Source organism: Desulfonema magnum, from assembly GCF_017377395.1.
Lineage (GTDB): Bacteria > Desulfobacterota > Desulfobacteria > Desulfobacterales > 4be13 > Desulfonema_C > Desulfonema_C magnum.
In genome coordinates, this window is the sequence record NZ_CP061800.1 from 2,537,549 (window position 1) to 2,595,219 (window position 57,671).

The window sequence follows — 57,671 nt, forward strand, 5'->3', positions numbered from 1 at the left end:
AAAGGAGATGGCGATGTGAAGTTTGAATGGAATGATCAAAAAGAGAGCATTAATATCCAAAAGCATCACCGGAATTGGGGGCCGGAATTGGGGTCGGACCATGCCATATTTCTGAAATCATACTGGCAAGAGTCAGACAAACCCCATTTTTTGCCCTTAAACAACCTTTTCTGACACCGAAAAGGGTTGCTTAAGAAAATTCTGCGGGACGGCATTTTTTGTCTGTCCTTCATTTCTCACCGACCCCTCATGATCAAAACCCGCCAACCTGACATCATCACTCCTTTCATGTCCCCCTTTGTATTCCCCGAAAGCTCTGATTCGGCGATGGCGAAAATTTCCCTTGCGGCAGATGCTCCGATTATGTTACTGAGAAAATCAGGGGGAACACAGGATTGCCCGTAACTGCAAACTGCCCTGAGCGTCTCCGCACGGACTGTGCGGGAAACGGCTTCGTCATCCTGATGTGTCGGCCGGTCCGAGTTCGCCTGTCCGTGGGCGAAGGGTCTTCCCCTGTGAGACAGATATGAATGATGTTAAAAAAAACGGATTCATGAAATCCTGAAAATTCAGGCTGAGGACAAGGTAAAATGGAAGAACTGTTTGAACTGAGAACTCATATTGAGGCAGGCCGTTATGCGGAGGCACTGGCTCTCCTGGGGGAAATGGAGGAGATGGGCAGAGAGGACAAAATCAACAAAATTGAGAGCTTTCTGGATGTTCTGCTTATTCATCTTATAAAAAAGCATGCGGAAAAAAGGACGACCCGCTCATGGGAGGCCTCCATACATAATTCATTGCGTCAGATTAAAAAGACAAACAAAAGGAGGAAGGCCGGGGGCTATTATCTGAGTGAAAGTGAACTGAGAGAATCCGTGGATGAGAGTTATTATCCGTCTTTGAAATACGCCTCGCTGGAAGCTTTCGGAGGCGCTTTTGACGAAGCCGGGCTTGCCCGGAAGGTGGATGAGTCGCAAATAAAAAAGGAAGCCTTGGAATTAATTCTGAAGACGCAGCAGGACTCGAAGAAGCGGAAATTGCAGTGAATATCCGTGAACCGGGGATGAGGGGGAAAACTGGTTTTTTCCGAAAAATCCGGTTTCTTTTTTTCTGGTTCCCAGGCTCCGCCTGGGAACCCATACACCGAGGCTCTGCCATATCGAATCCTGTCATCTGCAAGAATGTGGATAAGCAGATGTAGATGTAGGGTGGGTGAAGCGGAGCGAAACCCACCATTTGCTGGAGAAAAAGCGTCATTCCTGACAATGACGGTGGGTTGTGCTACGCTTCATCCACCCTACAACCACTACAACCACTCAAATCCTCTCATCTGCAAAGATGTGGATAAGAAACGGATTTTCCCAAGCCCCTGCCTGCAAGAAACCATCCGTGATTCCGGAGTGCAAGGTTCTCTTGCACTCACAAATTCCAAATTCCCCTTGCAAATTTACCTCGGAACAGCATCCTGCTCCCACGATAACCGCCTGAAGGCAGAACTCCGAACTTTTTCGGATGAATCAGGTTCCCTTCTGATCTGCCAAATTTTTTGTTAAATGCCATTTCCACTTTGCTGATTTTTGTAAAAATACAAAATCTTATGTCAAAAATTAATTATTTTATCTGCTGAAACTGAATTTTCCAAGTAAAAGACCTATTCTATTAGAACTTATGTTAAAATTTGTTGATCTTTATAGTGAACTTATTTATATGAAAATGATTGGTGATTTGTGATTGGTAGTTTGTGATTTGTGATTGGTGATTGGTGAAATCATGGGAGATCATAACATGAAAAAATTGTTTCATTTTTTTTTAGCCGGTTTTTTGGTTTTGCTTATATTTTTGCAGGCTGAAGCAAAAGAAGGCCGCGGAGACATATATTATGATCTCGGAGTTTATGCTTATGAACAAGGTAAATATCAGGATGCCAAATATTATTTTTTAAAAGCCATTGATTTCAATCCTGCAAATTCTTCATATAGTCATTTTTTAGGCAAAATCTACCTTAAACTGGGAGATTATGAAAGAGCCGCGGGATTTCTGGGCAGAGCGGCCCGTTATTGCCTCAAAAAAGGGGAATCATATAAGCATCTGTCTGATCTGAGTTATGATGTTGCTTACCTGCATTACAAAAATTCTGATTTTTCCAAAGCAACTGAACTTTTTAAACAAGTCATCAAAGAAGACCCGTCAGATGTGCTTGCCTGTTATTACGCGGGGATATGTCTGTTCAGACAGGAACGCTGGAAAGCCGCGGCAGATTATTTTAACAAAGCCGCGGAAATGAGTCATAGCCTCAGAATAAATAGTTCCTGTTTTGCAGGGATATGTTATTTCAAACTGGGGCAGGACACAAAGGCGGCTGAGAAGCTGGCGTATGTGAGAAACAATGCGCCGGCTCCCCTCAGAAACATTGCTGAAAAATGGCTTCTGTCCCTTAAAGCTCCTGGAAATGCGCGTAAAATTTATGATCTGGCTTATCAGAAATATAAAGCGTCCGACAATTCCGGGGCTGCTGATCTTTTTAAGCAGGTCATTAAGAAAGACCCGTCAGACGCATCTGCCTATTATTACGGAGGAATATGCCTGTTTAATCAGGAACGTTGGAATAACGCTGCGGATTATTTTAACAAGGCGGCAAAAATAAATCCTGACATCAGGTCAAACTGTGACTGCTATGCCGGAATAGCTTATCTGAAAATGGGAAACACCGCAGAAGCTTTCAGAAAGCTGGAAAATGTGAAAGACAATTCCTCATCACACAAGCTCAGAAAAATGGCTGAGACATGGCTTCAGGACTTAAAAAAGCAGGAAACGACCCAGGCAAAGCAGGCTGTGCCGCGTGCTGAGGAAGCGCAGGAAAAGTCCCTCAGACCTTACAGCCTTTATTTAAAAGCAGGGTATCAGCATGACGATAATATCCGACTTGAGCCGCTGGATTTGGATATTTACACAAATGAAAATGATGTTGTGGTCAAAGGTTTTTTTTCAGGCACATATGACTTTGTAAAAAAAAAGGACGGGTTAAAAATAGGAGCCGGATACAGTCATTATCAGACATGGCACAATGAACTGAAAGCATATGATCTCACAGGCAGCATACTGAGTCTTTATGCCAAATACAACTACAGCCCGTTTATCTTCGGGGTCAGCTATCTTCCGTCCTACTATTGGCTTGATTCCGGAAGTTATCTGATGTCTCACCAGTTGAAACCCGAGGTGATATGGAAGCTCAGTGACAGACTTTTCAGCAGATTCTCATACAGCTACTGCAATGATAATCATTTTCAGGATGATGACAAAGAAGGGCATACCAATGATTTTTTTCTTGATATCCGTTACAATCTTTTCAAAAAAAACAGCAGGGAAGGAGATAGAAAAGGCTATTTCTTCGGCGGGATCGGTTATGAGGACAAATCCGCGTCGCATTCTCATCAGGATTATGGAAAATATAAGGCAGAAATGGGAATATCCTTTGATCTTCCGTGGCATCTGAATATTGGTCTGAGCGGAAAATATTCTCTCAAACAATATGATAATACAGCCTCAGTGTATGACGATGAACGGGACGACGCCAGATATTTCGGCTCGGTATCGCTGACACGGAAATTTTTTTATAACTGGCTCGGGTGCGACTGGCTTGGCATTGTCGGGGAATTCAACTACACAAAAAATGATTCCAATATCAGTTTTTATGAATATGAAAGAAGAGTGACAAGCCTGTCCATGACAGCAGGCTATTGAATTTTATCATTAAAGGATATGGGGAATTGGGAATGAAATCCGTTTGTACATTGTGGGTGATGCTGATGTTTGCGGCCGCGGGGGAAAATGTCATGGCATATGCCGCGTCCGGGGGGCCGGCAGGATATGTCGAATGGGTCAGGGGCGAGGTGCTTATTGAAAATCCGAACCTGGCTCCCCGGTATGCCAAAAAAGGCGAACCGCTTTATAAAGGCGATAAAATCCGAACCTCCGGGCGTGGAAAAGTGCAATTCACACTCAAAGGGGATATCATCAGAACCCGAAACGGTGACAAAGCATGGAGAGGGGAAAGCAGGCTGATACTGGCTCCGGAGACAGAACTGATGATCATCAGGCATGTTTATCATTCCAAAGAAAAAACCCGTTCCTCGTTTATTGACATGGGTCTGGGAACTGTCCGGTTTCTGGTAAAAAAACTGATGGACTGGGATTCAAAATTCAAGGTAAGGACAAATATGGTTATGGCGGGAGTGGAGGGGTCTGATTTTATCTTACGGTCAACCAATGAATTCACTGAAGTGACGACCTTTGGTGACACCACCCTGAAAGTCGTGCGTCTGTCTGCGCCGGACCAGCCTTTTTTGATAAAACATTCCCAGGGGATGAAAATTTCTGAACACGGCTGCCTGTCCGTGAAGAATACTGCTGATACGAAAACCGGCGATCTGTCGTTTTATCCGGTCAATGTTCTGTCTGACCACGGAGCCACAATTGTTTCAGCAGATGATATGGTTTCGGTCCCGTTGCCACCGGCGGCCTCATCACTTACCGTGAAAAAAGCCAGGGTCTCCCCCGTGCTTCCCCCGGCTCCGATAGGGACTGCAACAGAGCCTGAGATGGAAGATGAAATTCTGTCATCACACCATACTTTTATAATGGATAAGATAACCAGAGATGAAGATGATGTAAGAACAGAGCAGGAAGATAAGATGCCAAGACCGCCGATTCCTCCTCAAAAAGCGACAATTTGTAAATAACAATCAGTATGAAAAGTTTCCGGACTGTGCGCGGTGCGGCAAAGAAACCCGTTTTTTTTCCAGGACGGGGTGCTTTTTCCCGCCGGAAAAACCCGGTTTTTTTCGCGTGTCCGCCATGTCTGCCCTGTGACAGCCCGAAAACTTTTCGATCTGCTGACATTAATTCCCTTAGGGATTTCCCCAAAATAAAATACCCGGAAATGCAGAAACGTAGGGTGGGTGGAGCGAAGCGGAACCCACCCTACGTTTTTTGTATCAGGTACATTATTTATTTCGAGTTCCTTTATTCCCAAATTCCGGTTTGGGGACGGACCTTATGATCTGATCAGTTGTTTGCTAAGTATTTTATAACCTGCTGTTTTTACACAGTCTGCCTGATAAATCAATTGCTATTTTTTATATTTTAAACAGGTTGACCAGATAATGGGGATATAATTCCCCCTTTTTATACCTCCTTTATCCCCCCTTCATCCCCCCTAAAAACCCCTCTTGACGGGTCAGTTCAGAACACTGTAATTTATGATTGGATAGGAATCACAGTGACACCCGATAATCAAGTTTTTTCTGTTATTCTGTTCGACGACCCGAGAGAGCTTGTCGAAGTCTGAGTTCACGCCGAAGCCTGCGAAAGCAGGAATCCGCTGCCTCGGAACTGTAGCGTCGGCCCCAAACAGATTCCTGCTTTAACAGGCATGACAGGCTCCTGGTCCGAATCGGATTATAGAAAGCTTGATTATCGAGTGACAGTACTCCTTCTGCCTATTACAAGCCGTATTATTCCGCTTCAAAACTCGGAGCAATACTGTCCGACACTTTCATGTGCTTCATGCCAAAGCGTCATCACCATTAAGTTAAAGGTAAAATTTTTTCCTTTTATGAAAAAAAGAAGCATGAATATTCGCGGCCTGACTTGATGACCCGGATGCCGGAGCGTGAATGCAAAATTAACGAGATCAGCGTGGGAAATAAGATCAAAATTTTATCATCTGTAACCTGTCTCTGATTTGCCATGTGCCGACGGACGGACAAAGGTTTTTTGAAACTTTGAAAAAACAAACGCTTAACTTAAAAAAGGAGGATATTATGGACACCTGCGAACTGCCCCGTTGGGGCCCGGAACCCCGAAGCAGATTCCGGGATGTGTGCGGGACAGCGAAAAAACCCGGGTTTTTCCCGGACAAAGTGTCTCCTATACCGGAAAATTCGGGTTTCTCTCCTGTCCGTCGTGTCCGTCCTGTGACAGCCCGAAAACTTTTTGATCTGCTGACATTAAGAAAAAAACTGATTATAACGAATTTAGGGGAGGGCCGACTAAGCCCTGTAAGGGCGGCATATTTGTAGAAAATCATGTTGCGAATATGCCGCCCTTACGGGGCCTGGCTGACCCGGCATGATGAATGCTAAAAATATGCCGCCCCCCACGGGGCTTGGCCGACCTCCCCTAAATCCGTTATAATCAGCAAATGGTTAATTCTTAACATCTGACATCCTGAAAGGACAGACAAAATGAAATTTATTCAAAGGAAAACCTGTGTCATACTGTTCGTGGTCGCTATAATGGCTGTTCCGGCTTATCCGGGTTCGGACAATATTTCAAAAGGCGCATTATCACAGGAAACATCCCTCAGAATCATCGGAGGCATTGAAGCAGACCCGGGAGCCTGGCCCTGGATGGCAGCACTGGTCAGAAGTGAGGAAATTTCGTATTATGACGGCTTTTTGTGCGGGGGATCACTGATTCATCCCCGGTGGGTGGTTACAGCCGCGCATTGCGTAAAGGAGGAGTTGGCCTGGACCGAATCTGACATGGCTCCCGAGGATGTTGATATTGTGCTGGGAGCCCATGATCTGACAAATAATGAGGGACAGCGGATCCGCGTAAAAAGAATTATTTCCCATCCTTCCTATGTCAGTTCGACAAGTGATTCAGACATTGCACTGTTGGAATTGGAAGCAGATGTCTCTTATCAGCCAATCCCAATGGTTGCAAGGGATGCTGTCCTTGACGAAAAAGAAGCTGTCATCACGGGCTGGGGGCTGACAGATAATTATTTCTGGTGTCTGGCTTCAGAGACCCTGCAACAGGTTTCCGTTCCCATTGTTTCCAATCACACATGCCGGGAAGCTTACAGTGAGGAGACAATTACCGACAATATGGTATGCGCGGGTTACAGCGATGGGGGCAAGGACACATGCCACGGGGACAGCGGGGGGCCTCTTATGGTGCAGGACGGAGATACCTGGCACCTGGCCGGAATCACCAGCTGGGGCCAGGGATGCGCGGAACCGGGATATTACGGAGTTTACACACGGATATCACAGTTCACTGATTTTATTTACGAATATATGTCCGACCTGAGTATCGCCCTTCCTGAAAGGGCCACGGAAGGAGACGGTCTCCTCAGTGTCAGGGGAAGTGTGAATATAGAGGAGACTTCGGACACTGATCTTGTGATACATCTGAGTTCGGACAAACCTTTGGAAATCACCATCCCGACCACAGTCACGATTCCCGCAGGCCGGACCTCGGCTGAATTTGACATCACTGTCCTGGACGACAGTCTTCTGAACGGTGTCCGAACGGTTACTGTCACCGCATCTGATCCGAACGAGGGATTTGCAAGCGCTATGATTAAAGTAAATGACAATGAAACAGCAGTTCTGAATATCAGTGTTCCTGAAAATGCTGCTGAAGGCGACGGTGTACTCAGCGACCAGGGCTTGGTGACTGTCAGCGCAGCCCCGGATTGTGATATCCTGGTATTCCTGAGTTCGGATGATACAACCGAAGTGTCTGTCCCCGCAACAGTGACAATCCCCGCGGGGGAGACCTCTGCAACATTTGATATAAGCATTCTGTATGACGGAGAAGCAGACGGCACTCAGACGGCTGTGATTACCGCATCTGTTCCGGGATGGACGGCCGGCACAGACAGCATTGACGTGCTTCATAATGAAATTGATTTCTTTACTGAGTGGTTTGAAGCGGGTGATGATCTGGCTTTTCAGACTCTGATCTTCACTCCTGACGGTTCTGGAAATTTCTACACCGCGTGCCGGGAAGCAGCTTCGGATTTTCTCACCGATCCTGCTGGCGGAACTCCGATTGATCTGGGCGATGACGATTATGAAGAAATCACTCTGGCCGGAGGAGCGGAAGTATTTCTCTACGGCGTCGGCTATTCCTCGTTTTATATAGGCAGCAACGGATATATTACTTTTGGACAGGGAGACGATAATTATGGATGGGACCCCTTATCCGAGCATTTTGGACTGCCCCGGATTTCCGCTATATTTACTGATCTGTATCCGACACAAGGAACAATCATGTGGGAACAACGGGATGACAGAGTTGTTGTGACTTATCAGGATATCCCGAAATATTTGTTTTTTTCCGGTGCCAGCCCAGACACAAGCAGCTTCCAGATCGAAATGTTTTTCAACGGTGTCATTCGTATCACCTACCTGGATATTTCCGCAAATGACGGCATCGCAGGTCTGTCAGAAGGAAACGGCATACCTGAAGGCTTTTTTGAAAGCGATCTGAGCAGTTACGGTCCCTGCGGACCTTCGCTCTTATTGGAGATTCCTGAAACTGCGGCCGAGGGAGATGGTCTTCTTACAGGTAAGGGCATCGTAAGTACGGATGCGGCTCCGGACAAGGACCTGTGGGTAGGCCTAATATCGGATGACACATCAGAACTCACCACGGTGCCTGCCGGGATAACCGTGAGTGCGGGCAGCACCTCGGCGGCTTTTGATATTAAAATTTCAGATGACAGTCTTCTGGATGGCACGCAGACCGTCACCCTGACCGCCTCTGCCACAGGATATTATGACGGAAGAGCGACCATCAGAATCAGCGATAACGAGACCGCTGAACTGACAGTAAGCGTGCCGGAAAGGGCTGTGGAAGGCGACGGGGTTCTCATGGGACAAGGTACGGTCACGTTCAGCAGACCCGCTGATGACGATATCACCATATCCCTGGCTTCGGATGATACCACGGAAGTCACTGTCCCGGAAACAGTGATCATACCTGCGGGTGAGACCACGGCGATGTTTGATGTGACGATCATCTATGACGGAGAGGCAGACGGAACCCGCACAGCCTCGGTAACAGCGTCAGTACCCGGATGGACCGCGGGAGGAGATACCATTGAGGTGCTTCATAATGAAATTGATTTTTTTACTGAACAGTTTGACGGAGACAATGATTTGTCCTATCAGACCCTGACATTTACACCTGACGGCTCAGGAAATTTTTACAGTGTCTGTCGTGAAGATGCTGCGGATTTCCCCTCTGATCCTTCCAATGAAACCATACTTTGGCTTTCCGATGATTCTTATGCGCAGGCGGATCTTTCTCAGGGAGCGGAGGTATCCCTTTACGGTGTGAGTTATTCTTCGTTTTATGTGGGAAGCAATGGCTATATCACGTTTGATTCGGGAGATGACAGCATAGCCGGAGCATTATCCGATCATTTCCGAATGCCCCGTATTTCAGCCTTGTCCGGGGACCTGGATCCGGACTGGCTAAATGTGAGCTGGACAGAGTCAGATGACAGGGCAGTTGTGACGTATCGGGATATTCAGGGATATTTCGACGGCGGTCTGAACAGTTTTCAGATTGAAATGTTTTTCAACGGCGTTATTCGCATCACTTATCTGGAAATTTCATTAAATTACTGTGTAGCGGGCCTTTCAGGGGGAAATGGTTTGCCGCAGGGCTTTTTTGAAAGTGATCTTGACAGTTATGCCCTTTGTAATCCGCCGAACAGGCTGTTCATAGATCTTCCTGAAAAGGTTGCCGAGGCAGATGATGTGCTTGCTGATCAGGGAAAGATAAGCCTGGAAAACCCGTCAGACTGGCATCTGATTGTGGAGCTTGATTCAGACGACATCTCTGAAATTGTCGTACCGGCCGCTGTCCTCATTCTCGCGGGGGAGATTTTCACAACATTTGATCTGAGCATTATTGATGATGCTTTATCTGACGGGGTGGAAACAGTAAAAATCACAGCATCGGCTGAGGATTGCATGTCCTGCTCGGAGACCATCCAGGTGGCGGACAAAGACGCTGTTGCCATTCCCGGTGATGCGGATTACAGCGGAACCGTGGAACTGGAAGACGCCATACGCATTCTGAAGCTGCTGGCCGGAATAAAGGTGAGGCATGTTTATCACGATTCAGACGTAAACGGAGACGGAAAAATAGGCCAGGAAGAGGCGATGTTTGTCCTGATCAGACTGGCAGAATAATGATTTAACGTCCCGGAGGGATGGCTGAAAACAGCCTGGCAGTTCAGTTCATTACCGGGGTAAAAAGAGGACCGGACAATGCAAAACAACAAATGGGAAGCCGAAAATTGCCAAACTGTAAATTTGGCACTCCGGAATTTAAAAACTATAGGAGAGAAAACAAATGGAAAAAATTAACATGAGGATGAAAAATTTTCATTTCAAAAGGATGGCATCGGTATGCCTCATGCTAATGCTCCTCATTATTGCCACAGGTTGCAGCGGTGGTGACGGAGATGGGACTGAAGATAATGCTGTTCCGGAAAAAACAGAGGTGCTGCGGTCGGATCTGTCTCATGAGGATTCGCCGGACGTGGGCCCGGATGAGCTTTACGAACTGACCGAAGGAAACAGCGTGTTTGCCTTTGATCTCTATCAGGCCCTACGGGACCGGGACGGTAATCTTTTTTATTCACCTTACAGCATTTCCATGGCCCTTGCAATGGCTTATGCTGGTTCCCGAAATGAGACAGGGCAGCAGATGAAAAGCACATGTCATTTCACTCTGTCCCGGGAACGCCTGCATCCGGCTTTCAATGCACTGGACATCGAACTTGCAACCCGGGGCAGAACGGCTGAGGGACAGGACGGAGAAGGATTCCGGATGAATATCGCCAATTCCCTCTGGGCACAGAAGGATTACGCTTTTCAGCAGGATTTTCTGGACACCCTGGCACTGAATTACGACGCGGAAATGAGGCTGCTTGATTTTGTCCGGTTTCCGGATGAGTCCCGAATCATTATTAACAACTGGGTGAGTGAGAAAACAGAAAGTAAGATTAAGGATCTGATTCCGCCTCCCCTCTCACCGGACACGTGTCTTATCCTCGTCAATGCTGTTTATTTCAACGCGGCGTGGGAAGCGCCTTTTTCTGTGGAACATACTGATGACAAACCTTTTTATTTGTCTGACGGCACATCGCTCACCGTACCGATGATGTTGCAGAAGAACGATTTTAATTATGGGGAAGATAAAGATTATCAGGGGGTTGAACTGATGTATGACGGCGGAGAGATGTCAATGGTGATCCTGGTTCCCCGGGCCCGCGAGTTTGAGGAATTTGAGAAATCTCTGGATAATATCCGAGTCAGAGAAATTCTGTATGATTTTGAACCGAAAAAAATAATTCTTGAAATGCCGCGCTTTACTTATGCGTCAGAATCTGTCAGTCTGAAGGACACACTGGGGCAAATGGGGATGCCGGCTGCTTTTTCCTATTCTGCCGCTGATTTTTCCGGTATGGACGGAACCCTTTATTTGTTCATCGGGGATGTGCTGCACAAAGGATTTGTATCTGTAGATGAAAAAGGCACGGAAGCAGCGGCTGCAACCGCTATTACTGGGCCTGGAAGCGGTCCTGATGCTTCGGAACCTCTGGAACTCACCATTGACCGGCCCTTTATATTTTTCATCCGTGATATTCAGACACATACCATTTTATTTATCGGCCGTATCCTTAATCCGGTCGGGGTATAAGGAAGAAAATAATGAAAAAGTATTTGGTTACGGGTTTATTATTTGCATGGGTTTTCATGCTTGCTGCCTGTGGCGGAGGCGATGACAGCGAGGGGGGCGGCAACAGTCAGATTTCTGATCTGTCCGAAACCGAAATTTTCCAATACATCCCCCTTGACTGTTCAACAGAAAAACAGAATAAATTTGTTTATGAGATAATGACAAACAGTTATTTATGGTATGACAAAGTTCCGGAGGTTGATTATAGGGACTACGCCTCGCCCGAGGCCCTGTTGGACGCCATAAAATATGATACCCTGGACAAATGGAGCTATATCACATCAAAAGAAAAATTTTACGCGTATTTTAAATACGGAGAATATATAAGCATGGGGTTTGGTCTGAAATATGATACCAACGGTGATGTCCGTGTCAGCTTTGTTTATAAAAATTCTCCTGCTGATCTCGCCGGTATAAAAAGAGGTGAAAAGCTTATTGAAATTAATGAGAAAACAGTAAAGGAAATAGAAGACAGTCATCTGTGGAACAATGTTTCCGGACCGGATGAGGTGGGGATAACAAGTCTTTTAGCCCTTGAGGATTCAGAGGGCCTTGTCAGAGAGACGGAGATAAGAAAAGAGCGGATAAGCATAAATACCGTTTTGTATGATGAAATATTGATGATTTCCGGATTAAAAATCGGTTATCTGGTTTTTAAAAGCTTTATTGAAAGTTCCCCGACAGAATTGGACACGGTATTTGATTCCTTTAAACAGGAGGAAATTGACGAACTGATTCTGGATCTGAGATATAACACCGGGGGCAAACTTTCGGTGGCCAGGCATCTGGCAAGTCTTATCGCGGGGGATAATGCAGCCGGAGAAATTTTTCAAAAATACATACATAATGACAAATATCGAGATCGGGATTACGTCATGTATTTCACCAAACCACCAAAAGCCCTGGATCTGGACCGGGTTGTCATCATCACCTCCGAATCAACATGCTCCGCGAGTGAATCTGTCATTAACAATTTAAAGCCCTTTGCGGATGTTGTCCTGATCGGTCGTGACACCTGCGGAAAACCTGTGGGAATGTACGGATATGATTTTTGCGATAAACTTATCCTGCCCATTGAATTTAAAACAGCCAACGCGCACAATGAAGGAGATTACTTTGACGGCATTCCTCCCACATGTTATTCAGAAGATGATTTGACAATGCCGTTCGGGGATACACAGGAAGATTCCCTACAGGAGGCATTGAACTATATTCTCACCGAGTCCTGTTCGGATGACAGCGCCAGACAGTCCTTCCGGAACCAAGGAGACCGGAAAAAGATTAAGCTGAATGGTTTCAGGGGAGAAACAGGTGCTTTTTAAAGGAGTGATCAGAATGTCAGAGATTATTCGGAGTGCGGTGGGTTACGCTTCGCTTCACCCACCCTACACCGGGTATTTTATTTTTGGGGAAATCCCTTACACCCAAAACCCATTTTGAAAGGAGGGAGTGATATGGCAACAACAAAAAAGAGAAGTGACAGATATCGGAGAGATTCGGCAGAGGTCTCGCCAGTTGAAACCCCGGTGACAAATCCCGGGGGGGTTCCGAGGCATTTCAAAAGGAATGATAATTCTCCAAAGCAGATGCGTGTTCTGTTTGCCATTGTTCTGGCTGTCCTTCTGAGCGCATGTGTCAGATTCGGCGGTCATTCCCCTGATAAGGAGGTATATGATTATCTGGAGACAGCCAATCATTTGAACGAGGCGCAGAAACAGGAAATGATGCAGGGAAATCCTTTTATCGGCATGACCATGAAAGAGGCTCATCTGGCAATGTATCCGGATCGCTCCGCGGCGGTGCGATTTTCCGACAGGACCCTTCAACATGATTACAGAGGCGGATGGGGTGTCAGATATTCTCTTTTTTTTGACGGAGGCACCCCAAACCGGGTGGAGAATTATTTTTTCTTATCCGACAAAGAAATTGAAGAATTTCGTAAGCCGCGTGATTTTCGTCCTGATTTCGTTTTTGACGGATGGAGGAATCGTTGGTAGTAAATTAACATCCCGGAGGGGCGACTGAAAATAGCCCGGCAATTCATTGCCTTCTCCTTATTTAAGGGCTTTTAGAAAATTCTCCGCTTTGACGTCCACACCTGTCCACAGGGCAAGGGTGCGTCTGGCCTGATTGGCAAGACAGGAAAGACCGTCCATAAAGCGAATGCCCCTTTTCCGCGCCATATCCTGCCAGAAATTCTCACTGCGGCCATAATTCAGATCAACCACCAGCTCACAAACCGGCAGTTCAAGCTTTTGTATCAGATCCGCCAGTTCCGGGGCCTCATCATACCCGGAAACAGAAGTCGCGTTGACCAGAATATTTGCAGGAACAGATTTTTTGGGTAAGGATTCCAATAAATGAGCTTCTCCTCCGATACGATTGACTATGCTCCGGGTCTTATCTTGGCTCCGGCCTGTTATGAAAATGGAGCCTGCATGAAGCCAGTTTAATATAAAAACCACTGACCTGGCCGCTCCGCCCGTCCCAAAGACAATGGCTGATCTGCCCGCCACATCAAAACCCGCCTCTCCCAGCGCATCCATAAAGCCAATGGCATTGGTGTTGTAGCCTTTGAGTTTCCCGCCAGAAGGGACAATGGTATTGACGGAACCGATAATCGTGGCCCCTTCGGAAAGCTCGTCCATATGAGGTATGACCGCCTCTTTATAAGGCACGGTGACATTTGCACCCGCGATATTCAGGACGCTGAGGCTTCTCATTGCCTCGCCGATCATTCCGGGCCTGACCATGAAGGGCACATACCCGCCCTTCATACCAACCTGCCTCATCACTGCAGAAAACATGTCAGGCGATTTTGAATGAAAAATCCGCTCATCTCCCAGAATGCAAAACACATTTGTTTTTATTTTAACTTTAGAACTGACTTGGGTATTTGTCATTTGTTATCCGCCATTTCTTGTTTGTCATACAGATTTTAACAAAAAAATTGTCCGGAGTGCCAAACTTGCAGTTTGGCATTATTTCCGATGTCAGAAAGAAACTGGAATATTCTGCCAAACTGCAAGTTTGGCACTCCGGAGCGCAAAGCCCTTACCTGAAAACCGGAGCATTGCCAAACCGCATTGCCAAACTGCAAGTTTGGCACTCCGGAGCGACAAAGCCTTACCTGAGAACCGGGGCAGCGCCAAACTGTGAGGGACCTTTGAATCGTTCCATCGGGACGGCATTTTTGTAGCAATGAGATGCCCTGTTTTTCCAATATTTTCTCCGGAGTGCGAAAAATACTTTTTCGCAATCGCAAAAATATAATTTTTGCACTCCGGATCCGCCTGGAACTTTTTTTTGTAGCAATGAGATGCCCTGTTTTTCCAATATGTTCTCCGGAGTGCGAAAAATACTTTTTCGCAATCGCAAAAATATAATTTTTGCACTCCGGATCCGCCTGGAACTTTTTTTTGTAGCAATGAGATGCCCTGTTTTTCCAATATTTTCTCCGGAGTGCGAAAAATACTTTTTCGCAATCGCAAAAATATAATTTTTGCACTCCGGATCCGCCTGGAACTTCTTAAGTCAACAGCATTGAAGGGACCCGGGAAGGGGGACGCTCTCTTATACTCAGTAGATCGAAAAGTTTCCGGACTATGAGCGGTGCGGCAAAGAAACCCGGCTTTTTTTTCAGGACGGGACGCTCTCCCCCGCTGGAAAAAGCCGGGTTTCTCCCCCGTCCGCCGTGTCTGCCCGGTGACAGCCCGAAAACTTTTCGATCTACTGATACTGCAAACATGCCGTGCCTACGGGACTTTCCAAACACGCCGCACGCTAAGTTCGGCACTCCGGAGGGACAAAGATTTCAGAGGAAAAGGGAGTCAGAATGAATTATCCGGGGAAAACCTTTCTGAATCTGTGTCTGTGGAAAAATTCGGCCCCGGGGGAAGATCGCTCTTGTTCCGAAGTTTTTCTGACTCCCGGAGAGATGCCTTGTTACCTTCTGTCACTTGCAACGATCAGATGACAAATGACTGTTACAGACCCACCCCTGCCAAATCCGGCCCCAGATATGTGCGTTCATTTTCCCCGAGAATCCCGAGGGACAGACAGATCAGTGTCCACAAATGAACAGAATGATAACCGCCCTCGTAATGTTCGCTAAGATCATGAATTTGGGCATGGCAATTATGACACGGTGTGATGCAATACGTCGCGCCTGTCTCCATTATTTGGTCAAATTTCCTTTTGCCGTAATACCGCCGGGCCTCAGGAAATCCTGACTGTAGAAATCCGCCGCCACCGCCGCAGCAGTAATTATTTGACCTGTTGGGCGTCATATCAACAAAATTTTCTTCCCCCACAACAGATGTTATAACAAAGCGCAGGTCTTCGGCAATAGGGTCGCCCAGAGATTTTCTCACCACCTGGCACGGATCCTGGGTTGTGAATTTTATCTTTAAATCCTTGTTCCAGTCGGAATTCACCTTGAGTTTGCCTTGTCTGATCCACTTGGCGTAATACTCGATAATACTTTTTATTTCAAAACGATGTTCCACATTGAACTTTTTCAGCCCGACCCGGACTGCAAAAAATTCGTGACCTCATTCCGTATTCAGCCAGACCTTGCACCCAAGATCATCCACTGCTTTGGCCTTGATTCTTACAATTTTTTCCCACGCATCAGAATCCTGGCAGAACATGCAATAATTCTCCGCTGCCCAGCCTTTTGTTCCGTAGGTCCAGTCCGCTTCCGCAAGATGGAGGATCTTCCAAAGCGGAACCATTTCGTCAGGCTCGGTGACAGGCTCTCTGGAATTCTGATTCAGGAAAAAATATGCGCCCTCTTTATCCATCGGGGCTTGGAGGGTTTCAAAACCCTTCTGCGTTTCCCGCACCTCCTCTGCCACATCCTCCACCACAAAGCTCCAATCCTCCTCACTTGCGCCCATGGCGCTGCATGTATCGTGCTTCAGGGCCATGTCGCATGATCCCCGGATCCCCCTGGGCTGTTTATCTTTGGGCCAGTTTTTGCGCACATGGGCAATAAGCGAAGGGATATCAATTTTCATGGGACACGCGTAAAGACATCGCTGACACATGGTACACATCCACGCCCAGGGGCTACTCAGGATTTCATCATCCATACCCAGGGACGCCATGCGTAAAAATTTTCTGGGATCCAAATCCTCAAGACCTGTGGCAGGACACCCTGAAGAACAGAGTCCGCATGTCAGACAGAGGTTCAGATTTCCCCCGTCAGGCAGCAGTTCCATCACCTTATCTTTGAAGATACTTTTTTTTCCCAGTTCCAGATCAATGACTTCGGATGACATACTCTTCTCCTTTTCCGGCTTGAGAATTGAATACTGAGAACCGAATGTTGTCTGACCGTCAATTCTCAATTTTCAATTCTCAATTCTCAATTCCTAGAGTCCCAGAAGACCCTTGACGCTTTCAGTGATCTGTTCCGCAGAAGCCGGTTTGGGAAGATAGTCATCAGCCTCCGTACTCATTCCGTCACGGTGAGTATAACGAGTGGAGGTTACCCGGTCAGCCACGGCAGTCAGTAATATCACAGGAATATCAGCATATTTTTCATCGCCTTTCAAATCCCTGCACATCTCGTATCCGTCTTTTTCAGGCATCATGACATCGAGAACAATGGCATCCGGGGGATTTGCTTTGACCTTTTCGAGACCTTCGACGCCATCGTAAGCCACCTCAACTTCAAACCCCTCTTTTTCCAAATTTCCCTGGACAATAGAAGCAAAATCAGGTTCATCGTCAACAACAAGTATTCTTTTTTTCTCGCTCATGGTTTCCCCTCCTTTATATTCAACCTATAAATTAAAAATGGCATAATTAACCTTCAACAACGGGTCTGGGATATAGTCCGCTTCGTTCAGCAATTTCAGGGACCTTTTCTTCCCATTCAATGGCCATGATGTGAAATCCGCTCACGCCCTCTACTTCTTTGAGACGCTGAATTGCCTCCACACAGATATTGATTCCTTCTTCCGGCTGTTTTTCCTTGGGCACACCTGACAGGCGTTTGATCACCTCATCCGGCACATCCATTCCCGGAACCCGATTTTTCATGTACCGGGCCATGCCGGCTGATTTCATGGGTGTCATACCGGCCAGGATAAACACTTTTTCATGGAGTCCCCGGTCGCGGGCCAGTTTCATCCATTCCTCGAACTTGTCGAGGTTATAAATGCACTGGGTCTGGATGAACTCGACGCCGGCCGCGATTTTTTTGGCCAGACGCGGCACCCGTATCTCAAACGGATCTGCAAAAGGATTCGCGGCCGCTCCCACAAATATTTTCGGGGGACGCTTAATATCATCACCGCCCAGGAATTTTCCTTCGTCCCGCATTCTTCGGACCAGCTGGATGAGCTGCATCGAGTCAAGATCGTGAACATTCTGCCCCTGGGGACAGTCTCCGAAACTCTGATGATCTCCTGACAGACACAACATGTTGTGTATGTCAAACGAAGCCGCCCCGAGAATATCGCTTTGCAGGGCAATTCTGTTTCTGTCACGGGTCACCATCTGAAGTACCGGCTCCACGCCCATGAGTTTAAGATGAATACATGACGCCAGGCTGCACAGACGGGTGACAGAGGTCTGGTTATCTGTAATATTAATGGCATCAACATGATTCCGTATCAGTTCGGCCTTCTCCTTAATGGCTTCCGGATCACTGCCGCGCGGAGGCCCGCATTCGGATGTCACACCAAGGTGACCGGCCCTGAGAATTTTTTCCAGTTTACTCGGTGTTTTTACACTCATAGTTTCACATCCTCCCTGACCACTTTTCGGGGTCCCCCTGCTCTGTCTGTGGACCAGTCCTTTAAGGGAAAGATTTTTTCATAATCATCAAGGCGATCCAGTTCTTTCAGCCGATCAATGATTAACTGCCAGGCGCAGTCCAGTTCTTTGTTAATCTCACATTTTCCATTGCTTGATCCGCCGCACGGGCCGTTCAGAAGCCGCTTGGCACATCGGGAAACCGGACAGATTCCGCCTGTATAAGCGAGGATACACTGACCACATGCCTGACATCTTTCTGTCCAAAGTCCCCGCTCTTCCGTAGCGCCCAGGAAACAGGTATTTACTCCCGGATAAACCGGAACAGAATGGTATCTTTCCGCGGTGAACTGAACCCCGACCCCGCAGGCAAGGGAAAGGATCGCGTCATATTCATCCGCTATATCACGAATCTCTTCAAGATACTCATTATCGCATTGTCGTTCCAGGGTTCTCTCATCTATCTTCATCTCTTTCCCCTGGTTGAGAAAATACATCCGCAGGGCCGAGGCCAGTATTCCGACCTCTTTTTTCCCTCCGGCCTCGCACACAGTGACACATTCGTTGCAACCCAGAATGAGAATTTTGTTATAGTCTTTAATTTCCTCTATAATCTCCTCAATGGGCTTTTTATCGGCGACAATCATAAGATTTTACCTTTCTTATCAGAAGCCTTGCAGCGTGGTCAGATTGTGACCCGACTGCTAGGCCGCTTTCTTTTTAGCCAGTTTAATGGGATTTGGCCCCAGTTTGCGTATTTTTTCCGTCATCTCCCGGGCGATCTCAGCGAAAAGCGGACCTTCTCCCGAAGAAAGATTATACATCCGTGTTCTTTCGCCGGAAATACCAATGGTATTCAGTATCTGCTGGGCCTGTTCCACCCGTTTCTTTGCCCGGAAATTCCCGCTCTCATAACGGCAGTCCCCTTCCATACACCCTACCGCATATACACCGTCGGCTCCTTTTTCAAACGCTCGAAGGATATGAAGGACATCTATCTTTCCGGTGCATGGCACCCGTATGATCTTAATATTGGCCGGATATTGCAATCTCATCGAACCTGCCAGGTCCGCGGCGCTATATCCTCACTCATTGCAACAAAAGGCAATAATAATCGGCTCAAAATCTTCACTCATAAAACCCCCCTGTTTAATTGATAATTGATAATTGATAATTGATAATTGATAATTCTCAACTCTCAACTCTCAACTCTCAATTCTCAATTCTCAATTCTCAATTCTCAATTCTCAATTCTCAATTCTCAATTCATTCTCAAGCAACGCCTCAATCTTACTCATGATCTGATTATCTGTGTACCAGTTGAGTTCAATGGCCTTTGCGGGACATTCTGACGCACACACACCGCATCCGTGACACAGGGCTTCGTCAATTTCACTGACGCCGTCTTCATTGATCCTCGGCACACCGTAGGGACAGGATCGGACGCATATCAGACAGGACGCGCATTCATCCGGATTGACCACGGCTGTGACTGCGGACAGGGTGAGATACTCCTGGGAAAGCAGCGTTGTGGCCCGGGAAGCCGCTGCAAGCGACTGGCTAACAGATTCGGAAATAAGCTTGGGCCCGTGGGCGGAACCGCAGACATATATTCCTTCCGTGGCCATATCCACGGGTCTCAGTTTCACATGAGCTTCCATGAAAAAGCCTTCGGGGTTGCGTGCCAGTTTGACAATGGAGGAAAGTTCCTCTGTGTCTTCGGCCACCACGCCCGCGCTCAGTGCGAGAATATCTGTACGCACCCTGATATGCCGGTTCAGTATGCGGTCACGAAACATCACTGTCAGCTGATCATCTTCGGATACTTCCACCTGAGGAAGCTCATCCGGTGTATAGCGGAAAAATAAGATGCCCTGACGCCTTGCTTCGGAATAGTAATCCTCCAGAAGTCCGTACATCCGCATATCCCGGTAAAGGATAAAGACATTGGCTTCGGGCCGGAGTTTTTTGATATGAAGCGCATTCTTGACAGCACTCTGACAGCAGATTCTGGAGCAGTTGGGATTTGCCTCGTTTCGGGACCCCACACACTGGATCATCACAACCTGATCTATGTCATCCGCCCCTTTTTCCTCCAGACGGTCCGCGAGTTCAAGCTGGGTCATGACCCGGTCGTCTCTGCCGTACAGAAATTCTTTGGGGCTGTATTCCTTGCCGCCGGTCGCGAGAATGAGGACGCCGTGATCAATCTTCCTTTCATACATTCCCGGTCCCACAAGCACTTCAGTGGTGAAATTTCCCTTGAACCCTGAGAATCCCACGATAAGGGACTGGGTGAGGACCTGAATTTTAGGATGAGACGTCACCTTTTCAATCAGATCCTTCAGATAGGGTTTCACAGACGCGCCTTCAATGGTTTTGTGGAGACGGTTTGCCATGCCGCCCAGGCCCGGGTCTTTTTCCACCAAAAAGACATCAAATCCCTGGTCTGCAATTCCCAGTGCCGAAGTCATGCCCGCGACACCGCCGCCAATAATCAGCGCGCTCTGGGTAATCGGAATCTTTTTTTCATGGAGCGGATTGAGGGTCGCGGCGCGGGCCACAGCCATTCGTACCAGTTCTTTGGCTTTTTCCGTGGCTTTTTCCGGAGAATCAGAATGAATCCAGGAGTCCTGGTTCCGAATGTTTGCCATTTCAAAGAGGTACTTGTTCAGACCGCACGCTTCCAGTGTGTCCATAAAAATTGCTTCGTGAGTCTTGGGCGTGCAGGAAGCCACCACGATCCGGTTGAGGTTGTGTTCCTTGATTTGCTCCTTCATCTGGTCCTGAGCATCCTGGGAACAGGTAAAGAGATTCTGCCCCGCGAAAGCAACATGAGGAAGGGTTTTGGAATATTCCTCAACACCGTTCACATCAACAGCGCCGGAGATATTAATTCCGCAATTGCAGACAAAGACACCGATTCGGGGTTCCTGGCCTGTGAGATCAATTTCTTTTGGAATTTCAACGGTCTTTGTGCAGGTTCCCCTGGACACTGCCAGGCGGGACCCCGCGGCGCACGCGGCAGCGCTTCCGTCTGTGACAGAAGTCGGAATGTCTTTTGGCGACTGAAAAACACCACACGCGTAAACCCCTGGCCGGGACGTCTCCACTGGCGTAAAAGGCTCAGTGACTGCGAAATTGTACTTATCCACCGCGACATTCAGCCGTTTTGCCAGATCCGCGACAGATTCTGATATCTGAAGACCCACGGACAGGACCACGGTATCAAACACTTCTTCCCGGATTTCTCCGGATTCGTCAGCGTATCTGACACAGAGGTCTTTGCTCTCTTTTACCTCATCAATGGTGTGAACCCGGGCCTTGACAAAACGAATATCATCCTTTTTGGCCCGCTCATAATATCTTTCGTAATCTTTGCCAAAGGAGCGAATATCCATATTAAAGATACTGCATTCAAGATCACCGTGCGCGTGTTCTTTGGCAACCATGGCCTCTTTCAGCGCGTACATGCAGCAGACAGAGGAACAGTAGCCGTTACCGCATTTGTTGGTATCCCTGGATCCCACGCACTGAAGCCATGCGATCTTTTTCGGCTCTTTTTCATCCGAAGGCCTTAACAGATGTCCCATGGTGGGACCGGACGCGCTCAGGATGCGCTCAAACTCCAGACTTGTCAGGACATTGGGATTGGTTTTGTAATGATAAAATTCGTCCAGCACATAGGGGTCAAACACATCGCCCCCGGGACAGAGGATCACAGCACCGACCGGAATGTCACGATCTGTCTGTGTCTGATTATGATCCACAGCACCGGCCATGCACGCCTGAACGCACTGGTAGCACTCGGAACAGATACCGCACTCCAGACACCGTTCAGCCTCTTTCCGGGCCTGTTCCTCTTTGTATCCTGCGGCCACTTCTTTGAAATTGTGTTCTCTTTCTTCCACAGAAAGATATGTCAGAGGCACGCGTTCCTTGTGAGGTTTATTCGCAGTATCAGGCTTTTCATAAACCCAGTTCTTTATCCTTCCCTCTGCAATGTCTTTTCCGTTGAGATAACGGTCAATGCTCTCAGCCGCGTCTTTGCCGCTGGCAACCGCTTCCACAACAGACCGGGGACCATAAACCGCATCACCTCCGGCAAAGACCCATTCCAAGGACGTCTGAAAGGTCACGGGGTCTGATTCAAGACCGCCTCTCGGGCCGATGGAAATGCGCTGGCCCTCGAGTCCGTCTTTGACTGACGGCTCCAGCATCTGGCCGATGGCCACAATAATCGTATCTGCTTCCATGGTTTGCAGATCATCTTCATCATACTGGGGGTTGAATCGGCACTGGTCATCAAACACACAGGTGCATCGTTTGAATTCTATGCCCCTGATTTTTCCTTGTTCTCCGGCAAACCGGTTCGGCCCGAAGCAGGTAACGATTTCAATGCCTTCCTCAACAGCTTCCTCAATTTCATAATCCCACGCGGGCATTTCATCCCGGGTCTCCAAACAGACCATGGTCACCTGTTCGGCCCCGAGACGTTTGGCTGTCAGAGAGACGTCAATGGCAACATTTCCGCCGCCCACGACAACCACCCGTTTTCCGAGTTCAACCTCGTTGCCCAGGGCAGCATCCCTGAGAAAAGAAACACCCGGCAGAACTCCCTCAAGGTCTTCACCTTCCACTCCGAGGCCCCGGCTTCCGTGAAGCCCCGCGGCAATGAAAAGCGACTTGAATCCGTCTGCTTTCAGCCCTTCAAGGGTAATATCCTTGCCAAATTCAACTCCTGTCTTAATGGTGACGCCCATTTGTTCAATGATTGCAATTTCCGCGTTCAGGATATCCCTGGGCAGACGGTAAGCAGGAATTCCCACGGCCATCATGCCTCCGGGAACCGGGAGTTTTTCAAAAACTGTGACCTGATACCCTTTCCAGGCAAGGAAATACGCGGCACTAAGTCCCGCAGGTCCTGATCCGACAATGGCAATCTTTTCTTCCCGCTTTTCCGGTATCTCAGGAACATAAGGCCCCGGGCCGGTCATATCCTGATCTGCCAGGAACCTGTGGAGGTACTGGATTCCCAAGGGCTGGTCCACATCATTACGCGTACATTCCTTTTCACAGGGATGGTGGCAGACCCTGCCGCACACGCCGGGAAAAGGATGCTCCTGTTTGAAAAGCTTCAGTGCGTCCTCATACTTCCCCTGGTTAATGAGCGCGATATAGCCCTGAATACTGACATGGGCCGGACAGGTCGCCTTACACGGGGCAGTTCCGCGTTTGCTGATGGCATATGCCCCCGGAATGGCCTGAGCATATTGTTTATAAACCGCCTTTCGGTCGCAAAGTCCTGTATTATATTCATCCGGAACATTAATCGGGCAAACTTTGGCGCATTCTCCGCAGCTTGTGCATTTGGAAAGATCAATAAAGCGGGGTTGTTGGGTGATACGGGCCGTGAAATGTCCCGGATCACCTTCGAGGGTGAGAAGTTCTGTATTGGTTAAAAGTTCTATGTTCAGATGCCGGCCGACCTCGACCAGTTTAGGTGAGATCACTCACATGGCACAGTCATTGGTGGGAAAAGTCTTGTCCAACTGGGACATCAGGCCTCCCACAGCCGACGATTTCTCCACTAAATAGACATAATATCCGGAATTGGCAAGATCAAGTGCGGACTGCATTCCCACAATACCTCCGCCCACCACCATCACTGAGCCAATCGGATCTTTATTTTGTTTGTGTTCCATCAATTTTTCACCCTTTTGAAATTGGAAATTGGAACTCAGATTACAAGTTACAAGTTTCGAGTTTCGAGTTTCAAGTTTCGAGTTTCGAGTTACAAGTTTCGAGTTTCGAGTTTCGAGTTTCAAGTTTCGAGTTTCGAGTTTCGAGTTTCAAGTTTCAAGTTTCGAGTTTCAAGTTTCAAGTTTCAAATTTTTTCAAGGAGTTCAGGTAATTTATTTTCCCATCCGATGGTGGAGATAAAAACACCGCCAAACCCTTCTTTTTTCAACGCGGATATCATCTCCGTTGCCACACGAAGGCATTCACGCACTTTGTCACCGGCCTTCTGGATTCTGGTAATAAGGGGTTTGGGAACATAAATATGATCCATATTGCGATCAATGTAACGGGCCATTCCCACCGATTTAAGTAACAATACTGTCGGAATGATCATTGCTTTGCCTTTGTCCGCCCGCTTCAGAAAAGGTTCAATAGCGGCAATATCAAACAGGGGCGGCGTGATAAAAAAGCGGACTCCTGCTTCAATATTCTTATTCATTTTTTCCAGTTCCAGTTCCATGTCTTCCTCTTTGGCTCCTGTATTTATCGCGGAGCCGACCAGAAATTCGGGAGAACCGGTAAGTCTGACGCCGGCCATATCACGTCCTTCTTGAAGACTTTGGATGGCCTGAAGCAGTTCTGGCAGATCAATATCATACACCGCTTTTGCCTGATGATGATCTCCGAACCCGGGTGCTTCACCTGTTACCGCCATAATATTACGGATACCGCAGGCACTGGCTCCGAGGAGGTCAGCCTGGAGAGCAAGTCTGTTCCGATCCCGGCAGCAGACCTGCATTACCGTTTCCATGCCCTTTTGCTGTAATATCATGGCCCCGCCCAGGGCGCTCATCCGCATGACAGCGTTGCTCATTTCAGGCACCACAAAAGCGTCCACCATTCCCTTGACCCTTGTGGCATTGCTTACCATCTCAGAAACATCCGTCCCTTTGGGAGGTTCCATTTCTGTAAGGATGGCAAATTTTCCTGTGTCGAATTTGCTCTTTAGGAGCATATATATTACCTCCAGGTTTTTTTCTTAATAGTCAGTTGTTAGCTGTCAGTTGTCAGATGACAACTGACAACTGAGGACTTTTTCCTTGTCTGCTCGACTTATATCCAAGCAACTATTGTGCCAATCAGGAATATTTTTGAATATATAAATAAAAAATTTATAAATTAAATTAGTTAAAGATGAGATGTGAAATTGTCAGGAGGGTTTTGTGAAAAATCAGATTTGTTTTGCAGTTATCCCATTTTGGAATATATGATAATCAAAATCATAATACTTCCAACAGGATTGAAAAATATTGTGCCATTTTGGAATAGGCTTTTTTGGAACAGGAGCTACTGCCTGTCGTCATAAATTGCGCTTTCAGGGGAAAAACGGATTTCTGGCTTCGTAAAAACGACATGGCAGATAAAATTTTTCTGATTATAACGGATTCAGGGGAGGTCCCTGGTTTTCCGGAGTGCGAAAAATGCTTTTTCGCGAATGCGAATGCAAAAATAAAATTTTTGCACTCCGGATCCGCCCGGGTCCTGAACCCTGAGCCTGTCGAAGGGGGGAGGCGGCACGGAAAAAAAGAGGTGATTCAGACAGCTTGGGATAAAACCGTCCCTGTCAGAACTAAGGCACGACCAAATAAATCTTGAAGGGTGGGGGCCTCCGAGGTCTTCAAAACCTCGGAGGTCTGATATTCGGATTTGTCCGGTAAAAAAAGTTTATTTTCCAGTTGCATTTGCACTCAGCTGCCCGCATGCAGCCGAAATATCCTGTCCCTTGCTGTGACGAATCATTGCCGTGTAATTATTTTTGTGCAGAATTTCCTGAAACTGAAAAATGGCAGATGCTTCGGGCCGTTTAAAATCACTCCCTTCATGCTCATTAAAAGGAATAAGGTTGATTTTTGCCCTGATGGGTCTGAGCAGCTTAATCAGACGCTTTGCATCGTTGATGGAATCATTTATTTCTTTGATGAGAATATATTCAAATGTAATCTTGCGGCCGCGTTGCAAAGGATATTCGCTGCACGCTCTGAGCAACTGCTCTATAGGGTATTTGCGGTTTATGGGCATCAGCGAATCACGGGTCATGTTGTCTGTGGCGTTTAATGATATGGCAAGACTGACGTTTGTATCCCGGCCCAAATCAGAAAGCCTGGGAACAAGTCCCGCTGTGGAGACAGTAATCCTGCGGTTTGAAATTCTGAGTCCGAAATCGTTGTCAGTCATAACGCTGATTGCGCTGACGACATTTTTATAATTTGCCAAAGGTTCGCCCATTCCCATCAGAACGACATTGCTGAGACGCATGGTATTATCTCTTATATTGTTACTGACATCACGGACCTGGGCGATAATCTCGCCCCGGGTGAGATTGCGTGTAAATCCGCCTGCTGCGGTTTTGCAGAATGCACATCCCTGGGCGCATCCCACCTGGGTGGATATGCAAAGGGTATAATGATCCTTCTCAGGAATAAGCACTGTTTCGATATATTTTCCATCTTCTAATTTAAAAAGATATTTCTCTGACCCGTCTTTTGATATTTCCACCTGCTCTTTTTTAAGTCGGCTGATGGTGAAGTGGTCTGAAAGCGTCTCCCTGAGAGATTTTCCCAGATCAGTCATCACATCAAAAGTATCTGCCTGGCGAAGATAAATCCATTTTAAAATTTGCCTGGCACGATAAGAAGCCATCTGACGTTCCTGAAACCATGACATAAGCTGCTCGTGAGTAAGTTCTTTAATATCTGTTTTGGATATCTGTATCATTTTGTTTTTGTCCTTTTGAACACTATCTGTGACTCGATAATCAAATTTTCTGAGCCAGTTCGATCAGAGGGCCTGTCATTCCTGCGAAAGCAGGAATCTGTTTTTTTACGGATTTTACGAATCCGGCGGCAATGGATTCCTGCTTTCGCAGGAATGACAAAAAAACTTGATAATCGAGTATGAAGCATCACACTTTTTTGCATTATTTTTTGTTTATCCCAAATCTGACAGATGTAGTCAATGCTGAATAATATAACAATAGCCAGCAAATCAAAACCCCGAAAAGTTCGTAGCTCCGCTTTCAGAGCGTGTTTGAAAAATGACAAATATCCCCGAAAACGGGCCTGGCGATTTTTTTTTTAACCGCGAAACACACGGAAAAATACCGGACCCGGAGAAAATTTCCGTCTGTTTTCGTATCGTTTCGTATTCTTTTTCGTGTGTTTCGCGGTTAAAAAGCCGGTCTGTCCGTCATTTTTCAGACACGCTCTCAGAGCCACAAAGAGACTTCGTGAGCCTTTGAGCCTTCGTGTCTTCGTGGCAAAAAACAGCCCGGAATTATTTTTCAAACACGCTCTCAAGGACACAAAGAGACTTCGTGAGCCTTCGTGCCTTCGTGTCTTCGTGGCAAAAAACAGCCCGGAATTATTTTTCAAACACGCTCTCAGAGCCACAAAGACACAAAGACACAAAGAGACTTCGTGAGCCTTCGTGCCTTCGTGTCTTCGTGGCAAAAAAAACAGCCGCAAAGCCGCGTTCGGAATTACTTTTCAAACAGGCTTTCAAAGACACAAAGAGACTTCGTGAGCCTTTGAGCCTTCGTGTCTTCGTGGCAAAAAACAGCCCGGAATCACTTTTTCAAACACCTTCTAAGAAAATTTCCCGATAAAATAAGAATTTTCCTGATATACAATATTGCTTTATTCAGATATGAAATAATTTTCCTGATGTTTCAAAAAATTTGGGATTTGGGATTTGGGATTTGGATTTGTTATTTTCATTTTATTCGGTTGGTTATAGGAAATGCATTGGTTTCAATCGCAATAAAAAGTGATATTCATGTTTAATAATCTTGCAGTTACAATCATTATTTTGGTCGTTTTAGTTGCATCTGCCCTTTTTGGGTGGGAACATGCTCCAAAAAAGGAGGAAGGGCCAAAAACTACTGGCAAGCTCATGAAGGTTGCAAGAAATTATTGGCCTGGGCAGTATTGGTTAGCGATTGCCGATAAAAAGGGGTGGCTTAAAGAAGCTGGCCTGAATATAGAATTTACAGATTTCCCGGATTTTATACAATCCATGAGTGATATGGCAGAAGGGAAAGTAGATGTTTCCGCATTTGTATTATTTGATTTTATGAAGTTCAGGCTACAAGGAGCTGATTTAGTTGGTGTTATCAATAATGATATTTCATTTGCAGACGCAATCGTAGCTAAACCTGGTATAGAAAATATTACAGACCTGAAAGGAAAGCGTATTGGACTTCAAAAGGAAAGTTTTCAGGAATTTATGTTATCTATGGTGTTGGAGGGCAACAAATTAAAACTTGATGATGTTATTATAGCAGAGATACAGGCCGAGGATACAGAGCCTTTTGTCAAAGGGGCTGTAGATGCCACAGTTACTTGGGAACCGTTTGCGAGTGAGGCGGTGGAAAAAGGAAATGGCCGGATTATATTTGATTCTTCAGAACTCCCCGGTCTTATATCTGATATATTTGTTTTCCGCAGAAAATTTATCAAAGAAAGGCCGGAAGATGTGCAGGCATTTGTTAATGTCTGGCACAAATCCACTGAATTTATCAAACAAAATCCCAAGGAAGCATTTGGCATTATTGCTGAGATTTATAATAAAACTCCGGGTGAAGTGGAAGCCCTTACCCGGCAGGTCAAGATATTGGATATGAGAGATAATCGTGCGAGTTTCTCCTTTGCGGCCGGCTTTGAATCGCTTCATGGCACTGCGCGTAAGGTAAATAACTTTATGATAAAAAAAGGAATGACAAAAAAGCGATTAGACAGCACCGAATTCTTTGACGGACGTTTTATCAGGAGATTGCGTTAAGTAACAAGAAAGCCGGGTTTCTTATTGCAGGGAGATTGCGTCAGGTTATGAAATTTTCCACCAAATTCATTTTTTCGATTGTGGCTGTAACCATTATTGCCGCACCGCTGTCAGGCTTTGTTGTATTTTATTCTGCAAGCGCTCTTCTCCGGGAAAATCTTATCCATAATCAGTTGGAATTTACACAACATACCATGGATGGCATTGATCGTATTCTGTATAATGCATATGTGGGGATACAGATCGTTGCGAGTAGCAATACTATAAAAGAACGGCTTGAGATATTAAATAAAAAGGACATTGCTGATGAACTGGCGGCAAGATATAAAAAGGAGATACTAATGAGATTAGAAAAGTATTTTTCCTTTACCGGCCCCTGGAATTTACTTTTTGCAGTTGATAAAGACGGGATGATTGTTACATCAGACACAGAGCAGGAGATCGGAACGCGTCTGAATGATGAATCGGACAATAAGCTCGCATATGAAGCTGCCATGCGAGGAGAAATTTACTATTCTGACCTGGTTATTCCCAAAAGCATAGGCAAGCCGACTATTATTTTTGCTGCTCCTGTACGAAATGAGGAAAAATTTGGCCGCCCGATATTGGGAGCCGTTGTCGGTTATTTTGTCTGGCATACGGTGTTACAAATGATAGATGAAGCAGACCCGGTACTCCGGCTACATCTTTTCAACAGGGACGGCATAATCATAGGCGACCGACCGGAGCACAGAAACAGAATTTTACAGCAGCGCCTTGGTTATCTGAATCTGGTAAAAAAGGCGTTCAGGGAAAAACCTTCCGGCAGCAGTATTTACACGGACGCACATGAAGCAGATAAAACTTCTGTTCTGGGGTCTTATGTATTACAGAGGGGTTTTCTGGGCTACAGAGGCAGTGGCTGGGGATTATTGGTTGAAATTCCTCTTGATGTGATATTTGCACCTGTTCACCAGATGGCTCGGAATATCGCAATCGTTGTTATGCTCGTAATGGGTCTGATTGCAGGGATATTCAATTTTATCAGCAAAAAGCTGACGGCTCCCATTGCGGCTTTGACAAAAACAACTCAGGCCCTGGGACGAGGAGATTTCAATGCAAGGGCTGAGGTGACAACTCAGGATGAGATCGGTGTCTTAGCTGAGGCTTTCAATAAAATGGCTCAGGATTTACAGAAATTAAGAAATGATCTGGTATCCTCCAAAGATTATACTGAAAACATAATAAAATCAATGAACGAATCTCTCATTGTGATTAACCCTGAAGGGGATATCGAATCTGTAAACCAGGCAGCAACAGATTTCCTGAAATATTCAAAAGAGGAGCTTATCGGAAGGCCGGTTGGCATAATTTTTGAAGAAGAAGAAGAAGAAGAAGAAGAAGAAGTTTTTTTTGTTTTCAAAGGCAAAGGCTTGGATGAACTGATTCAGGAGGGCAATATTTCAGGTGCTGAAACAATATTAAGAACCAGACAGGGGGGAAAAGTACCAGTTCTTCTTTCAGGATCAGTCATGCGTGATGAAAACGGAGTGATACTGGGAATTGTATGTGTGGCTTCGGATATCGCTGAACTGAAAAAGGCAGAAGCAGAACTGAAGCAACACCGTGACCATCTCGAAGACCTGGTTAAAGAGCGTACAACCGCACTTGAGAAAGAGATTAATGAACGTAAGAATGCCGAACAAAAAATTAAAATATTCTCGCACGCTGTTACCGGAGCCATTGATGCAATTGCGATAGCTGATATGCAACGTATTATTACTTATGTGAATCCGGCCATGGAGGAATTATACGGATACGAAGAAGGAGAAATGATCGGGAAATCAACTGCTGTTCTGAACCCGGTTTCGGAGAGGGTAAAGGAAATGGAATCAGCCATGATAGAAACAGCGAGATGGGCCGGTGAAATTTTACAGCAAAAGAAAAGCGGAGAGACTTTTCCGGCATTGCTGTCTCTTTCCACAGTAAGAGATGAAAAAGGAAGACCAATAGCAATGATGGACGCTGTCAGGGACAACACCGAGCGCGTACACGCGGAAAAAGAACTCAGAAAAAAGCAGGCGCAACTGCTCCAGGCATCAAAAATGGCTTCCCTGGGAGAGATATCTACCGGAATTGCCCACGAGATCAATCAGCCTCTGACTTATATCAGCGGTTTTATACAGACCCTGGCAAGAGATATCAGAGAAAACCTTCTTGACTTCGAAGAAGTAAAAGCTGATCTTAAAACAAGCTTAAGACAGGTCGGTCGTATTACCGATATTATTCAGCATTTGCGAACCTTTGGCAGGAGTAATGCCAAGCTGACGGAACTGGTCTGTCTTAAGACTGTTGTGAATAATACCTTGTTACTTATGGGAGAGCGGATACGCCTGCGAAATATCGCTCTGATCAGAAATGTCGAATCTCATCTGCCTGCGGTTCGGGGAAACTCCAATCAGTTGGAGCAGGTATTTATCAATTTATTACAAAATGCCACAGAAGCATTACGCAATCATATTGGAAACGCCGAACTCCGGGTTGATATTAGTGTTTCTGAAGACAGGAAGACTGTGATTATAACCATTACAGACAACGGAGAGGGGATTGAACAGAATCATCTGGATAAAATATTTGAACCTTTCTTTACAACCAGGGAAGTGGGAAAAGGGACGGGCCTGGGACTCTCCATTGTCTATGGCATTATAAGGGAACACAGAGGGACCATTACTTGTAAATCAGAAAAAAATAAAGGTGCGGCGTTTACTATCACTTTACCGACGAAAGGTTAAAATCATGTCAGAACATAAAATCCTGGTTATTGATGATGAGCCCATGGTCATTGAAGCGGTCAGAAAAGCTTTGAAGCGTGAGGGGTATGAAATACTTTCAGCCTGTAACGGGGAAGAAGGATTGCGGTTATATTTCGAACATCAGCCCGTTTTGGTGATTCTGGACCTGAGGATGCCTGTGATGGATGGCTTACAGTTCCTGGATTATATAAAATTAAAGCCGTTGGACCGTTCCTCCGTCATTGTTCTGACTGGCCACGGCTCTGACTATGAAATCGAGCAGTGTTTCAGAAAGGGGGTGAGTGCTTTTATAAGGAAACCTTTCAATATTTATGAACTTATCGGACAGGTCAGAAGCTGTATTGCGTTAAAAGACATGAAAGAAATAATTTTTGATTTAATTCGGGCATCCTTCGCAGAAGCTGAAAAGTAATTTACACTTTTTCCGAACTGTAAGACAATTTTGCAAATTGTTTTACAGCAAAGTGTGAACTGACAAATGAAGGATCCCTTAATTCATTGCCAAAATTGGAACTGTTGAGGAAGAGTCAAATCGCAAATCAAAAATCCGGAGAGTACAAATGTCAGATAACAAATCGCAAATTATAAATCAAAAATCAAAAATCCCACGTATCCTGGTCGTTGATGATGAGCCTGTGGTCATCGAAACGATCAGAAAAGCGTTGAAATATGAGGGGTATGAGATACTTTCAGCCTGTAACGGGGAAGCAGGATTGCGGTTATATTTCGAACATCAGCCCATCCTGGTGGTCCTGGATCTGAGGATGCCTGTAATGAATGGCTTACAGTTCCTGGACCGCATAAAATTAAAACCTTTGGATCCCTTGTCAGTTATTGTTCTGACCGGTCACGGCTCTGATGATGAAATTGAGCAGTGTTTCAGAAAGGGGGTGGGCGCTTTTATCAGAAAACCTTTCAATATTTATGAATTTATCGGGCAGGTCAGAAACTGTATTGCGTTAAAAGAGGCAGAGAATGCACTGAAGAAGAGCGAAGGACAGCTTGCAGCAACGCTGAAGAGCATAGGAAACGGTGTGATCACCACCGATTTGCAGGGTAAGATCGTCATGATGAATGACGTGGCTGAAAAACTGACTGGCTGGAATCATGCCCAAGGCCGAAGTATTCAGGAAGTATTCAGAATTATTAATAAGGAACCATGCGAGAATATTGAAAACCCGGTAAACAGAGCATTGGAAGAAGGAGCCATAACCAGGCTGGCTGATAACAGGCTTCTTATAAGCAAAGATGGGAGGGAAATTCCTGTTTCTGGCAGTTGTTCACTTGTAAAATTGTCTGATGGTGAGATTATCGGGGCTGTTCTTGTTTTTCAGGATATCTCTGAAAAGAAAAGACGTGAAGAAATATTTCAACTGGAAATATCCAGAGCCAAATACCTGTGTGATCTTGCCATGGAGCCGCAGCTTCCTGCAATGGAAAGGGTTTGCGCCAATATCAGGTATATCCCCGCCTGGCACATCAGCGGCGATGTCCTGGAAGTATTGGAACTGGATGAGAAAAGGCTTCTCATTTTCCTGGCAGATGTCACTGGCCACGGAATTCCCGCGGCCATTACGGCCAGTACTTTAAAAATGCTGTTTCAGGAAATATCTGAAACAGAAACCGAACCAGCAGTCATATGCACGCATTTGAACCGGACCATGGGCCGGATCATTTTACCGGACGATATCATTGCCGCATTCTGCTCGCTGATTGACCTGGAATCCATGAACATTACCTATTGCCTTTGCGGCGTTCCGTCTCCCGTCATTCTCCGAAATCATGAAAAAATCCGGCTCAGACCCACCGGAATGCCGCTCGGGGTTTTCGAAAATCAGCTTATCGCCAGCAAAACCATGGACTTGGAAAACGGAGACATGTTTATGGCTTTCACGGACGGAATCAGCGAAGTCAGATCCGAAAATGGCAAAGTTTTCAGATTCAAAGGCGTGGAAGAAGCACTCGAAAAAAATGCCAGCGATATCCACGTCCTGACAGACGCCATTGTAACAGAGGCTCGTCTGTTCCAAAAAAAGCAGAATTTTCGGGATGATGTCATTATCCTGGCTCTTTGTTTCTTTGACGGGAAAAAAAATATTCCCCAAAGGCCGTGGAATCGGTTCAACGCACCTGAAAAGGACATTTTCAGGATAAGAACCAGATATATGGACATTGATGACCTGAGTAAGTATTATATGAAATATATCACGGAGAAATTTCAGGTTTCACATGAATGTGTCGCCAAGTTGAGACCAGCGTTTTTTGAAATGCTGGTCAACGCGGTCGAGCATGGGAATCTGGAGATGACAGACTTAAAGAAAAACCTGGATTTTCTCGACGTTGAAAGATATGAGGAAATTTTCAGAAATCGAAAGATATCAAATAAATATGGTGAAAAGCTGATTCAAATCGAATGCATATGCGAAGGGAACCAGCTAACAATTTCGATAGAAGACGACGGGAGCGGATTTCATCCTGATACGATTCCCGATCCGACCCGTGAAGACCGTTTGTCAGAACCGTTTGGCAGAGGCATTGCCATTGCAAGGAAAAACGCGGATCAGATTTCCTATAACAACAGAGGAAACAAGGTCAGCCTGGTGTTCAACATCGGATTTTATAACTAGAAGTGTCAGGTGAGGCTGATTTTAAAATATAACCATCTTTTGCGGGACGGGGTTTGCAGCTCATTTTTGCGGGACGGGGTTTGCAACCCCGTCCGAAACGTTTTTTTCAGCCTCCCTGTAAAAGCATATGTATTTTTATGCACTTAAATTTGGTGTATTATTTAAAGGGGTTGTTTTTTTACTTTAACTAACTTTTATATGAAAAAGTGTTAGGTGTTAAGTGTTAAGTGTTAGGAAAAACTATTAAATTTTCATATCTCCTTGTGACCCGAGCGTCATGACCGTTTATGTGGCTGCACGCTTCATCGCCGGCTGAATACTATTTTGCTTGACATACCATTATTAAAATATTAATTTCAAGGTTTTAATATACAGATACATAATAAATTGGTGTTTTTATGTTTGATAATCTGAGTAACAGGCTTGATTCCGTATTTAAAAAGCTCAAAGGACATGGCAAATTAACGGAAAAAAATATTGAGGACGGGCTAAAAGAAGTTCGAATGGCACTTCTTGAAGCAGATGTTCACTATAAGGTTGTAAAAAAATTTATTGGTGATATAAAGGAACGGTCCCTGGGCCAGGAAGTCACAAAAAGTCTGACACCGGGTCAGCAGGTCATCAAGATCGTGAACGATGAACTGACAAAACTCATGGGAGACAGCCATGAGGAACTGAAACTTTCAGGCACTCTGCCCATACCGGTGATGCTGGTCGGTTTGCAGGGTTCGGGTAAAACCACAACAGCAGGGAAATTAGCTGTTCTTCTGAGAAAAAGGGGCAGAAAGCCCTATCTGGTCCCGGCTGATGTTTATCGTCCCGCGGCAATTGACCAACTGAAAAAACTGGGTGTCCAACTGGATGTTCCGGTGTTTCCGTCTGATGCAAAAGCGGACCCGGTTCAGATTTGTCAGAAAGCCCTTGTCGCAGGCCAAAAGGAAGGATGTGACACCCTGCTGATTGATACGGCAGGACGCCTGCATGTAGATGAGGAACTTATGTCCGAGCTTTGCCGTATCCGGGATAAGGTGAAGCCGTCCGACATCCTTCTTGTGGCCGACGCGATGACGGGTCAGGATGCTGTGAATATTGCAAAGTCTTTTAATGACACCCTTGATATCGGCGGGGTTATTCTGACCAAGATGGATGGTGACGCGCGGGGCGGGGCAGCCCTTTCCATCAAGTCTGTAACTGGCAAACCCATAAAATTTATCGGGGTGGGGGAAAAACTGAATGAGCTGGAGCCGTTTCATCCGGACAGAATGGCTTCAAGCATTCTGGGAATGGGAGATGTTCTTACTTTTATTGAAAAAGCCCAGTCTGTCGTAGATGAAGAAAAAGCAGCGGAACTTGAAAAAAAGCTGAGGAAGAGCCAGTTCACATTGGAAGATTTTCGAGATCAGATGGTCCAGATCCGTAAGATGGGTTCGCTTACGGATCTGATTAATATGATTCCCGGTTTTAGTAAAAACAAGCAACTGAAAAATTTGGAAGTTGATGAACACGAGCTTGTCAGAATTGAAGCCATCATCAATTCCATGACACCGCTTGAACGGCGCCAACATACCATCATAAACGGAAGCAGGCGCAAGCGGATTGCCAGAGGAAGCGGCACCAGTGTGCAGGATGTGAACAGGCTGCTTAAAAATTACACTCAGGTAATGAAAATGATCAAAAAAATCAGTAAGGGCGGTATGCGCGGATTTGGCCGGGGCATGTTGCCTTTTTGAGAAAAAATATAAAACCGGGTTTTAAAAAAAACTTGGTTTTTTTATTAAAAGGAGATATAAATGGTTAAAATCAGATTGGCCAGACATGGCGCAAAAAAGAGACCTTTTTACCGGATTGTTGTTGCGGACAGTGAGTGCCGACGGGATGGAAGATTTATCGAAATTGTAGGTACTTATAATCCGCTATTGGACCCGGCTGAGGTTTCATTGAAGCAGGAACGTATAAAATACTGGGTGGACCAGGGGGCGCTCCCTACAAATACGGTAAAAAATCTTTTGAAAAAAGAAGGTTTTATGAAATCCGCCTAGTTGCTGAAAAATTCATCTTGTTCCCGGACCCCGGGAACAAAAAAAGTGTTTTTTTAAAAGAATGTGTTTTTTTTACCCCATGGTAATTCTCAACAGCCAACAAAGGAGGCGGTGGAGCTATGAAAGATCTGATCAAATACATTGCACAGGCATTAGTTGACAAACCTGAGGAGGTATCGGTTGCAGAGGTAGAAGGAAACCAGACATCTGTATTGGAATTAAAGGTGGCAAAAGAGGATCTGGGGAAAGTCATCGGAAAGCAGGGCCGGACCGCCAGGGCCATGCGCACTATATTAAGCGCCGCTTCCGCCAAGGTGAAAAAACGCACAGTGCTTGAGATTCTTGAGTGATTCTGTGAAAAAAGACGGTTTTTTTACAATCGGAAAAATTGTGGGGTGTCATGGTGTCAAAGGAACCATGAAGGTTTATTCTTATGCTGAATCTCCGTCCGTTTTCATCCCGGGGCAGCCTATGCTGCTGAAACTTCCCGGGGGAGAAAAAAAAACATATGTTTTAAAATGGATCAGACCCCATAAACGAACGATTCTTATGTGCCTGAAAGGCATCAATGACCGCACCCGGGCCGAACCCCTGATCCATTCCGAACTTCTCATGGAGAGGGGGGCCCTTCCTGTATTGGAAGAAGGTACTTTCTATTGGTCAGACCTTATAGGGCTTTCTGTTTTTAAAACAGATGAGACATATATCGGTCGCATTGACTCGGTTATTCAGACGGGAAGCAACGACGTATATGTTGTAAAAGAAAAAGATAATGAAATACTGGTTCCCGCACTTGAATGGGTCGTCATAGCGGTTGATCTTGAAAACAAAACAATGCGGGTCAATTTGCCCGAAGGCTTGTAATTCGTTGTCAGTTGTCCGTCGCCAGCTGCCAGTTGATGGCTGGCTGATCAGTTGAGTACCTGGCCAAAACTTTTCGCTATTTTTACGGACAGATACTTATTCGTAAAATCGCGGACAACTGGAAGCGAATAACTGAAACCCAAAAGCTGACAACTGAAAGCTGACAACTCACAAAATGAACTTTGTTGTGCTGACGATTTTTCCTGAAATGTTTATTCCGTTTTGGGAACATGGTATTATCAAAAGGGCCGTTGATCGGAGCAAGATTTCCGCTTCGACTGTAAACATCAGGGATTTCGCAGAGGGCAGGCACCATACCACCGATGACAGGCCATATGGCGGCGGTTGCGGAATGGTAATGAAACCTGAGCCGCTTGCCGCTTCAATTCGGGCTGTCAAAAAAAAGCAGCCTTGTTCAAGGACAGTTCTGCTGACACCCCAGGGACGTGTTTTTAATCAGAAAATTGCCCGCACCCTTGCTTTATCAGAAGGGCTTATTTTTGTCTGCGGCCGATATGAAGGCGTGGATGAGCGCATCTGTGACAGTTTCATAGACGATGAAATTTCCATTGGTGATTATGTGCTGACAGGGGGGGAAGTGGCCGCCATGGTTATTATTGACGCGGTAACCCGGCTGATCCCCGGGGTTCTTGGCGGCGCGGATTCCGCGGAAAAGGATTCTTTTTCAGAGGACCTTTTAGAACATGCGCATTATACAAGACCGCGAACATTCGAAGGGACCGAGGTCCCGGAAGTACTCCTGTCCGGCAACCATAAGGAAATTGAGAAATGGCGGCTTGAAATGTCGCTGATTCGGACATTCCTCAAACGTCCGGATTTGCTAAAAAACAGACCTGTGAACACACAGGAAATGGAAATTTTGGAAAAGTGGTGTCTTGATATCAGAAAAATCATACAAGCCCGGCAGTCTTTATCTGGCGCTGATTCATTACCCGGTAATTAATAAGAACGGTGATGAGATTGTCTCTGCTGTGACCAACCTTGATCTGCATGACATATCAAGGGCGGCAAGAACTTACGGAGTCAAAGCCTTTTATGTGGTCACACCACTGGATGATCAGAAATCGCTTGCTGAAAAAATTGTTTCCCATTGGATCAGGGGAACAGGCGCAACGTATAATCCCATCAGACGGGAAGCTTTGGAATTAATCCGGATCAAAGATTCGTTAGAGGATGTTACTGAGCATATCCGCAGCCAGGGAGAAGGTGAACCCAGGACAATCGTAACCTGTGCCAGAACGCATCAGGGAAGCATCAGCTATGACAGATTTCGCGAAATGCTGAATAACGGGGGGCCGTGTCTTTTAATTTTTGGCACAGCCTGGGGGCTTTCGGAAGATTTTATTTCCAAGGCCGATTATGTGCTTGACTCTGTCAGGGGACAGACAGATTATAATCACCTGTCAGTTCGTTCTGCGGCATCTATTATATTGGACAGATTATTCAGAGTTGAAACTCGAAACTCGAAACTCGAAACTTGAAACTCGAAATTTGAAACTTGAAACTCGAAATTTGAAATTTGAAAGAGGAGTATAATAAATATTATGGAATTGTTAAGACAACTGGAACAACAAAATATGAGGCTTGACATCCCCTATTTCAAACCCGGGGATACTGTTAAGGTTCATGTTAAGATTAAGGAAGGTGAAAAGGAACGTATCCAGATTTTTCAAGGTGTTGTGATCAGCAAACGCAAAGGAATGTCAAACGCTACGTTTACTGTACGGAAGGTTTCTTATGGCGTGGGGGTTGAACGTGTCTTTTTGCTCCACTCTCCTTTGATTGACAAAATTGAAGTGGTTACGCTGGGACGGGTCCGCCGTTCAAAGATTTATTATCTGCGTAAGCTGAGAGGAAAGGCCGCAAGGATAAAAGAACGCCGATATTAGATATTTTCCGGATGATTTGGTGATTGGTGATTTGGGATTGGTGACTCGTTTATTTTTTAATGCAATGACAAATCACAAATCACAAATCACAAATGACCAATCACAAATGACCAATCACAAATCCTCCATGACTGATCTCCGGACATTTGAAAAAAAAGCCTTGAAAAAAGGATTTTCTCTTATTGCAGGTATTGACGAGGCTGGCAGAGGACCTCTGGCAGGTCCTGTTGTTTCTGCCGCTGTTATTCTTCCTGTTTCTTTTCCTGTTGGCGAGATAACTGACTCAAAAAAATTAACCCCGAAAAAACGGGCTGATCTTTACGAAAAAATTTATCTTCATGCGATTTCTGTCGGAATTGGGATTGTTGACCCCCTGGAGATAGATCGCATAAATATCCTTCAGGCCTCACTTCTTTCTATGGCCATGTCAGTTGACAATCTTAAGCCCCGGCCGGATTACCTTCTTATTGACGGCACTTTTGGCATTTCGTCAGATTTGCCCCAGGAACCAATACCTCACGGTGATTCTCTTTCGATTTCTGTTGCTTCGGCATCCATTGTTGCCAAGGTTACCCGGGACAGACTTATGGAACAGTATCATCAGGATTACCCGGAATTCGGGTTCCCCAGGCACAAAGGGTATCCCACCAAAGCCCATAAGGAGGCCATCAGAAAATTCGGGTGCTGTCCCATTCACAGACGCAGTTTCAAAGGGGTGAAAGAATATGCTGAACAGGAGTCAGTTATTCGGTAAAAAAAGTGAATCTGTCGCGGCCGCACATCTTTTAAAAAACGGTTACAGAATTTTGGAACAGAATTATCATACAAACCGGGGCGAAATTGACATTATTGCAAAAGAGGGGGATACGATTGTCTTTGTGGAAGTCAAAGCCAGACGGTCGGATCACTTCGGAAACCCCAAATGGGCAGTAACCCCCAAAAAACAGACAAAAATTTCCATGGCGGCCCTGGATTATCTTAAAACCACAAATCAGAGTAACACAAAAGCAAGGTTTGACGTGGTGGCGATACGTTCAAAAAAAGGCGATATCAGCATTGAGATCATCAAAAATGCTTTTGAACTCGCTTACAGATGAACTGAGAAGACATGTCAGATGATATGGGAAAGCCAGAATCCCGAAGACCGTGCCAAAGTGTGTGAACATCGTTGCTTCTGCCCGCCTTATCGGAATACTTCCCTCTTGCGGATATCCATTCGCTTCCATTTCGCACTGTAAAGGATTTATCACCGGATATCCCCGTTTCTTCTGAATCACTTTTTTTTAAACTCACTTGAAAAAAACTCACCTGCTTTGATAATCGGTATTAGTTTACGATATAATTAAAAAAAATTACTCATTCAGGATAACATGGACAAAAGAAGTTGCGATTAGCTCAGAAGTGTGGCATAAAGAAGCTGGGAGGGATTTCTGACGGGCCTAAGCTGTCTTTTTATGATAAGTTTTACCGTATCTGTTTATATGAAAGTGTTAGGTGTTAGGTGTTAGGAAAAACTATAAAACTTTCATCATTCGTTGTGACCGGCAGCTCATGGCCGTTTATATGAAAGCATCAGGTGTCATGGTGTTAGGAAAATTTCAAAACTTTCATCGTTCGTTGTGACTGGCAGGTCATGGGGGATTATCTGAAAGCGATAACTGATAAAATTCCGGTCTCACTTTCATGCTTCGTTATGATCGCAGATCATAGCGTTTATTTGGAAGTGACAGGCAGAACAAATTAGCGATGATTTGTCTGGCTATTTTATAATAAGTCCTTGAGTGATAAAAAAACGGCTTCTCCCAACTTATAAATGCACCTTATCCAAAGTTTGCCACAAGCACTTGGACAAAAATATTCCGGTATTCGGAAATTTCGGGGAACCGGCATTATCTGTTCCGGCGAGTATATATTCGAATATTAGCGATGGAATTTTGTTTTTTTCTGGCATAAGTATCACCGTAATTGTTCAGAATTCGGGGCGCAGCAGCCAGAACGAACAAAGGTGAAAATCTTTCCGAATATTTTCAATGCCAACCGATTTATTCCAAAGGAATTTAAGCATAATTGTCCCGGAAAAAACGACAGGCGATGACTATACTTGAAATGTTACAGGTTATATCATGAAAGTAGAGTGCGAAAAATGCCATACTGAGTATGACCTTGAAGCCAGCCTTATTAAAAAGAAAGGCTCTAAGTTTCGCTGTGCAAAATGTGAGCATATCTTCAAAGTTTATCCCCCTGTGATTGTTGACGAGGGGGACAGTGTTGGAAAAAAAATTTCCGCGTCCGTTTCAGGACCGGATACGAATACAAACAAAACCCTTTCCGGATTGCCTCCGATTTTTAAAATTGTCGGAGAAAACAATTGCCCTCTTTATGATTTGGATGATGAATTTCGATTATCAGGCAGTTCCTTTTTTCCTCCCCGGCATAAAGCCCCCTGTCTTATTCTTGTTAAAGATGTAATGAAAATTCTTAAACACGGGGGTTACGAGAAATTTCGCGCAAAAAGCGGTTCGGAACCTGTGTTTCATTGCTCCGGTTGTACGGGGCTCATTCGGTTTGCGTATAAAAAAGAAGATAAAAAAAACGCTTCTCCCAGTAAAAGACCTGAAGATTACATTGGCGTTGTTGCCCGCTCACTGAGTAAGTTTTCGATCTTTCAGTCTCTTGATGAGAGTATTGTCAAAGAATTTACGTCTCATTTAAAATTTGAGGAATTTGCCGTGGGGGATACGATTATAAGAAAAGGAGACCCGGGCAGAAATTTGTACATTATTGTATCCGGAAAGGTCGAAGTGGTGGGTGACGATGATATGAGCCTGGCTTTCATGGGAAAAGGAGAGGTGTTTGGTGAGATGAGTCTTCTCAGCGGCAATCCTGTGGGAGCGACCATAAAGGTAATGAAACCGGCAACAGTGTTGTATATTGTTGCTAAAGATTTCAAAAAAGTTTTAAACAAATCACCTTCGCTCCAAATGTATTTTACCCGGCTGCTTGCCGGAAGGATGGCTGAGATCAACATGGCACGGTCTGAGGAATTTGCATCAGGAATGGCCGGAAAACTTTCTGAAATGCCACCTTCAGAGTTATTTCAGACATTTAACATGAATCAGAAAACAGGAGTATTAACCTTGAAGCTGCCTGACACAACCGCGTATCTGTCTTTCAGAGAAGGGGGGCTTGTCAGTGTCAAATATGATGGAAAAGAAGGGGAAGAAGCATTTTTTGAGTTATTAAAACTCAAGCGGGGCAGATTTAAATTTATTCCGGGGCTTTCTGCGGAAGAAATGGAAGCCAGCGAAGTGGGAGATTTTATGCACCTCTTAATGGAAGGATTAAGAAGAATAGACGAAGATGACAGAAGGTTCATCCGAACAGTGATACCGGCTCTGACAGACTGAGGTTATTATATTTTTTCATCAGAAAGATATTGTGAACTTTGAGGATTTGCTATATGGTCAGATCGTTTTGATCTGTTTTTTTATATTCCGACCTTACGGATTTATGATTTATGCAAAAAAACCGCTTTGCTTTTTGCACACCGGTTTTTTTAAATTTGTGATCTGCTGACAATGGCTTTATATTTTTTAGTCTTGTTTTCATCATTGCACAAACAGTTCGTATGTGATAGAGAATCAGCACATTGATCCTGCTGGACACATACATATTAATTTCAGAACGTTGGATTTAATATCCTAACCATATCTTACCATTAAAAGAAGGGACACCCCTTGCAAACATTTTTTCATGACGGAATCAGAGGAGTGAAAAAGAGATGATATGCTGATATTGCTTTTTTATATAGGGAATATCATGTACACAATTAAATGCGAGAAAATCAGGGAAATTGCCCCGATGGTAGTGCTGAAGGATATCCCTCATACACCTGATTTTTTTGCAGGATATTTCAATTACCGAGGCATAATTGTTCCGGTCATTGATTTATGCCAGCTTGTTCAGGGACGGGCCTGTGAGATGCGGCTGAGTACCCGTATTATTCTTGTGGATTACAAGGGAAAAAATGACACCTCCCATCCTCTCGGGCTGATAGCGGAACGGGTTACCGAAACGGTAAGAAAACCGGAAGACGCTTTTGTGCTGCCGGACATCAGATCAGAGCAGGCCCCTTATCTGGGAGGAATTGTAATGGAAAAAAAAAAGATGATCCAATATATAGATTTGGACTTGCTGCCAAATTGTATCAACTTTCTGCCCGGAGGAGATTGAATTCCGGAAATTGAATATTGAATATTGAACCCGTCAGAATTAATTTTCAATTTTCAATTTTCAATTTTCAATTTTAATAAGATGTTTCAGGCCATAATTGAATCGTTACTGGAAGAAAGGATCGGGCTGTCCGCAGAAGCCATTGGCTCGGAGACGATTGCCAAAGCCGTACATCGCTGTATGGGGGATGACAGGATATCCCGCGGAAAAAAAGCTGCCAGTCTGACCGAATACCTTGCCCGTCTTCAGACATCAGAGGAAGAATGGGAAAAACTGGTAGAAGCTGTGGTTGTTCCGGAAACCTGGTTTTTTCGAAATAAAGCGTCTTTCAGTTTTCTCAGCGGGTATGTCAGGTTTGAATGGCTGCCCGCGCATCAGAACGGTGTATTGCGAATTCTGAGCATACCATGTTCCACAGGAGAGGAGTCCTATTCCATAGCGATGATCCTTATGGATATGGGGCTGCCGGAAGAAATTCAGGGACGTTTTCATATTGATGCGGTGGATATCAGCGGCAAAGCACTGTATAAAGCAAAGTTGGGCATTTACGGCAAAGCGTCTTTCCGCGGAGAGGATCTGTCGTTTCAGGAACGCCATTTTGATCAGATTTCCCAAAAAAACAAGAAAGATAAAAATGAAAAGCGTTTCAAAGTGCATGCGCGGGTGAGGAATATTGTCCGATTTTTAAAAGGAAATCTGCTGGAGACTCAGCTTTTGGCAGATGAAAAGCCTTATGATGTCATTTTCTGCCGCAATCTCTTTATATACCTGGGGGAATCAGCAAAAAAACGGGCCATGGACAACATCGACCGGTTATTAGCCAAAAACGGGATATTGTTTGTGGGACATGTGGAACGGCCCCTGGTTTGTGCTTCGGCAGAAAGGACACGTTTTGTATGGATACGTCAGTCCGGAGTGTTTGCCTGCCGAAGAGCAGGTTTCAAACAAGAAACGCATGATCACCCAGACGTTGTTCAGCATCTGACGCCCTCTGAAAAATCTTCAGGACGGTCCTTTGAAAAAGCAGGAACAGGCCGCCAGCGTGGCTCCGCAGTTGTTACCCCGCGCGGTCCGCACCGGCAGACACCGGAATATAAAAAAATGCTCCCTCCTTCCCTGAGGCCTTTTACAGGCTCCCATATCCCACAGATTTCCTCCTCTTCGGATGATAGCGTGGAAACATGGCTTAACACTGCCCAGCAATTGGCAGACCGGGGATTTCTGAGTGAGGCCTCCGAGTTGTGCGAAAAATATCTGAATGAGGACCCTTTCGGTATTCAGGCCCATTTTCTGATGGGACTGATATGTCATGCCATGGGCGATGAAGAAAGGGCTGAGGAGTATTTTAACAAAGCGATCTATCTTGATCCGAATCATGATGAGGCCATGACTCATTTGGCTTTTATAATGGAACACCGCGGGGAGCGAGACAGAGCCGAGCGTCTGCGTCTGCGGGCACGGCGAATTCTTAAAAAAGAAGGTGACGATTGAAAAAATTATCCGGACAATCAGAAATCAGCAGCCGGCAGCCCGTGGAAAATTGCTGGAAACGCATCGGGGTATGGGGGAATGAAGAACCGCGCTGTCCCAAACTGGATGAGGTCATTCACTGCCGGAACTGTGATGTCTTTACCCAGGGGGGCAGAAATCTTTTGGAACGCAACCTTCCTGAAGAATATAAAAATGAATGGACCGAGGTGATGGCCGCAAAAAAAGAAGAGGCCCTCCCCGGAACCGTTTCAGTGGTTATTTTTCGTATTGAAGATGAATGGCTGGCGATTCGCACCCAGGTTTTTGCGGAGATTATTGATCCGGACAGCCTCCGCGGCCACAGCCTTCCGCATCGCAAAAATCCGGTATTAATCGGAGTCGTCAATGTCCACGGTGATATACAGTTGTGCGTTTCACTCAGTGAACTGCTGGGGATAGAGAATGCTGTAAAAAAAGACTGGAAAGACCAGAAACTTATGATGGTGGTAAACACTGATGCCGGTCGCTGGGTTTTCCCGGTAAATGAAATACTCGGTATTTACCATGTCTATCCCCATATATTTCAAAATGTCCCTGTGACAGTAGCCAAAGCCCAGTCAACTTATACCAAAGGAATTTTTAATTGGAAAGATAAGCATGTGGCCTTTCTCGATGATGACCTGCTATTTTACAGTCTGATAAGAAATGTGCAGTAAATTGGGAATTGAGAATTGAGAGTTGAGAGTTGAGAGTTGAGAGTTGGGAATTGAGATTTGGAATTGAGATTTGGAATTTGGAATTTGGGATTCAGGATTTCCGGTTCGGATTTCAATTCTCAATTCTCAATTTTCAATTTTAAATAAGGGGTTTCAGAGTGACAAAAATAGATGGACGGGATTTGAGTAATTTCTCCATGCTGGACCTTTTCCGGTCCGAGGTGGAGGTACATGCGGCCACATTGAATGACAGTTTGCTCGCGTTGGAAAATGACGCAGGCAGCATAGATAATATTGAAGCCCTGATGCGGGCGGCGCATTCCATCAAAGGCGGGGCCAGGATTGTGGACCTGGATGTGGTTGTGAAACTGGCCCATACAATGGAGGATTGTTTTGTTGCTGTCCAAAAAGGTGAGGGGCCTTTGAAATCAGGTCTGGAGTCAGAGCATATTGATATCCTGCTCAGGGGAGTTGATATGATCACCCGGATTTCCGAGGTTGCCGGCGAAGGAATGGAAGAGTGGCATACCCTTCATCATGAAGAGATTGATCAGCTGATTGCCGCCATTGCTTCGATTCTCAGCGGTGATAAGATTAAGGATATTTCCCCTCCGTCCGTGAAAAAAAATAGTCATCCTGTTTCCCAGCCTTCTGCGGAACCGGTTATTTCAGATACGCCCCCCCCGTCCGAACCTGTATCAGCAGAATTCCCTCCCCAGCCTCCGGAACTTCCGGATTCTCCCCGGAAAGACGCATCTGAGGCGCGTCCCCCGGAATATCCGTTGAAAACACAAGGCGAACCACAGCCGGATGGCAGTTCTCCCGCTGTTCCCGAACCCATGCGGAAGTCCGATGACAGACCCGGGCCAGACAGAAATTTAATTTCTGCCCCGGACCACAGGTCACAAATAACAGAAAAAGACCGAATGGTGAGGGTCACAGCAGTAAAAATTGAGCGACTTATGGGCTTGGCCGGTGAGGTGGTGGTCAGCTCAAGATGGCTCCCGCCGTTTTCAAAATCTCTGCTACGGCTGAAAAAAGATCATATCAAACTCTCTGCCATTCTGGAGAGGCTTCAGGAATCGCTGAGAGATGAGGCCTTCGAAGTTTCAAATTCAAAATCCGAAATACAGAAAATGGCCGCTCAGGCCAGGGAAATGATAAAAAGTTCCAATTACTACCTGGTTGACAGACTCAAGCAGCTTGATATGTTCACGAGTTCCTCAGAAAACCTTTCTGACCGTCTTTACCATGAAGTGATTCGTGTGCGTATGCGCCCGTTTTCTGACGGCATCCGGAGGCTGCCCCGGATGATACGGGATATGTCCAGAGAGCTGGGTAAAAAGACGCGGCTCAAAATCACAGGGGAATCCACAGAAGTTGACCGGGACATTCTGGAAAAACTGGATTCGCCTCTCAATCACCTCTTGCGAAATGCCCTGGATCACGGTGTTGAGCCTCCCCACGAGCGTCTGGCAGCAGGAAAGCCTGAGAAAGCCACCATCAGCCTGGAGGCTGCCCATCGCTCAGGCATACTTATGATTACGGTTTCCGATGACGGGCGGGGCATTGATCTGGATGAAGTGCGGCAGAAAATTTTAGACAAGGGGCTTGCAACTGCTGAAATGATTCATCGGCTGACCGAGCCGGAACTTATGGATTTTCTGTTTTTGCCCGGGTTTTCAACTTTGGACACTGTATCGGAAATATCAGGGCGCGGTGTGGGCCTGGATGTGGTTCACAGCATGGTCCATGAGGTGGGCGGTGTGATTCGTGCCACTTCCAAATCTGGCAAGGGTCTGACGTTTAATATGGAGCTTCCCCTGACGCTTTCTGTCATTCGCACATTTCTGGTGGAAATTACCGGAGAGCCTTATGCGTTTCCCCTTGCCCGCATAGATCGCTGTCTGGTGATTAACCAGCAGGATATTGAAACGGTGGAGGATCGGGAATACTTCAGGCTGGACAATAAAAATATTGCTCTGGTAGATATCCACGATGTATTGGAAGTGGATAAAACCGGACACCGTCAGGAAGACGAACTCATGGTTGTCGTGGTGAGTGACAGACTGCATGCCTATGGCCTGGTGGTAGATAAATTTCTGGGGGAATGTGATCTGGTGGTACGGCTTCTGGATTCCCGTCTGGGAAAAGTCAGGGATATCAGCGCAGTGGCCGTCATGCTGGATGGCTCACCTGTCCTCATCTTTGATGTGGAAGATTTGGTACGCTCCATTGATACCCTCCTCACCGGAAGAGAACGACTGCAAAAAATAGGCCATTCAACCGAACCGGACGATGTAAAAGCTAAAAAGCAGATTTTAGTGGTTGACGATTCAATTACTGTCCGGGAAATGGAACGCAAACTCCTTGAAAGCAGGGGCTATCAGGTGGATGTGGCCGTGGACGGCATGGATGCCTGGAATCTTCTTCGCATCGCTCCTTATGACATGGTTATTTCCGACATTGATATGCCCCGCATGAACGGGTTTGAACTGATCACCCATATCAAGCAGCACGAAAAGCTGAAATCCCTGCCTGTAATGATCGTGTCTTATAAAAACAAAGAGGAAGACCGGCTCCGGGGACTTGAGGCAGGCGCGAATTATTATCTGACCAAAAGCAGTTTCCAGGATAATTCTTTTATAGACGCTGTGGTTGATTTAATCGGAGAAGCCTGAGGAATTAATTGATAATTGATAATTGATAATTGACAATTGATAATTGATAACTGACAACTGATAACTGATAACTGATAACTGATAACTGATAATTGATAATTGATAAATTCTCAATTATCATCAAGTATCAAGTATCAAGTATCAATTATCCTGATTATAACGGATTTAGGGGAGGGCCGACCAGACCCCGTAAGAGCGGCATATTTGCAGCGGCAGGTTCGCTACGCCTCCGCGGGGCTTTGCCGGCCTGACATGATGAATGCTACAAATATGCCGCCCCCACGGGGCTTTGTCGGCCTCCCCTAAATCCGTTATAATCAGCAATTCTCAATTCTCAATTCTCAATTCTCAATTCTCAATTCAAAAAAAGGGGGGAATGCAATGAAACGAATAATTTTTATTGTCGTGATGATTGTCCTGGCTTTGGGCAGCGTGGCTCATGGCAGAACTTATAAAATTGCCACGGTTCCCTGGATCGGCTGGTCTCCCATCAATGTCGCGGATGCAAAAGGTTTTTGGAAAGACCTGGGCATTGATGTGAGAGTGGTTACTTTGCCAGACCCCATTGCGGTTCAGAGTCTTTTTAAAAATAAACTTGTGGACATCAAATTTGACATGATCGGGTCCGCGGCCGGCTGTTACATGGACGGAGTCCCTATCACCGTTATTGCAGAAACAGACTGGTCCCATGGCGGAGACGAACTTATCATTAAGAAAGACATGGATGTTTCAAAGCTTAAAGGTTCGACCATCGGTGTTTACCTTAACCAGCCGCCGGTAATGTATTTTATCAATAAATATCTTTCCACAATTGGTCTTAAACTTTCAGATGTCCGAATTGTTGAAATGGAAACAAAAGCTTTGGCGGATCACTTCATTGCCGACAGATTAAAAGCGATTGCCTGTTATGATCCTGATGCACTTCGTGCGGAAAGAGATGGCAATGGCAAGTTGGTTGTCACCAGTGCTGCTTACGAGGGATGTATTCCGGAGGGGATGATGGCTTTAAGAGATGTCCTGAAGAACATTCCGAGAAAAGATATCGCCAAAATTCTCAAGGGATGGATCAGGGCTGTAAAATGGATTCAGGATGAAAACAACTGGGAAGAATATGTGAAAATTATGAACAGTCATACCTTCAAAGATGACACACCCTATTCCGAGAATTACATCAGACAAATGCTGGATACCGCACGAATCCACGATGTAAAGATGCAGCTGGAAAGAAACCAGGATGGCGGAGGGCTTATAACCTATCTGAATGATCTCAGAGTGTTTCTGAAAGAGAATAAGATGCTCAGAAAGGATTTTAATCCAACCGAGATATTTGATAACAAGGTCATTATGGAAGTGCTGAAAAACGAAAACTGATAAGCAGCACAACTGCAAAGACTTCCGCCAAAGTTTTGAAAACCTGGAAGGTCTGAGCCTCTGAACCAGATAGGGATATTATGAAATTTAAATCCTTGCAAATAAAACTATTCGTTGTTTTCGGTATGTGTCTGCTGTCAGTTATCGGAATACTTATGATTCTTGGAATTGTCTCCGACAAAAAAGCACAAACTGCTATGCTGGATACCATGACAACTGACGCCATGTCTGACGCTAAAAAACAACTTCTTGCAAATGCTTATGCAGCAGGGTTTGAGATTAAGGCAGAGCTTGAAGTTGCATTGGATTCTGCCCGTACCCTGGCTGATCTGTTTTCAGGAATCAAAGATAAGGAAATTAATCTCAGGATAGACAGAGATCGGATCAATGGCATTCTGAGAGGCGTGCTGACGAGAAATAAGTCATTTGTGGGCATCGGGAACGCCTGGGAACCCAATGCCCTGGACGGATTGGATGATATTTATGCCTCAACCCCGGGGCATGATCACACAGGACGTTTTATTCCCTACTGGAGCCGGGGAGAAGACGGAAAAATCAGCCTTGAGCCGTTACTTGATTATGAAAATACTGAAAAGTACGAAAACGGCATTCGCAGAGGAGAATACTATCTTCGTGTCCGGGAACACAAAAAAGAGTGTGTCATTGATCCATATCCATATCCTGTTCAGGGCAACACGGTCTGGATGACGACCTTGTCCGCGCCTATTATTTCAGATGATACGTTTTATGGCGTGATCACCATAGATCAGCGTTTGGATTTTATTCAGTCTTTGGTGGAAAAAATCAATAAAGAAATCTATTCAGGGGTGGGCAAAACCGCGATTGTCAGTCATAACGGAGTTCTTGCGGCAGTCAGTGATAATCCGGGGCTTGTGGGCAAACATTCAAAAAACTGGATGCCGGAATGCTGGCAAAGATGTATGGAGCAGTTGCACGAGGAAAAAGAAGCTGTGACTGTAAGCGATGACGAAATGGAGGTGATTTTCCCCTTTGTCATCGGAAAGAGCGGAGAACCCTGGGCCGTGATTATCGAGGTTCCGAAAGACGCCGTGTTGACTCAGGTCAGAGAGTTAGTGCTGGATATGAAAAAGAACGGCACGCGTCATCTCATGTTTCAAATCGGGACCGGGCTGGGAGTTTCCATTTTTGCTTTTCTGCTGATCTGGTTTGTTTCAAAAGGCATTACCAATCCTTTGATAAAAGGTGTTGATTTTGCAAGCTTCGTGGCAGGAGGAGACCTTACAGCCGATATAAATGTGGATGAAAAAAATGAGATCGGAACACTGGCAAACGCGCTCAATGAAATGGCAGCCAAACTTCGTAATATTATGAAACAACTTTCATATACAACTGAGAGTCTTTCAACCTCCTCCGGAGAATTAGCAGCCGTTTCAGACCGGATGGCCTCATCTGCAAAAGAAATGAATACCCGGACAGACACTGTTGCGGCAGCATCCGAACAGGTGTCTGCCAGCGTCGGCACAGTAGCGTCCGCTGTGGAGCAGTCAAGTTCTTCCGTGTCCAATATCTCGACCATGACTGAAGAAATGTCATCCACTTTCAGCAATGTGTCGAATCTGGCAAATCGGACCTCGGAAAACGTAAAGCGAATGGCCGAAGCAGGAGAGAAAACATCGTCCGAGATAAGCGGAATCGCCATATCAGTGGAAGAAATGACTTCTTCGTTAAACGAGGTGGCAAAGAACACTGATCAGGCAAATCAGATTTCACGGAACGCGGACCAGCGTACTCAGGAGATTAATATAAAAATGGACGCTCTGGTTGAAGCGTCCAAGCAGATCGGAAAAGTTGTCGGAGTCATAAAAGACATTGCGGATCAGACCAACATGTTAGCTCTGAATGCGACAATTGAAGCAGCAGGAGCAGGGGAAGCAGGCAAAGGATTTGCGGTTGTGGCAGGCGAGGTCAAGGAACTGGCAAGGCAGTCCGCTGATGCAACCGATGAAATTACGGGACAGATAGAGCATATTCAGAAGCGTACCGATGAGGTGGTGGGGGCCATCAGTGAGATAAATAAAATCATCAATGAGATTGCGATGATCAATGAAACAATCGCATCCGCGGCAGAAGAACAGACTGCCACGGCAAATGAAATTTCAAGGGCTGTGGCCAACAGTGCCGTGACTGTGAAACGCGTTGCCGAAGATGCAGCCGAATCAGCAAATCTGGTTGAAGATATTGCCAAATCCATATATGAAGTCTCAAAAGGCGCGTCTGATGTGGCTCGGAATGTGGATGAACTGGCAAGAGGGGTTAAGGATGTTGCTAAATCTTCTGCCACTTCGGCACAGGGGGTACAGGAGATATCAGATAACATACAGGACATCAGCATGGCGTCAAAAAAGACGGCTGCTGACGCCGCGCGGATAGACACTTCTGCTAAAAAGCTTTCTCAGCTTGCTGTTGCTCTTTTGGAAATTGTCAGAAAGTTCAAGATCTGAGAGGATGAAATTTGAAACTTGAAATTTGAAACTCGGAACAGTTACATATGTAAGTACCTGAGCAAAAGTTTTTTATACATCTTTTTTCCGACTGCGGAGAAACCCGGGGTTTTCCTTCATGGGCGGCGGGTCGTTCCGGGAAAAAACCCGGGTTTCTTCCCGGGCAAATATTGAAACCTTATGGTTAGGTATTTATATATGAAAATCCGAGGGGTTTCCGGATTTCAAGTTTCAGGTTCCGATTTACAGAGGAGGAAAGACGTATGAAGAAATTGAACACTGTTCTCATGATTGCCCTTGGTCTGTTTTTTGTAACTGCTTCTGTATCAGCCGCAGGTGAGGCTGTTGAGGTCGGCGTGGCCTGGGTTGGAAAATCAGGCATGCCGAAGCGAATAATCAAGGGCTTTGATCAGACCATCAGAAAACTGGCTCCGAACATTAAAATTGAATATCAGAAAGAACTTGCATCTTCGGATGAGCTTGCCAAAGTGGTTGACAGATGGGAAAAAACCAAAAAAGGCATGGTCATTCTCAGATCTAACGGAGCCAAATGGATTGCCAAAAACCCGCCTGCAATACCTGCGTTTATCGGGGGTTGTAATCATCCTGTGCAGCTCGGGGTGTTAAAGAATATGCAGGCTCCGGAGGGCAGGATCACCGGTGTGACGTATGCTTTGCCTGTTGAAACTCAGTTTGAGATTTTCAAAGCGATTTTACCAAATCTTAAATCATTGTTGCTTCTGCTTGAGGAAGGACATCCCTCAAACACCATTAATCAGGAGGAAACAAAAGCGATTTGCAGCACCATGGGTATCCGATATCATGACAAAATCTGCTCATCAACACAAGATGCTGTTGCCGCTGTTGCAGAATTTAAGGGAAAGGTCTCTGCCATTCTCCTTGGCAGCAACAGGCTTGTTTATGATAATGCACCGAACATTGTCAGTGCGGCAGGAAAAGTGCCTGTTCTGTCATATCTGCCCAAGCCTGTTGAGGCGGGCGCTCTGGGCGGATTTCTGGCTGACGATATCAAACTCGGACGGATGCTTGCCGAATCCGTGGCCGATGTTCTGATAAAAGGCAAAGCCGTCAGAGATGTTCCGGTGAAGGCCGATCCGGATCCGATTTTCACTGTAAATGTCAGGACAGCCGAAAAACTTGGCATTGAAATTCCGTTTCATATTTTAAAGAAAGCCAGGGTAATTGAGAATTGAAAATTGAGAATTGAGAATTGAAAATTGAGAATTGAAAATTTCATACGCGTACAACAAAATTTATAAAAATGAAGCTCAGAGGTAAAATTCTTATTCCTGCTGTTTTTCTGGTTCTGGTCGGCGCGGGGATTTCTGTTGTTTTTTCTTATATCAGTTCAAAGAACGCTTTGGAATCTTCAATCAAATGTCAGATTTCCAAGACTGCCGAATCCGCGGCAGCAATGATATCATACTGGATCGAACGGAATAAAATAGATATGGTCCACTGGAGCTTGCAGGATGATATTAAAAGTTCTCTTGAGGATACATACATGGGCAAGGCCGCTCGTAAATCTGCCTATTCTCAGATGGCTGCCTTGCAAAAAGAATACAGAATATATACTGCCATCGGATTGGCCAATGCAAAGGGCGATGTCATTGCAGATTCATTCGGCACAGGAGAGATAAGAAATATATCAGACAGAGAATATTTTCAGGCGTCACTGAAAGGAGAAATCGCTGTTTCTGATGTGATCATTGATCAATCATCGGGACAACCTGTTTTTATTATATCCGTTCCGGTCAGAGAAGATAAGGAGATTATCGGTGTGCTTTTCGGGGTGATTGATCTGGCTTTTTTTAATAAAAGATATATTGATACCATAAAAATTGGCGAAACCGGATATGCCTATATTTTGAATCCGGATGGTCTTGTCATTGCCCATCCGGATAAATCTCAGATAGTTAAGCTCGATGTTAGCAAGTACGATTTCGGACGGAAATTCATAAGCGAAAAGAACGGGATTTTTCGGCATAAATTCAACGGTGATGACAAGATAACCGCTATCAGAGCAGAAAGTGAAAAAGGATGGATAGTGGGCATTACCGCCCCTGTTGCCGAAGCCTTTGCACCGGCAAAAAAGGTAATAAACATTCTGATTCTCATTGGTTTTGCCGTGGTCGTTTTTCTGGGCATTGGTTTGTGGTTCATGACTGAATATTTTATGATCAGACCTGTAAAAAAAGTTGCAGAAGGTCTGAAAGACATTGCCGAAGGTGAAGGTGATCTTACCCGAAGGCTTGAAATCAGAAGCAGAGATGAATTAGGAGAACTGGCTGAATGGTTTAACATATTTCTTAAAAAATTACAGAATATTATTTCAGAAATCGCCCGGAGTACATATGATTTCCAAGCTTCATCTCAGGAATTGGCGTCGCTTTCCTCAGACATGGCTTTGTCTGCTGAACAGACGAACTCGCAGGCAGGCACGGTTGCCCAAGCTTCGGACCGGGTCGCCGTAAGTGTCAATATTGCGGCTTCCGGCATAGAACAGTCAAACGCCTCAGTATCAAACATTTCTGCCATGACAGAGGAAATGTCGTCAACATTCCGTCAGGTATCAGATATTGCCCGGAGAACTGCCGATAATGTAAGACGGATGGCTGAATCAGGGGAAAGAATGTCAGCCGAGACAAACAGCACTGCCGCGGCCATGGAGGAGATGACGGCATCTTTAAACGAACTTGCAAAGAACACCACTCATGCGAACCGGATATCACAGAACGCCAACCAACGCACCGAAGAGATCAATGTGAAGATGGATGCACTGGTTTCCGCATCCGAACAGATTGAAAAAGTTATCGGAATTATAAAAGATATAGCAGATCAGACAAATATGCTGGCGCTGAACGCGACCATTGAGGCGGCCCGTGCCGGGGAAGCAGGCAGAGGATTTGCAGTGGTGGCAGGCGAGGTCAAAGAACTGGCCAAACAGTCCTCAGATGCAACCGATGAAATTGCGGAACAGATAGAACAGATTCAGATCAGCACCAATGATGTGGTCGCGGCAATCGGAGAAATCAGCAAACTCATAAATGATATCGCAAGGATCAATGAAACAAACGCATCCGCAATAGAAGAACAGACAGCCACGGCAGGCGATATTTCAAAATCCGTGGCAAGTAATGCCCTTACTGTAAAAAATGTTGCTGCTGATGGAGGCACTGCTGCGAACCTGGTCAGAGATATCGCACAATCCATGGAAGAAGCATCAGAAACCGCATCAGATGTGGCTAAAAATGTGGACGGACTGGCAAAAGGGGTACAGGATATTGCCTGTTCTTCGGGTGAGTCCGCACGGGGGACCCGGGATATTTCAGAGAGCATTCAGAGAATCAGTGATGTATCGGAAAAAACAGCCGTGACCGCGGTGAGAACAAAAGTGTCCTCAAAAAAAATATCTCAGATGGCAGATGCGCTTTCAGAAATTGTAAAACAGTTCCGACTCTGATTCCGGGAAGCAGGTCCGATCTCCAAAAGCGGATTCATTATTAAAAACAATCATGGCAAAAAAACCATATGCTGTCGGGACTCAGGATGAAGCCCTTTTGGGTCATACATGTTAAATTAATAATATTTTCAATTTTTTATAGCTGTTATCTGTTTCTTATAAATTCATGCTTGATGTGTTTCGGATTTTTGGATAAATTTAACTATCCCGAATACTGAAAAACGTTTATCCGGGTGCTTATACCGATTCACTATTGCAATTATACAATAAATGTTCCTTATCGAATGAAGTTATGGACATAATCAATGTATAATTTCATTAGAGAAATGGTATTATATCAAATTTAGGACTGATTTTGCAGGTTATCGGACAGGGACGGAGGGGTAATCTCCCTGTGCTTATTCCCAAACGAACGCTAATAAAGATTTAAGGGATACAGGAAATGATGAAATTGAAATTGAATTTGACAATAAAACGAATGTTATGGGGATTGGTGCTCATCGCCGTGTCAGTGACATTTTTGCTGGCAGGGATAAGCCTTTATTCAAATAACGAACTAATGAAAAACCAAAAACAATTGACAGAAATTGTAATGCCTCTGGATAATGTTACCCAGAAAGTCAGAATAGCGACGGTCCGTTTTAGCATACGCAACCATATGATTCGGGAAGCAGCAACCCTGAAAGAACTTGATCAGTTTAGTGAACGAAAACATCTTGAACAGATGTTTTCAGAAGGTCTGAGCAGCCTCAGACAGCTGGCTGCAAAAGCAAAGATTACCGAGGATGACAAAAAAAAGAACACCCTCCTTGAAAAGCTGGAAAAATTTTACAGTAATATGCTGGAGAAAGACATTGCTGTTTTTGAATCTGTACGCAGACATCTTAAATTGGCGGAGGATATAAGACAGCAAGTTTCAGTACTGGACAGGCTGGGAGAAAAGCTTCACAGAAACTCGGAAACATTTTCCGAAAAGGTCAGTATTGCCATTCTCAGGCAAATTAAAGAAAGTGAGAAAACAACGGCTCTGAAAGAGTTAACCGAAGCCCAAAAAATCAGTAATGATCTCAGACTGGCAATTGTTTTTCTGACCAATTACGGACGGCAGATGCTGCTGGCTGATGAACAGGAGAGAATCACCCATATCAGAGATGATAAAATTGCTCAGACGGTCCGAAATATTGAGATGTTTCTTGACACATTGGCTGGTTTTACATTCTACGAAAATATAAATCAGGCAGAGCTGTTTGAAATAATACAGAATGTAAAAAAAGAATATGAACTGCTGAGATTAACCCTTATCGGGAAAAATGATTCAATTGTCAGCCTGCAGAGCCAGTGGATCACGGAACGGGAAAACATACTTTCGCTCAATATGAGTTTAAAAGAGATCACAGATTTTCTTACAGCAAGTTTGGAAGACATAAAACTGGCCGCGGACCAGGTTCGTTATCTGGCTGAAGAAGATGCTGCAAATGTGAATATAACATCCCAGAGTATCATATGGAGTGTCAGTATCGGAGTCATTTTGTTCATGGTGGTGGTCGGTATGATCATCACACGGCGAATTATTCTTCCCATCGGCAAAGCAGAATCTTTCGCAGCAATCATATCAAACGGGGATCTGACCGCTGAGATTGAAAAAGACCATGATGATGAGGTTGGAAATCTTGTTTCCAAACTGAGCAGCATGGCCCATAACCTGAACATGCTGATCGGCCAGGTTCAGCGTTCCGGAATACAGGTGACATCTTCAGCCACGGAATTATCTGCCACGTCCAGACAGCAGGAAGCCGTGATGAAAACCCAGTTGGAGTCAACAAACTACGTGGTCAAGGCCGTAAGGGAAATTTCAACTGTTTCTGAGGATTTAGTTGAAACCATGCAGCGGGTGGCAGTCATGTCGGAACAGACAGCTGAGTTTGCCAACAGCGGTCAGACCGATTTGTCCCAGATGGAAGAGGCCATGCATCATATGGAAAACGCGTCCAAATCCATATCCGGAAAACTGGAGGCTATTAATGAAAAAGCCGCCAATATCACCTCCGTGGTCACAACAATTACCAAAGTGGCGGACCAGACCAATCTGCTGTCTC

42 protein-coding genes (1 of these 42 cut by a window edge) are annotated in these 57,671 nt (G+C 45.4%); 32 read left to right on the forward strand and 10 right to left on the reverse strand.

What is annotated here, in order from left to right:
• Positions 1-590 precede the first annotated feature (590 nt).
• The 7 genes from dnm_RS10220 to dnm_RS10250 all read left to right on the forward strand — a co-directional run bounded on the left by dnm_RS10220 (position 591) and on the right by dnm_RS10250 (position 13,553).
• Positions 591-1,046, forward strand: coding sequence for a DUF29 family protein (locus tag dnm_RS10220; RefSeq protein WP_207682554.1), 456 nt, complete (start codon positions 591-593; stop codon positions 1,044-1,046).
• A gap of 739 nt (positions 1,047-1,785) precedes the next feature.
• A complete protein-coding gene (locus tag dnm_RS10225; protein WP_207682555.1) occupies positions 1,786-3,741 on the forward strand; it encodes a surface lipoprotein assembly modifier in 1,956 nt (651 codons plus the stop codon).
• Positions 3,742-3,773: 32 nt separating this feature from the next.
• Positions 3,774-4,739 (forward strand): FecR family protein, encoded by a 966-nt coding sequence (locus dnm_RS10230; protein ID WP_207682556.1) that lies wholly within the window; start codon positions 3,774-3,776, stop codon positions 4,737-4,739.
• 1,506 nt (positions 4,740-6,245) lie between these two features.
• Complete coding sequence (locus dnm_RS10235) at positions 6,246-10,001, forward strand: trypsin-like serine protease (RefSeq protein ID WP_207682557.1); 3,756 nt, start codon at positions 6,246-6,248, stop codon at positions 9,999-10,001.
• 163 nt (positions 10,002-10,164) lie between these two features.
• Complete coding sequence (locus dnm_RS10240) at positions 10,165-11,517, forward strand: serpin family protein (protein ID WP_207682558.1); 1,353 nt, start codon at positions 10,165-10,167, stop codon at positions 11,515-11,517.
• A gap of 11 nt (positions 11,518-11,528) precedes the next feature.
• The gene (locus dnm_RS10245; RefSeq protein WP_207682559.1) at positions 11,529-12,878 is read left to right on the forward strand and encodes a S41 family peptidase; all 1,350 of its coding nucleotides are present in this window, start codon (positions 11,529-11,531) and stop codon (positions 12,876-12,878) included.
• Between the two features lie 132 nt (positions 12,879-13,010).
• Positions 13,011-13,553 (forward strand): hypothetical protein, encoded by a 543-nt coding sequence (locus dnm_RS10250; protein ID WP_207682560.1) that lies wholly within the window; start codon positions 13,011-13,013, stop codon positions 13,551-13,553.
• 57 nt (positions 13,554-13,610) lie between these two features.
• On the opposite strand, the gene dnm_RS10255 is transcribed toward dnm_RS10250, so the two are convergent.
• From dnm_RS10255 to dnm_RS10290, 8 genes are all read right to left on the reverse strand, one after another.
• Positions 13,611-14,459 (reverse strand): shikimate dehydrogenase family protein, encoded by an 849-nt coding sequence (locus dnm_RS10255; protein WP_207682561.1) that lies wholly within the window; start codon positions 14,457-14,459, stop codon positions 13,611-13,613.
• A 90-nt stretch (positions 14,460-14,549) separates the two neighbouring features.
• Positions 14,550-14,951, reverse strand: a complete 402-nt coding sequence (locus dnm_RS10260) for a hypothetical protein (protein ID WP_207682562.1) — start codon at positions 14,949-14,951, stop codon at positions 14,550-14,552.
• Between the two features lie 591 nt (positions 14,952-15,542).
• Positions 15,543-16,841 (reverse strand): (Fe-S)-binding protein, encoded by a 1,299-nt coding sequence (locus dnm_RS10265; RefSeq protein WP_207682563.1) that lies wholly within the window; start codon positions 16,839-16,841, stop codon positions 15,543-15,545.
• Positions 16,842-16,934: 93 nt separating this feature from the next.
• On the reverse strand, positions 16,935-17,324 hold the full coding sequence (locus tag dnm_RS10270; protein WP_207682564.1) for a response regulator transcription factor: 390 nt from the start codon (positions 17,322-17,324) through the stop codon (positions 16,935-16,937).
• Between the two features lie 46 nt (positions 17,325-17,370).
• Entirely contained in the window at positions 17,371-18,306 is a 936-nt protein-coding gene (locus dnm_RS10275) for a methylenetetrahydrofolate reductase (protein ID WP_207682565.1), read from the reverse strand.
• Positions 18,303-18,971 (reverse strand): methylenetetrahydrofolate reductase C-terminal domain-containing protein, encoded by a 669-nt coding sequence (locus dnm_RS10280; RefSeq protein ID WP_207682566.1) that lies wholly within the window; start codon positions 18,969-18,971, stop codon positions 18,303-18,305. The genes dnm_RS10275 and dnm_RS10280 overlap by 4 nt, the downstream gene beginning before the upstream one ends.
• Positions 18,972-19,028: 57 nt before the next feature.
• On the reverse strand, positions 19,029-19,460 hold the full coding sequence (locus tag dnm_RS10285) for a hydrogenase iron-sulfur subunit (protein ID WP_207682567.1): 432 nt from the start codon (positions 19,458-19,460) through the stop codon (positions 19,029-19,031).
• Between the two features lie 111 nt (positions 19,461-19,571).
• Complete coding sequence (locus dnm_RS10290) at positions 19,572-24,029, reverse strand: FAD-dependent oxidoreductase (RefSeq protein ID WP_207682568.1); 4,458 nt, start codon at positions 24,027-24,029, stop codon at positions 19,572-19,574.
• A gap of 28 nt (positions 24,030-24,057) precedes the next feature.
• Between dnm_RS10290 and dnm_RS10295 the strand changes: the two genes are divergently transcribed.
• Positions 24,058-24,267: a hypothetical protein gene (locus tag dnm_RS10295; RefSeq protein ID WP_207682569.1), complete on the forward strand. Its 210-nt coding sequence runs from the start codon at positions 24,058-24,060 to the stop codon at positions 24,265-24,267.
• Here the strand turns inward: dnm_RS10295 and dnm_RS10300 are convergent.
• Together dnm_RS10300 and rlmN are read right to left on the reverse strand one after the other, a co-directional pair.
• Positions 24,212-25,081 (reverse strand): methylenetetrahydrofolate reductase, encoded by an 870-nt coding sequence (locus tag dnm_RS10300; protein WP_207682570.1) that lies wholly within the window; start codon positions 25,079-25,081, stop codon positions 24,212-24,214. The genes dnm_RS10295 and dnm_RS10300 overlap by 56 nt on opposite strands.
• Positions 25,082-25,791: 710 nt before the next feature.
• The gene (rlmN, locus tag dnm_RS10305; protein ID WP_207682571.1) at positions 25,792-26,841 is read right to left on the reverse strand and encodes a dual-specificity RNA methyltransferase RlmN; all 1,050 of its coding nucleotides are present in this window, start codon (positions 26,839-26,841) and stop codon (positions 25,792-25,794) included.
• A gap of 519 nt (positions 26,842-27,360) precedes the next feature.
• Here rlmN and dnm_RS10310 point away from each other — a divergent pair.
• The 24 genes from dnm_RS10310 to dnm_RS10425 all read left to right on the forward strand — a co-directional run.
• Complete coding sequence (locus dnm_RS10310) at positions 27,361-27,546, forward strand: hypothetical protein (protein WP_207682572.1); 186 nt, start codon at positions 27,361-27,363, stop codon at positions 27,544-27,546.
• Between the two features lie 354 nt (positions 27,547-27,900).
• Entirely contained in the window at positions 27,901-28,905 is a 1,005-nt protein-coding gene (locus tag dnm_RS10315) for an aliphatic sulfonate ABC transporter substrate-binding protein (protein WP_207682573.1), read from the forward strand.
• 47 nt (positions 28,906-28,952) lie between these two features.
• Positions 28,953-31,676 (forward strand): PAS domain S-box protein, encoded by a 2,724-nt coding sequence (locus dnm_RS10320; protein ID WP_207682574.1) that lies wholly within the window; start codon positions 28,953-28,955, stop codon positions 31,674-31,676.
• A 4-nt stretch (positions 31,677-31,680) separates the two neighbouring features.
• A complete protein-coding gene (locus dnm_RS10325) occupies positions 31,681-32,109 on the forward strand; it encodes a response regulator (RefSeq protein WP_207682575.1) in 429 nt (142 codons plus the stop codon).
• A gap of 148 nt (positions 32,110-32,257) precedes the next feature.
• Entirely contained in the window at positions 32,258-34,324 is a 2,067-nt protein-coding gene (locus tag dnm_RS10330; protein ID WP_207682576.1) for a SpoIIE family protein phosphatase, read from the forward strand.
• Positions 34,325-34,722: 398 nt separating this feature from the next.
• Positions 34,723-36,054 (forward strand): signal recognition particle protein, encoded by a 1,332-nt coding sequence (ffh, locus tag dnm_RS10335; RefSeq protein ID WP_207682577.1) that lies wholly within the window; start codon positions 34,723-34,725, stop codon positions 36,052-36,054.
• Positions 36,055-36,114: 60 nt separating this feature from the next.
• Positions 36,115-36,363, forward strand: coding sequence for a 30S ribosomal protein S16 (rpsP, locus tag dnm_RS10340; protein ID WP_207682578.1), 249 nt, complete (start codon positions 36,115-36,117; stop codon positions 36,361-36,363).
• Positions 36,364-36,482: 119 nt separating this feature from the next.
• Positions 36,483-36,713 (forward strand): KH domain-containing protein, encoded by a 231-nt coding sequence (locus tag dnm_RS10345; RefSeq protein ID WP_207682579.1) that lies wholly within the window; start codon positions 36,483-36,485, stop codon positions 36,711-36,713.
• A 4-nt stretch (positions 36,714-36,717) separates the two neighbouring features.
• Complete coding sequence (rimM, locus tag dnm_RS10350) at positions 36,718-37,227, forward strand: ribosome maturation factor RimM (RefSeq protein WP_207682580.1); 510 nt, start codon at positions 36,718-36,720, stop codon at positions 37,225-37,227.
• 175 nt (positions 37,228-37,402) lie between these two features.
• Complete coding sequence (gene trmD / locus dnm_RS10355; protein ID WP_207682581.1) at positions 37,403-38,191, forward strand: tRNA (guanosine(37)-N1)-methyltransferase TrmD; 789 nt, start codon at positions 37,403-37,405, stop codon at positions 38,189-38,191.
• Entirely contained in the window at positions 38,124-38,729 is a 606-nt protein-coding gene (locus dnm_RS10360) for an RNA methyltransferase (RefSeq protein WP_246556284.1), read from the forward strand. The genes trmD and dnm_RS10360 overlap by 68 nt, the downstream gene beginning before the upstream one ends.
• A 63-nt stretch (positions 38,730-38,792) precedes the next feature.
• Positions 38,793-39,137 carry a 50S ribosomal protein L19 gene (rplS, locus tag dnm_RS10365; RefSeq protein ID WP_276571873.1) on the forward strand — a complete coding sequence of 115 codons (345 nt, stop codon included), beginning with the start codon at positions 38,793-38,795 and terminating at the stop codon, positions 39,135-39,137.
• Between the two features lie 64 nt (positions 39,138-39,201).
• Complete coding sequence (gene rnhB / locus dnm_RS10370; protein WP_207683644.1) at positions 39,202-39,891, forward strand: ribonuclease HII; 690 nt, start codon at positions 39,202-39,204, stop codon at positions 39,889-39,891.
• On the forward strand, positions 39,863-40,234 hold the full coding sequence (locus dnm_RS10375) for a YraN family protein (protein ID WP_207682582.1): 372 nt from the start codon (positions 39,863-39,865) through the stop codon (positions 40,232-40,234). Before rnhB ends, dnm_RS10375 begins: the two co-directional genes overlap by 29 nt.
• 1,026 nt (positions 40,235-41,260) lie before the next feature.
• A complete protein-coding gene (locus tag dnm_RS10380) occupies positions 41,261-42,544 on the forward strand; it encodes a DUF4388 domain-containing protein (protein WP_207682583.1) in 1,284 nt (427 codons plus the stop codon).
• Positions 42,545-42,923: 379 nt separating this feature from the next.
• Positions 42,924-43,370: a chemotaxis protein CheW gene (locus dnm_RS10385; RefSeq protein ID WP_276571874.1), complete on the forward strand. Its 447-nt coding sequence runs from the start codon at positions 42,924-42,926 to the stop codon at positions 43,368-43,370.
• Positions 43,371-43,394: 24 nt separating this feature from the next.
• Positions 43,395-44,861 carry a CheR family methyltransferase gene (locus tag dnm_RS10390; RefSeq protein WP_207682585.1) on the forward strand — a complete coding sequence of 489 codons (1,467 nt, stop codon included), beginning with the start codon at positions 43,395-43,397 and terminating at the stop codon, positions 44,859-44,861.
• On the forward strand, positions 44,858-45,556 hold the full coding sequence (locus dnm_RS10395; RefSeq protein WP_207682586.1) for a chemotaxis protein CheW: 699 nt from the start codon (positions 44,858-44,860) through the stop codon (positions 45,554-45,556). Before dnm_RS10390 ends, dnm_RS10395 begins: the two co-directional genes overlap by 4 nt.
• Positions 45,557-45,714: 158 nt before the next feature.
• Complete coding sequence (locus tag dnm_RS10400) at positions 45,715-48,237, forward strand: hybrid sensor histidine kinase/response regulator (protein WP_207682587.1); 2,523 nt, start codon at positions 45,715-45,717, stop codon at positions 48,235-48,237.
• 381 nt (positions 48,238-48,618) lie between these two features.
• The gene (locus tag dnm_RS10405) at positions 48,619-49,608 is read left to right on the forward strand and encodes an ABC transporter substrate-binding protein (RefSeq protein ID WP_207682588.1); all 990 of its coding nucleotides are present in this window, start codon (positions 48,619-48,621) and stop codon (positions 49,606-49,608) included.
• Positions 49,609-49,688: 80 nt separating this feature from the next.
• On the forward strand, positions 49,689-52,091 hold the full coding sequence (locus dnm_RS10410) for a methyl-accepting chemotaxis protein (protein ID WP_207682589.1): 2,403 nt from the start codon (positions 49,689-49,691) through the stop codon (positions 52,089-52,091).
• Positions 52,092-52,354: 263 nt separating this feature from the next.
• Positions 52,355-53,305, forward strand: coding sequence for an ABC transporter substrate-binding protein (locus tag dnm_RS10415; protein ID WP_207682590.1), 951 nt, complete (start codon positions 52,355-52,357; stop codon positions 53,303-53,305).
• A gap of 68 nt (positions 53,306-53,373) precedes the next feature.
• Positions 53,374-55,575, forward strand: coding sequence for a methyl-accepting chemotaxis protein (locus dnm_RS10420; RefSeq protein WP_207682591.1), 2,202 nt, complete (start codon positions 53,374-53,376; stop codon positions 55,573-55,575).
• Positions 55,576-56,017: 442 nt separating this feature from the next.
• Positions 56,018-57,671 carry the 5' portion of a methyl-accepting chemotaxis protein gene (locus dnm_RS10425; RefSeq protein ID WP_207682592.1) on the forward strand. It continues 461 nt past the right edge of the window, so 1,654 of the gene's 2,115 nt are visible here — the first part of the coding sequence; its start codon is at positions 56,018-56,020; its stop codon lies off the right edge, out of view.

What these genes read in the sequence shown, in the direction of transcription:
- dnm_RS10410 (WP_207682589.1), top strand. Translation starts at nt 49,689, where the DNA reads ATGAAATTTAAATCCTTGCAAATAAAACTATTCGTTGTTTTCGGTATG.
- dnm_RS10320 (WP_207682574.1), top strand. Translation starts at nt 28,953, where the DNA reads ATGAAATTTTCCACCAAATTCATTTTTTCGATTGTGGCTGTAACCATT.
- dnm_RS10300 (WP_207682570.1), bottom strand. Translation starts at nt 25,081, where the DNA reads ATGCTCCTAAAGAGCAAATTCGACACAGGAAAATTTGCCATCCTTACA.
- dnm_RS10275 (WP_207682565.1), bottom strand. Translation starts at nt 18,306, where the DNA reads ATGAGTGTAAAAACACCGAGTAAACTGGAAAAAATTCTCAGGGCCGGT.
- dnm_RS10385 (WP_276571874.1), top strand. Translation starts at nt 42,924, where the DNA reads ATGCTGATATTGCTTTTTTATATAGGGAATATCATGTACACAATTAAA.
- dnm_RS10220 (WP_207682554.1), top strand. Translation starts at nt 591, where the DNA reads ATGGAAGAACTGTTTGAACTGAGAACTCATATTGAGGCAGGCCGTTAT.
- dnm_RS10325 (WP_207682575.1), top strand. Translation starts at nt 31,681, where the DNA reads ATGTCAGAACATAAAATCCTGGTTATTGATGATGAGCCCATGGTCATT.
- rpsP (WP_207682578.1), top strand. Translation starts at nt 36,115, where the DNA reads ATGGTTAAAATCAGATTGGCCAGACATGGCGCAAAAAAGAGACCTTTT.
- dnm_RS10230 (WP_207682556.1), top strand. Translation starts at nt 3,774, where the DNA reads ATGAAATCCGTTTGTACATTGTGGGTGATGCTGATGTTTGCGGCCGCG.
- dnm_RS10380 (WP_207682583.1), top strand. Translation starts at nt 41,261, where the DNA reads ATGAAAGTAGAGTGCGAAAAATGCCATACTGAGTATGACCTTGAAGCC.
- dnm_RS10250 (WP_207682560.1), top strand. Translation starts at nt 13,011, where the DNA reads ATGGCAACAACAAAAAAGAGAAGTGACAGATATCGGAGAGATTCGGCA.
- rlmN (WP_207682571.1), bottom strand. Translation starts at nt 26,841, where the DNA reads ATGATACAGATATCCAAAACAGATATTAAAGAACTTACTCACGAGCAG.
- dnm_RS10235 (WP_207682557.1), top strand. Translation starts at nt 6,246, where the DNA reads ATGAAATTTATTCAAAGGAAAACCTGTGTCATACTGTTCGTGGTCGCT.
- dnm_RS10405 (WP_207682588.1), top strand. Translation starts at nt 48,619, where the DNA reads ATGAAACGAATAATTTTTATTGTCGTGATGATTGTCCTGGCTTTGGGC.
- trmD (WP_207682581.1), top strand. Translation starts at nt 37,403, where the DNA reads ATGAACTTTGTTGTGCTGACGATTTTTCCTGAAATGTTTATTCCGTTT.
- dnm_RS10225 (WP_207682555.1), top strand. Translation starts at nt 1,786, where the DNA reads ATGAAAAAATTGTTTCATTTTTTTTTAGCCGGTTTTTTGGTTTTGCTT.
- dnm_RS10375 (WP_207682582.1), top strand. Translation starts at nt 39,863, where the DNA reads ATGCTGAACAGGAGTCAGTTATTCGGTAAAAAAAGTGAATCTGTCGCG.
- rnhB (WP_207683644.1), top strand. Translation starts at nt 39,202, where the DNA reads ATGACAAATCACAAATCACAAATCACAAATGACCAATCACAAATGACC.
- dnm_RS10270 (WP_207682564.1), bottom strand. Translation starts at nt 17,324, where the DNA reads ATGAGCGAGAAAAAAAGAATACTTGTTGTTGACGATGAACCTGATTTT.
- dnm_RS10345 (WP_207682579.1), top strand. Translation starts at nt 36,483, where the DNA reads ATGAAAGATCTGATCAAATACATTGCACAGGCATTAGTTGACAAACCT.
- ffh (WP_207682577.1), top strand. Translation starts at nt 34,723, where the DNA reads ATGTTTGATAATCTGAGTAACAGGCTTGATTCCGTATTTAAAAAGCTC.
- rplS (WP_276571873.1), top strand. Translation starts at nt 38,793, where the DNA reads ATGGAATTGTTAAGACAACTGGAACAACAAAATATGAGGCTTGACATC.
- dnm_RS10330 (WP_207682576.1), top strand. Translation starts at nt 32,258, where the DNA reads ATGTCAGATAACAAATCGCAAATTATAAATCAAAAATCAAAAATCCCA.
- dnm_RS10280 (WP_207682566.1), bottom strand. Translation starts at nt 18,971, where the DNA reads ATGATTGTCGCCGATAAAAAGCCCATTGAGGAGATTATAGAGGAAATT.
- dnm_RS10315 (WP_207682573.1), top strand. Translation starts at nt 27,901, where the DNA reads ATGTTTAATAATCTTGCAGTTACAATCATTATTTTGGTCGTTTTAGTT.
- dnm_RS10245 (WP_207682559.1), top strand. Translation starts at nt 11,529, where the DNA reads ATGAAAAAGTATTTGGTTACGGGTTTATTATTTGCATGGGTTTTCATG.
- dnm_RS10240 (WP_207682558.1), top strand. Translation starts at nt 10,165, where the DNA reads ATGGAAAAAATTAACATGAGGATGAAAAATTTTCATTTCAAAAGGATG.
- dnm_RS10415 (WP_207682590.1), top strand. Translation starts at nt 52,355, where the DNA reads ATGAAGAAATTGAACACTGTTCTCATGATTGCCCTTGGTCTGTTTTTT.
- dnm_RS10420 (WP_207682591.1), top strand. Translation starts at nt 53,374, where the DNA reads ATGAAGCTCAGAGGTAAAATTCTTATTCCTGCTGTTTTTCTGGTTCTG.
- dnm_RS10255 (WP_207682561.1), bottom strand. Translation starts at nt 14,459, where the DNA reads ATGACAAATACCCAAGTCAGTTCTAAAGTTAAAATAAAAACAAATGTG.